The sequence below is a fragment of the Allocellulophaga tsushimaensis genome (assembly GCF_055383085.1).
The window spans coordinates 807,402-865,072 of record NZ_AP039451.1 but is presented as its reverse complement, the minus strand read 5'-3'; the positions used below and the strand labels follow the sequence as shown (position 1 = coordinate 865,072).

The window sequence follows — 57,671 nt, the reverse complement described above, 5'->3', positions numbered from 1 at the left end:
ATTTTTAAAATGATAATAGCTATGAAAAAATATATACTACTTGTTGCGGTTCTTTCTGTGTTTACTGTTAATGCGCAAAACAAAAAAGAAGCTTTTAAGGCAGGAGAATGGTTAAAATTTAGAATTCACTATGGCTGGTTAAATGCAAGCGTTGCTACATTACATTTAACAAATGATATGGTTAATGGTGTGCCAGTTTACCATGTAAAAGGAGAAGGGAGAACAACTGGTTTAGCGAAAACTTTTTTTAAAGTAGAAGATGTCTATGAAAGTTATTTTGATAAAAAAGATGGTAAGCCATATAAGTTTGTTAGAAATATAAATGAGGGTGGCTATATAAAGGATATGGAGATTAATTTTGACTACAAAAAGAAAGAAGCTATTATAAATGATAAAAAGAATAAGAAAAAAGTTAATTTTACCATCAAGGACGATATTCAAGATTTAGTCTCAGCATTTTACTTTATTAGAAATAATTTTCAATTAGAAGATTTAGTTGAAAATGAATTTATTAAATTGAATATGTTGTATGATGATGATGGTATATTTCAATTTAAATTAAAATATTTAGGTAAAGAAACTATAAAAAGTAAATACGGGAAAGTAGAGTGTTTAAAATTTAGACCTTATGTGCAGTCTGGTCGTGTTTTTAAGGAAAAAGAAAGCCTGTCGCTATGGGTGTCTAATGATTTAAATAAGATCCCTGTACGTATAAAAGCAGATTTGGCAATAGGATCTATAAAGGCAGATTTAGATGGGTATAACGGACTTAAAAACCAATTCAAAATAATAATGGATTAAATATACACATGGAAAGTAAGGAAGCTATTGAATCTCAAATTGCTAAACTAAAAGATAAATACAAAGATTCTGGTCAAGACTTAAGTTCTTATTTAGACGGACTTTTATATCAGCGATACTTAACCTATTGGGATTATATACATTTAGATACCTTACTAAGTTTACAAGTTCCCAAAACACACTTCCCAGATGAAGAAATCTTCATCATGTATCATCAAATTACAGAATTGTATTTTAAGCTTATTCTACATGAGCAAAAGCAATTGGTAGACGATAAAACTCATGATCTTTCTATTTTTATAGAAAAATTAACCCGAATTAATAATTACTATAAAGTATTAATTTCTTCTTTTAGTATTATGATTAATGGGATGCAAAGAAAACAGTTTTTGCAATATAGAATGGCATTATTACCAGCAAGCGGTTTCCAATCTGTACAATATAGAATGATTGAAATTTATGCTACCCCATTAGAAAATTTAGTACACCATACAGAAAGGGCAGAATTCTCAGCAGAATTGCATGCGATAGAAGAATTATATGAGAAAATTTATTGGAAAAAAGGAGCAACAGATAAAACTACAGGAGATAAAACCTTAACCTTAAAACAATTTGAATACCGATATACGCCCAGATTGGTTAGAATTGCAAATCAATTAAAAGGAAATACAATCTACCATAAGTATTTAAATTTACCTAAAAAAGAAAGAGCTAATGAAGCGTTGGTGCAAGCAATGAAAACATTAGATGTTAACGCTAACGTAAACTGGCCACTAATGCATATGGGTTCTGCGTATCGTTATTTGTCTAAAGATAAAAAAACCATTGATGCTACAGGAGGTAGTAATTGGAAGGAATATTTACCGCCAAGTTTTCAAAAAGTCATCTTTTTCCCTAAAATATATTCAAATGAGGAGCTAAATAATTGGGGAAAACAATGGGTAGATCATATCTTTAACCCAGAAAAAAGTATATAGTTCTAATGTATAAATATTGGCTTACACTTATTGTAGTTTTTTTACTAATTTCTTGTGGCGAAAAAAAAGTTAAAGATGAAATTATTGTAGAAAAAGAAGTTGTTATAGAACCTGAAATAAAAACTATTTATGGTTTTAATCAAGAAAATTTTCTGATCCAGAAAGATACCGTAAAAGGTGGAGATAGTTTTGGAGAAATACTTTTGAGCCATAAAGTTGACTACGAGAAAATCTATAAAGTATCAACAGATTATAAAGATACTTTTGATGTGAGGCGTATTGTAGTGGGTAAGCCATATGTTTTATTAAAGTCTAAAGACACTACAGAGACAGCTCAAGTATTTATTTATGAGAACGACCGTATTAACTACACCGTAATAGATCTTAGAGATTCTGTTACAGCATACAAAAAACAAAAAAGTGTAAAATATGTTACACGCCAAGCATCTGGCATCATAGAAAGTAATTTGTCTACCACCATAGACGAAATGGGCGTTGATTATGGTATTACTAATGATTTATCTGAAATATATGCTTGGACTATAGATTTCTTTAGACTTCAAAAAGGTGATAAATTTAAAGTGGTTTATAAAGAAAAATTTATAAATGATACTATTTATGCTGGTTATGAACCTATTGAATATGCCTATTTTGAGCATAACGGAGAGCCTTTTTATGCATTTCCTTTTATTGCAGATTCTACATTGAATATTGTAGATTATTTTGATCAGAATGCTAAAAACCTCAGAAAAGCATTTCTAAAAGCACCAGTTAAGTTTAGTAGAATTTCATCTCGTTATAATTTAAAGCGAAGAATAAAGTATTACGGATATAAAGTACGCCCTCATAAAGGAACAGATTATGCCGCAGCAATAGGAACACCTATCTTAGCAACCGCTAACGGTACCGTAACAGAGTCTACCAGAAGAGGAGGTAATGGTAAATATGTAAAAATAAAACACAACGGAACCTACAGCACACAATACCTGCACATGAAGGCACAAAATGTTAGAAAAGGAGATTTTGTAAAACAAGGAGATGTTATTGGATGGATAGGGATGACTGGTAATACAGGTGGACCGCATGTATGTTATCGTTTTTGGAAAAACGGAAGACAAGTTGATCCACTAAAACAAAAACTACCCGATTCAGAGCCTATTTCAGATTCTTTAAAAATTAAATTTTTTGAACATATAGTCCCTTTAAAAGCTAAATTAGATAGTATTCCTTTCCCTGAAATTAAAGAGGAAGCCGTTGAAATAACAAAACAAGAAACATCTATAATAGAAAATTAAATGCCCTTAAAAAATATAAACCCAACCACTACTAATGCTTGGAAAAAATTAACTGAGCACTACAATAAGGAAAAACACACAACTATTAAAACCCAATTTGCTTTAGATGCTAATAGAGCAGATGCACTAAGTATTCGTTGGAAAGATTTTTTTGTAGATTATTCTAAAAATAGAATTTCAGAAGAAACAATGCAGCTATTGTTAGCATTAGCCGAAGAAGTGGATCTAAAAGATGCAATTCAGAAATATTACGGTGGTGAAGCTATTAACCAAACCGAAAATAGGGCTGTTTTGCATACAGCACTCCGTGCAAAAAGTACCGATACTATTTTAGTAGATGGTATAAATGTAGTAGATGAGGTTTATGAAGTAAAATCTAAGATAAAAACCTTTACAGAAGCTATTATTTCTGGAACTAAAAAAGGATATACCGGAAAAGCATTTACAGATGTTGTAAATATAGGCATAGGCGGTTCGGATTTAGGACCAGCAATGGTGGTAGAATCTTTAAAGTTTTATGAGAACCATTTAAAAATGCATTTTGTAAGTAATGTAGATGGAGATCATGTTTATGAAACCTTAAAAGCCCTAAATCCAGAAACTACATTATTTGTAGTAGTATCTAAAACCTTTACAACTCAAGAAACCTTAAGCAATGCAACAACGATAAAAAAATGGTTCCTTTCTAAAGAAAACACCTCACAAGCAGATATTGCTAAACATTTTGCGGCAGTGTCTACCAATACAGAAAAAATAGCTGAATTTGGAATAGCAGCAGAAAATGTTTTCCCCATGTGGGACTGGGTTGGAGGTAGATTTTCTTTATGGAGTGCTGTTGGTTTATCTATAGCATTAGCAGTTGGGTATAAGCATTTTGATGCACTATTATCTGGAGCAAATGAAATGGATGAGCATTTTAAAACTGCTGATTTTAAAGAAAATATACCTGTTGTTTTAGCACTTATAAGTGTGTGGTATAATAATTTTTATGAGGCGGAAACTGAAGCAATTATTCCATATACACAGTATTTGAGTCGCTTTTCGGCCTATTTGCAACAAGGCATTATGGAGAGTAATGGTAAAAGTATAGATAGAAACGGAGACACAATAGATTACCAAACAGGAACTATTATTTGGGGAGAACCAGGAACCAATTCGCAACATGCTTTTTTTCAGCTAATACATCAAGGTACAAAGGTAATCCCAACCGATTTTATTGGCTATAAAAAATCGCTACATGGAGATACAGATCATCACAATAAATTGATGGCTAATTTTTTTGCACAAACAGAAGCTTTAATGAATGGTAAAACCTTAGGTGAAGTACGAGCAGAATTAGAAGCTAAAGGCATTTCTGAAGCTGAAATAAACACTTTAGAACCTTTTAAAGTTTTTAAAGGAAACAACCCTACCAATACCATACTAATAGATAAGCTTACCCCAAAAAGTTTAGGAGCTCTTATAGCGATGTACGAGCATAAAATATTTGTACAAGGTATTATCTGGAATATTTTCAGTTATGACCAATGGGGAGTAGAACTAGGAAAACAATTAGCAACAGCAATTTTGAATGATATTCAAAATTCAGAAATTGCTAAACATGATGCTTCTACATTAAACCTTTTGGATTTTTTTAAGAAATAATCCAGTGTATTGATATTTCTTGATAAAGTTTGATAACTTATTGTCTTTCAATTTTTAAGAAGTCATTTTTTTGTTAATTTTAACACGACTAATTTAACGTTTTGTTAATATTTAAGTGCTATAATTAAAGCACTTTTGCAACAAAATAAAACTAAAACAAACTTAAAAAATGAAAAACATTTATTTCGCTTTTGCTTTATTTCTATATTCAGCATTAGCCTTTTCACAAGGAGTTACAACTTCAGGCTTAGGTGGTCAAGTAACAGATAATTTAGGGGAACCCCTACCTGGAGCTAATGTAGTTGCTATACATACTCCGTCTGGTTCTAAGTATGGGGCTATTACAGATTTTGATGGTTTTTATCGTATTTCAGGTATGCGAATTGGAGGGCCTTATATTATTACAATTTCTTATGTAGGATTTGAAGATTTTGTAAAAGAAGGAGTAGTTTTAAATTTAGGAGCTACAGAAAGAATCAGTACAAAACTGGGCGAGTCAGCAACAGCATTAGATGAAGTTGTTGTTACGGCACAGGGTAGTCAGATATTTGATTCTAGTAAAACAGGTTCTGGTACTAATATCGATAGCAGAAAAGTAGCTTCATTACCAACGGTGTCTAGATCTATAGCTGATTTTGCGAGACTAACTCCCGAAGCTCAGATAAGAGATGATAATGAAATTTCTATCTCAGGGCAAAACAATCGTTACAATGCCATTTATATTGATGGAGCAATTAATAATGATGTTTTTGGATTATCTGGTGCAGGAACTAACGGAGGGCAAACAGGTGTAAATCCTATTTCAATTGATGCAATAGAATCATTTCAAGTTAATGTAGCACCTTATGATGTTAAGATTGGTGGTTTCTCTGGTGGTGCTATTAATGCTATTACAAGATCAGGAACTAATGAAATTGAAGGATCTGCCTATTTTTTATACAGAAATCAGGATTTAGCAGGGAAAACACCAGGTTTAGATGATGGTGCAGAAGGAACAAAATTACCTGAGTTTACTGCTCAAACCTATGGTGTTAGAGTAGGTGGTCCTTTAGTAAAAGATAAAGTATTCTTTTTTCTTAATTATGAAAGACAAGACGATGAAACACCACAACCTTTTGAAGGTACCTATGATGGTGATTCTGGTTTAGCAGGATTGGATACTTTTAGTAACTTTCTTCAATCAGAATACGGTTATAATGCAGGTACATTTGATAGTAATACAAGAACGCTTCAAAGTGATAAATTAATCTTTAAGATCGATTGGAATATTAATGACAATCACAAGTTATCCTTTAGAAATAACTATGTAAAGGCTAATTTCTTTGGCATAGGAAGATCAACTAGTACAAATATTACATTCGATAATTCTGGTCAAAATTTCGAATCTATAACTAATACAGCTTCATTAGAATTAAACTCAACTTTTGGAAATAATTTGGCTAACAATTTAATTTTAGGATATACAAGAGTAAGAGATGATAGAAACATTAATGGTGATCCTTTTCCAAGGATAGAAATTAATGATGGCGATGCAAGAATATTTGCTGGTTCAGAACCATTTTCAACAGCAAATTTATTGAACCAAGATATTCTAACACTTACCAATAATTTCCAAATTTATTCAGGAAAACACTCTATAACTATAGGAACACATAATGAGTATAGTGATATTACAAATATTTTCTTTGGAAGAAATTTTGGAGAATATACTTATAACACATTGCAAGATTTTTTTGATGATGATCCTAATGAATACAGAAGTAGTTATTCTGTACTAGGTGGTGTTGGAGATAATTCAGTTGGAACTGCAGAATTTGAATTATTCCAACTTGGCTTTTATGTACAGGATGAAGTTCAAGTAGCTGATAATTTTAGATTTTCTGTAGGAGCACGTTTTGATTTTCCTATTTGGGATGATGGTCGTACAAATACTGATTTTAATACCAGAACAGTTGGCTTGTTAGAAGCTGCAGGAAAAGATTTGGAAGGCGGACTTGTAGGACAAGGCCCTAGAACAAAAGCACATTTTTCTCCAAGAGTAGGTTTTAATTGGGATGTAAAAAACAATAAAAAAACACAGATTAGAGGTGGTTTAGGAATATTTACGTCTAGAATACCATTAGTATGGCCTGGAGGAGCATACAATAATACTGGTAATAACGTAGCAAATACAAGAATTTTTAGACCTAGAGATCCTGCAGACCCAAATAATGTTCCATCTTTTAATCCAGATGTAAACACACAATTTAGAGAAGATAGAATATTTCAAGGAAATATAGATTTATTATCAGACGATTTAAAACTTCCTCAAACATTTAAAGCTAGTATAGCATTAGATCAGAGGCTTCCTAAAGGCTTTGTGGTTTCAGCAGAAGTTATTAGTAATGCTACTGTAAACGGACTTAAATTAGAAGATTTAAATTTAGTAGGGCCACAGTTTGCTACAACTGGGGCAGGATCCAGAGCTAACTTTGGAGGAAGAAGAGTAGATAATACCTATGGAGGAATTTATTTAATTTCAAATACAGAACAAGGAAAATCTTGGAATGCTTCCTTATCGCTTTCTAAAAATTTCTATAGCTCTTTTGTTGATGTTCGTGCACAAGCAACATATTCTTATGGAGATTCTGATGTTTTATTTGAGGGAACCTCTTCTCAAAACATCTCTAATTTTGCATTTAATGAAAGTGTTAATGGTTCCAATAACTTAACGCTTTCTACATCAGATTTTTCACAAGGAGATCGTTACTTAGCTAATGTAGTTGCAGATTTTAAATGGTCTAAAAATGTTAAAACGACTTTAGGTTTATTTTATGAAGGAGCAGATGGTACTCCATTTAGTTATGTAGTTGGTGGTAGGGATAATTTAATAGATGATACTGGAGAGTCTTTTGTTGCATTACCATTTATTCCTAGTAATTTCGCAGAATCTAATTTAGTAGATGATGTGGCTAGAGATGGCACAATAACAGCTACAGCAGCTGAACAATGGGCCGCTTTAGATGCATTTATTGCCGGAGATGATTACTTAAGTACTAGAAGAGGTCAGTTTGCTGAGAGAAATGCTTCAAGAGCAAAAATGAGTCATGTGGTAGATTTAAAAGTTGCTCAAGATTTTTCATTTATGGTTGGCGAAAAGAAGCATACGATTCAGATTTCTGCAGATATTTTTAACTTCACCAACTTAATTAATAGAGATTGGGGTAGAAGATTTTTTACTAGTGCCTTTGACACAGCTTCTTTAGTAAATTTTGAAGGATTTGCAGCGGATGGAACTACACCAGAATTTACTTTTAATAATAGAATAGATGGTGCATTGAATAATATAGATGATCAAGGTTTCCAATCTTCTAGATGGCAAGCACAATTAGGAGTAAGATATAGTTTCTAAAAACTTAAATTTTTTTATGCAAAAACCCTGTCAGTAGGCAGGGTTTTTTTATGCCCAAAATTTTAATTACTTTTAAGGAACTAAAAATCTTTATGATGTACGATATACTTCTTAACCTACATTCCTATTTAGCATATATTGTTTTAGCTATTTTAATATTAGCCGTTATAAATGCTATTAGAGGTTTGTTTGGAAATAAAATGTTCACCTTAGAAAAGGACTTTAGACTAAGTCTATTTGCGCTGATATTATCTCATTTACAACTTTTAGCAGGTTTAGTATTGTACTTTGTTTCTCCCAAAGGTTTTAAAACCATACAAGAATTAGGAATGGGAGGGATGAGTTCCTTACAACGTTTATTAGCAGTAGAACATCCATTTGTAAATATTTTAGCTGTAATTTTTATCACTATTGGCTGGTCTAAGCATAAAAAAATAATGGAAGCCAAAAGAAAATTTAAAACCATCTCTATTTTCTATGGCTTAGGTTTACTATTGTTTTTAAGTAGAATTCCTTGGAGTCAGTGGTTTTAAAAATATTTCGTTTTTTCTAAATATAAGGATCCAATAGGTCTAAATAAGAAGATCAGCTAAATTTTGTGATATAGTGTAACAACCCATTAAAAGGCTTGTCTATATAGTATATATCACAGAGAAAAGTAATGAAAAAAGCAATCTTTTTTATAGTCATTAGTATTATTTTTATAAAACTTCAGGCGCAAAAAACTGGTGTATATCAAGATACTATTCCATTTAGAGACGATTTAGGACTAATTATTATCCCAATTACATTTAATGGAGTAGAAAAACAATTTGCTTTTGATACAGGAGCACAGTTAAGCTTGGGTTTTTCTTGGGTTAAAAGTGAACTGAAACCTACAACTACTACTACATACTTAACAACATCTAGTGGATCTAGAACAAAAAAACGCTATTATAAAAGTGGTACTATTCAGCTAGGAAGTCGAAAAATTACAAAACATCGTATTTTAGGAGGAACAGATAAAAGTACTATTTATGCCTGTTATAATATTGATGGTGTACTTGGAGTTGATATTACGCAGCATTTTAATTGGATAATTGATTATAAGAAAAAAATACTGATCATGTCTCCTACTAACTATTACCCTAAAGAAATACAAAAAATGCATGCTTTAGATTTTAATTTTAAGAATAAGCGTCCATCCGTCTTTTTTAAAATGAATGGAAAACGCATTAATTTTTTATTGGATACAGGTGCTGGAGAATCCGATGTTAGTAAAAAAAACTATAACCTTATAAATATTGCAAAGTACCCTAAGGCTAATTTTTATAGTGGTTTTTTTGATGCCAATGGTGTTTTAACACCAACCTATTCTAAAACAGTACAGCTTCCAGAAATTGTTTCAAGTAAGGTAACTGTAAAACCTATAGTGTCTTACTCTAATCAAACTACAAAAATTGGGAATAACCTTTGGAAAGATAAACGCTTGTTTCTAAGCCTAAGAAATAATAAGCTCTATAGCTCTGCTAATTATATTTCAGAAGATTTATGGAGTTATGATTGTAGTGCTGTAATTAAAAATAAAAAGATGCTTATTTTACATCTTAAAGAAGGTGGTGAAGCTTGGAATTTAGGCATCCGACAAGGTGATGAAATTAAAACTGTTAATGAAAAAGTATTTACTGATTTTTGCACACTTAAAAAATACCTTGGCCAATGCAATAAAGAAAATAAAGCACTAGAGTTTGTTTTTTTAAAGGGGCAAAAAGTACTAGTGCATAAAAAAGAACTCTTTGCTATTACAGACCCTTAGCCTAAGGTGTTTTATTAAGTATATGAGCTGCTTTAAAGAGATTTTATCAAAAATAAATACACAGGAAAATGATCACTATAGCCGCCGATATAACTACCACCGGCATAGGTGCGTAGTGGGTAGCCTTTGTATTTTCCTTTAGCATCAATAAGATAAGAAGGTGAAAACACATTTGTTTTCCAAAAATAATAGCGGCCTTCCTCTTTATCGAGTAAGTTTTTGGTAAAGTAAAGCTGATCAAACAAATTCCATTGATCTCTATACGCTAAAGAGCCAATACCTTTTTTGTACAATTTTTCCATAGGATTAAAAAGTAATGCATTTTCAAGAGTAGTAACTTTTCCTTTAGTTCGTAATATTTTTTTTAAACTATCATCTGTGGGATCATCGTTTAGGTCGCCCATACTAATAATCTTTGCATTATGATCTAGTTGTACAATAGAATCTATAATATTTTTATTGAGTTTGGCAGCAGCTAATCTATTCGGTTTACTTCTTGCTTCACCCCCACTTCTAGAAGGCCAATGATTTACAATAAAGTAAAATTCTTCATTGTCTAAAAAACCGTTGACCACTAACTGATCTCGAGTAAAATTTCTAAAACCATCATCATTATAAAGTAAAAGTCTATGGCTTTTAAAAGTACTTGGTATAAAAGCTGACTTTTTATATAATAAGGCAACATCAATACCACGTTCGTCAGGTGAATCCATATGAATAATTCCGTAATTTTTTTGGATAAGCTTGGGGTGATTAATAAGGTCTTGTACAACTTTTCTATTCTCTACTTCGCATAAACCGATAATATCCGGAGAAGTTTGGGTAACATCTTTTCCAATCTCCGAGAGTACTTTAGCAATGTTTTCTAATTTTTGATGATACCTTTTTAAGGTCCAGTTGTCTTTACCTTTTGGAGTTCTGTCATCATCAAACGTTAAAGAATCATTATAAACATCAAATAAATTTTCAACATTATAGAAAGCTATAGTCTGTATTTTATAAGGCTTTTTTTGTTGCGCAGTACTAAATAAAGAAATAACACTAAAAAGAATGCATAAATTAAAATAAAATTTTGACATAAAATAATCTATATTTTTAAGTAAAATAATATATTATATTCAGAAAAATCGTATAAATTAAGATTTTTTAATTTATATTGTAAGTAAAATATAGACTAAACTAACCAAACCAGTATGAAATATGCGCTATTTCTCGTTCTTTTTACACTCTATTTTTACAGTCATGCTCAAGAAAAAATTAAAATTTCAGGAAATATTGTTGCTAATCATTCTAAAAAAATATTAGATGATGTTCTAATTGGTATAGAAGGGAAAAGTATTGAAGTAATAACAAATGCTTCAGGATATTTTGAGATTTCTTTTTCAGCTCTGGATCATATCATTTTAAATATTTCAAAAGTTGACTATGTAACGATTCGAATTCCATTTAATACGATTAATGAAAATATCAATTTAGGAACTATTTATTTAGAAAAAGATATCACCGTAGAACAAACAGATAATCTCATTACTTTAACAGATGCAGAATTATTTGATGATGAGCTAAGTTCTAATTCATCTGGCTTATTACAGGCTACAAGAGATATCTTTTTAAGTAGAGCTGCGTTTGATTTTGGACAAGCATTTTTTAGAGTTAGAGGTTACGATGCTCAAAACGGAACAGTATTGATGAATGGTATTGAGATGAATAAGTTTTTTGATGGTAGACCGCAATGGAATAATTGGGGAGGTTTAAATGATGTAACTCGTAATCAGCAATTTACAAATGGGATAGGTGCTTCTAATTACACATTTGGAGGCATATTAGGAAATACTAATATTGATACAAGACCATCTAAAATGCGTTCAGGTACTCGTTTGTCCTCCTCTGCATCTAACCGTACTTATACGGGAAGACTTATGGTGACACATACTTCTAAAACAAAAAATGGTTTTGCTTATAGTTTTTCTGGCTCTAGAAGATCCGCTAAACAAGGCTATATTAATGGTACTTTGTATGATGCCTTTTCTCTTTTTGCAGCAATAGAATATCAACTTAATAAACAAAATAGTATAAACTTTACAGGTATCTATGCTAGTAATCGTAGAGGAAGATCATCTGCATTAACAGAAGAAGTTTTTGAAATTACAGGAAGAAAATACAATCCATATTGGGGAAAGCAAAATGGAGAAATAAGAAATGCTCGAGAAAGAAAAATAGCAGAGCCTCTTCTAATGTTTAACCATTATTATGAATCAGATACTTTTCAATTAAATACTGGAATAGCATACCAATCGGGTATAAATAGTAGAGGTAGATTAGGTTTTTATAATGCGCCAAATCCAGATCCAACCTACTACAGGTATTTGCCTAGTTTTTATATTAATAGCCCTATAGGGGCAAATTTTTTAAGTGCAAACCAAGCTAAAGAAGGTTTTTTAGAAAACCCACAGTTAGATTGGACTAAAGTATATACCGCTAATAATAGAGAACAAGCCGCTTATGTTTTGTATGACGATGTTGCAGAAGACCGTCAGTTAAGCCTTAATACAACAGGAAATTTATTTTTAAATAAAAAAATACAAATAGATTTTGGAATGGCGTATAAAAAATTAAAATCTAATAATTATGCTAAAATTCAAGATGTATTGGGTGCAAACTTTCATGAAGATATCGATGTTTTTTCAAATACGTTGAATGATGTTGATGGCGAAATACGAAAAAGTGAAAATGATATTTTTAGCTATAATTATAATATGAATGCTGAAGCAATAGCCACTTTTTTACAAATACGATTACAAACAAATCATTGGAATGGATTTATAGCGGGGAGTTATAAAAAGAATAATTACCAGAGAGAAGGCTTATTTTTAAATCAAAGATTCATTACTAATTCCTTAGGAGAAAGTAGGCAACAAGGATTTGATGATTATGGAGTTAAAAGTGCTTTTACCTATCAATTTACAGGAAGGCATATTGTGTCGGTACGGGGCGCATACCAAACAAAAGCTCCAGTTTTGCAAAATGTATTTATTAATCCTAGAGAAAACAATGAAATTGTTCCCAACAGTACAAGTGAAGTTATTTCTACGGTAGATTTCAATTACTTTATACGATTGCCTAAACTTACAGGAAGACTATCGTCTTTCTATACACAATTTAAAAATAGTACGGATGTTAATTTCTTTTTTGTTGATGCCGGTATAGGATCAGATTTTGTGCAAGAAGTTTTAACTGGTGTAGGGAAATTACACATAGGAACAGAATTAGGTTTAGAATATAAGTTATCTTCTGCAGTGACTTTAACCGCTGTCGCCGCTGTTGGGAAATACACGTATAATGCTAATCCAAATGTGGTTATTAATTTTGATACTGCTGGTGCTGTAGAAGACCTTATAAACCCAGAAGGGAATATAGATTTAGGCCTTGCTACTATAAAAGGATATAAATTAGCACAAGGACCACAACAAGCCTTTTCATTAGGAATTTCCTATCGAGATCCAAAATATTGGTGGATTTCTGGAACTGCAAACTATTTAGCCAATAATTATGCTAATATTTCTACGATAACCAGAACTCAGAGTTTTGTATTAGATCCAGATACGGGAATGCCTTTCCCAAATGCTACTCCAGAAAATGTAAATAAGCTTTTAGCGCAAAAACCATTAGAGAACAGTTACCTTTTAAATATAGTGGGAGGAAAATCTTGGCTTAAAAAAGGAAAATATATTAGTGTTTTTGCAAGTGTTAATAATGTGTTTGATCGTGTTTTTAGGACAGGCGGATTTGAGCAAAGTAGAAATGGGAATTTTGGACAATTGCAACAAGATAATTTAAGTGGTACACCATCATTTGCTCCAAAATATTGGTACGGTTTTGGGCGAACCTATTTTTTAAATTTTGCCTACAGCTTTTAGATACATATAGACCTGTCAGGTTTTTAAAACCTGACAGGTCTAAGAATTATAATAATATGAATACTATAAAACGGATATTAAGCCTTTTGGTTATTGTAATGTTATGTGCTTGCGTTAATGATAATACTTTTGACGCTCCAGAAAATTCTTGTACTACAGCTATAGTAGCCAATGCAACTTATAGCGAAGTTAAAAATTTATATGTAGAAGAAACCATTCAAATTCAAGAAGATTTAATCATTGAAGGGTATGTTATATCATCTGATGAAAAAAGTAATTTCTTTAGTGTATTACATTTTCAAAATAATTTAGAAAACCCTACAGAAGGTTTCCAAATAGAAATTGATGTGCGCGATTCGCATTTGTTTTACCCAGTAGGGAGTAAGATTCTAATTAGATTAAAAGGACTTTATTTAGGAAAAAGCAAAGGCGTATTTAAACTAGGAGGTGTTTTTACTTCTTTCGGAAATGCCACTGTAGGGAGGTTGCCAAATACAGTTGTAAATCAGCATCTGTTTTTATCATGTGATGAAAAAGGGCTTTTAAAACCTAAACAAGTATCAATTACTGAGCTTAATGAAATGTTAACCAATACATTAGTACAATTAAATGATATAGAGGTCATAGCAGAAGAACTAAACTTACCTTTTGCATTAGAAAGAGAAGCAACAAAACGAACCTTATCAGATTGTGATGATAATGAAATTGTATTATTAAATAGTGGATTTTCTGACTTTCAAGATGCGGTATTACCAAATAAAAATGGAAGTATTGTAGGTGTTTTAATCAGAGAAAACAATAGGAATAGTATTGTAATTAGAGCCTTAGAAGATATTAGTTTTACGGAAGAGCGGTGTGAGGATGTTATAGATGAGTTTAGTTCCAATCAGATTTTTATTTCCGAAATAGCAGATCCAAATAATAATGCTAAAGCAAGGTTTGTAGAGTTGTATAATGCAAGTACAACTCCTTTATCATTAAAAAATTGGTCACTAAACCGTTATACCAATGCTAATGTAGAAGTAAGTTCAAGCGTAAATTTATCAGGCTTTAGTATTGCTGGTGAAAGTACCTTAATTATAGCTGCAAATGCTGTAGAATTTGAAGCAGTCTTTGGTTTTGCTCCAGATGTAAGTGCTGGTGTTAATAGCCCTGCAGATTCTAATGGAGATGATAATCTAGAATTGGTAGACCCATTTGGTGCGGTTATAGATGTTTTTGGAATTATTGGAGAAGATGGAACAAATACAAATCATGAATTTGAAGATGGTAGAGCTGTTCGTATGAGTACTATTAGTAATGGAAATTCAAATTTTACCTTTAATGAGTGGACAATTTATAATGATACTGGAGGCGAAGAAACGGTAAACTTACCCCAAAATGCTCCAGAAGATTTTAATCCTGGTGTTAAAGATTAACTGCTTAAATTACAATAAGTGTGTAGTTAGCAGTTGTAAGTATATATTAAAAAGGAGCAGTTATATAACTGCTCCTTTTTAGCTTATTTATAACAGCTATTTTATATAGAAGGGTAATTAGCATCAGCCTTTATCTCATTAACTTGAGCAAGATGACGGTCTACATGTCCAGACATAAACAATAGTACTTGTAAAGCATCTATAGTGCCAAAAGGAGATTGGGTATAATGGTTTCTTAAATTAGTATCAGTGTTTTTAACAAAAGCCATATTGCTTTTTCTTTTAGCACAAAATGCAGCAAGTGTTTCTTTAAAAGAGCCATATTTACCAGATGGTTCAAAAGCTTTAGAGGTTTTTAATTTACCACTCCTGTCCCGTATGGTAGCTAACAATTTCTCATCTGTCATGGCAACATCACTGCGTTTAGAAGCGTCTGCAGCAGTTTTTAAGGCCCCTTCCGTCATTCCAAAAATATTAGTTTCTGAAATAGTAATATGCTCTATACATTCTGCAATAGACCAAGATTCTGGAGAACTTTTGTAATTTAATTGCGCCTCGCTAAGTCCTTTTATAGCTTTTTTTAGCGCTTTAGTACTGTTTTTTAATTCAGTAAGAACAGCTTTCTTATCCGTTTTAGTAAGTTGTGCATTTAGAGCACCAATACTAAAAAATAATACAAATAATGATAGAATAATTTTTTTCATTTTCCTTGTGTTTTAGGTCGCCAAAGATATGAAGTCTATTGAGATGGCGAAATTTTAGGTAAAAAAACACAATAATTTACAGAGAGTAATAGCAATAAGATAAATCTATTGTTGAATAACATAATGATATAATTTAATTATGATTGAGTTGTTATTTTTTTTAATTTTACCCGTCTTATAAATTTAAATAGCAACATAAAATCTATGGATAACAACAATCACAAAAACGGCGATATTAGCATGTGCCCTTTTATGGGTGGAAGTATAGAAGTTACTTCGGGCAGTGGAACTGCTAATAGAGACTGGTGGCCAAACGAATTAAAATTAAATATTTTACGTCAAAATACAGTTAAATCTGATCCAATGGATGAAGATTTTAACTATGCAGAAGCATTTAATAGCCTGGATTTTGCGGCACTTAAACAAGATGTTATTAATTTAATGACAGATTCGCAAGACTGGTGGCCAGCAGATTATGGCCATTACGGACCTTTCTTCATTAGAATGGCATGGCATAGTGCAGGTACTTATAGAGTTGGTGATGGTCGTGGAGGTGCTGGAGCAGGGCAACAACGTTTTGCACCATTAAACAGCTGGCCAGATAATGGTAATTTAGATAAGGCTCGTTTATTACTATGGCCTATTAAACAAAAATATGGTAGAAAAATTTCTTGGGCAGATTTAATGATCCTTGCAGGAAATTGTGCATTAGAGTCAATGGGCTTTAAAACATTTGGTTTTGCAGGGGGTCGTGAAGATGTTTGGGAACCAGAACAAGATGTATACTGGGGTTCAGAAACAGAATGGATGGGCGATGATAAACGCTATTCAGGTGAACGTGAATTAGAAGGACACTTAGGTGCATCTCATATGGGGCTTATTTATGTGAATCCAGAAGGACCAGGTGGAAATCCAGATCCCTTAGGTTCAGCATATGATATTAGAGAAACATTTGGCCGTATGGCAATGAATGATGAAGAAACCGTAGCATTAGGGGCAGGTGGTCACACTTTTGGGAAAGCACATGGAGCGGCAGATCCAGATAAATATGTTGGTGCAGAGCCAGCAGGAGCTGCTATTGAAGAAATGAGTACGGGTTGGAAAAATAACTTTGGTACTGGTGTTGGTGATGATACTATTACTAGTGGAATTGAAGGTGCTTGGACACCTAACCCAACAAAATGGGATCATGACTATTTTGATGTTTTATTGAATTATGATTGGGAATTAACAAAAAGTCCAGCAGGAGCACACCAGTGGAGACCTACAGATGCTTCTAAAGCCAGAATGGCTCCAAAAGCAGGTGATGCAACACAAACGCAAGAGTTAATGATGACTACTGCGGATATGGCTTTTAAAAAAGACCCTAAATATTTAGAGATATCTAAGCGTTTTCATACAGATCATGAAGCGTTCGAAGATGCTTTTGCACGTGCTTGGTTTAAATTAACGCATCGTGATATGGGACCAATTCAACGCTATTTAGGCCCAGAAGTACCTCAAGAAGAACTTATCTGGCAAGATCGTGTTCCTACAGGTAAAAATATAAGTGATGCAGATGTAAATACCTTAAAAACTGCCATTGCAAGAGCAGGACTTTCTGTTTCAGAATTAGTAGGTACAGCTTGGGCATCAGCATCCACTTTTAGAGGATCAGATAAAAGAGGTGGCGCTAATGGAGCACGTATCCGTTTAGAGCCACAAAGAAGTTGGTCTGTAAATAACCCAGATCAATTAGATAAAGTATTAAATGCTTTAGAGGATATTAAAACTTCTGCAGGTGTAGAAGTTTCTATGGCAGATCTTATTGTTTTAGCAGGTAATGTAGGTATAGAATTAGCTGCTAAAAATGCTGGGCATATTGTTGTAGTTCCTTTTACAGGAGGAAGAGGCGATGCTTCACAAGAGCAAACAGATATCCAATCTTTCCAACATTTAGAGCCTATTGCAGACGGATTTAGAAATTATGTAAATCCAAAAATAAAAGCAACAGCAGAAGAATTACTTATAGATAAAGCACAATTATTAACATTGTCTATACCAGAAATGACTGTTTTATTTGGAGGTTTACGAAGTATTAATATTAATTATGATGGATCAAATAATGGTGTATTTACAGCTAATGCAGGTTCACTTTCTAATGATTTCTTTGTAAATGTATTAGACTTAAGTACTACTTGGAAAGCTGCTTCTAGCGATGAAACTGTGTTTGAAGGTCGTAATCGTGCTACAGGAGAACTTAAATGGACAGGTACTAGAGCAGATCTTATTTTTGGTTCTAATACAGAATTAAGAGCAATAGCAGAAGTATATGGTTCTGCTGATGCAAAAGAAAAGTTTTTAAATGATTTTATTGTAGCTTGGAATAAAATTATGAATGCTGATCGTTTTGATTTAGCTTAATTTTAAGTAAGCTATAAGAAAAAGAAAATTTAATAATACCCTTAAAACTGCTACACCTATTACATAGATGTGGCAGTTTTTTTATACTTTTAAATGGATGGAAAATATAGAACGTTTTTTTAATGAAATCCGTAATGGAAATACCGAAGCAGTGAAAGAAATGTTGGATGCAAGTCCAACTTTAATGACTGCAAGAGATCAAAGAGGAAGTACGCCTTTAATCTTAGCAACGTATTATAGCAATGAAGCTATTGCCGATTTACTTTTAAAGTTAGGAACAGAAGTAGATGCAAAAGACAGCTCTGGAAATACAGCTCTAATGGGAGTTTGTTTTAAAGGGGACATAAAAATTGCCAAAAAGTTAATTGAAAAAGGTGCAAATATAAATACGACCAATGCAATGGGAGGCACCTGTTTAATTTATGCAGCAACATTTAATAAAGAAGAGATTTTAAAGCTTTTGTTAGAAAATGGAGCAGATAAAAATGCAAAAGATGGTAGAGGAAATACTGCCTTAGATCATGCAAAAATGCAAGGTTTTACTAATTTAATTACCATATTAGAAGACTAGATGCATACTTTATATTTTATTTAAATGCGGTATATCGTATTTCTTCTAGTAGTTATAGGATTATTTTTTAGTTGTAAAAATAAAAAAGGAGTAGCGTATCATAATGATGCTACAAAAACGCTAAAAATATCCGAAAAAGACAGTATGCTTTTTGTTGTTGAAGCAATAGATTTTAGTGAAGATATGAGTCGTTTATCATCTAAAAATGACGAGTTGTTTGTTTTAATATATCATTTAGATAAAAATAGTGAGACCATAAGTAACTTAATTTATAGTGATGAAACAACATTAGATGCCTCAAATAAGACTACTACATTTTCAATAAAAAATAGTAAAAACCTTAGTTACTTATTTTTATTGATAGAACAAGATTCTGATGCTTCAATAAAACAAATAGATCCTCTTATTAGATTACATTATAAAACACTATTAAGTGCTTTTGATACAAAAGATTATTTAAGTATTGAGAAGTACTTAGGAGATGAAGATATATTAGGTTATAAATATGTAGATTCTAGTAGTGCAGATTTTAGTTTTGAAGGAGTACATAAATTAGATCTATATCATTATAAAATAACAATAAAATAAGTTGCAATGATGAACGATATGATGATCAAAAAAAATATTGTCTTAGAAGGGAAGCATCAAAAACCTATCATAACAGATATATATGCTAAGATAGCAAAAGAACCATTACCAGTAGTAGTGTTTTGCCATGGTTACAAAGGCTTTAAAGATTGGGGTTGTTGGCATTTAGTTGCTGAAGCTTTTGCAAATGCAGGTTTTTGTTTTATTAAATTTAATTTTTCTCATAATGGCGGTACTATAGAACAGCCTATAGATTTTCCAGATTTAGAAGCTTTTGGGAATAATAATTTTACAAAAGAGTTAGATGATTTGGAATTGATACTAGATTGGGTAAGTGGTTCTAATTTTGACAAAAGTATTTCTGTAAATGCAAATGATATTACCTTAATTGGGCATTCTAGAGGCGGCGGAATTATAACAATTAAAGCAAATGAGGATAATAGAGTATCACGGATTATTTCATGGGCAGGAGTAAGTAATTTAAGCAGAATGTTGGGTAAAGAAGAAGATTTTCCAAAATGGAAGGCAGATGGAGTACGCTATATTATAAATGGTAGAACAAAACAAAAGATGCCTCATTATTATCAATTTTTAGAAGATTATATTGCAAATGAGGAACGCTTAACGGTAAAAAATGCGGTAAAAGAGCTACAGTTACCATATTGTATTATACATGGTAATGCAGATACAAGTGTAGAAATAATAGCGGCAGAAAATTTACATAAATGGTATCCAAAAAGTAATTTTTTTATAATTGATGGCGCTAATCATGTTTTTGGAGGAAAACATCCTTGGGAATTTGATAAAATGCCAGAGCATTTAGAAGAAGTAGTAGGTATAAGTATTAATTTTATAAAGCAACACGGTTAAAATACACTACTATGTCTCAACTTAATATAGCATTAGTACAATCTCCTATAGTTTGGGAAACCCCTAAAGCAAATAGAACTATTTTTTCTAAAAAAATAGATGCAATTTCTGAAGATATAGACCTTATCGTTTTACCAGAAATGTTTACTACTGGTTTTACAATGCATCCACAAAATATGGCCAAAGATGATGGAGTTGTAACATTAGAATGGATGAAAAAAATTGCAAAAGAAAAAAATACAGCTATCATGGGTAGTATTCCTTTCTTTGAAAAAAAGGACTATACAAATCGGTTGTTTTTTGTAAAACCTGATGGAGCCTTCTTTTTTTATGATAAGCGGCACACTTTTACACTCGCAGGTGAGAGTGATGTCTATAAAGCTGGTGAAGAAAGGTTAATAGTGACTTATAAAGACTTTACAATATGCCCCCTAATTTGTTACGATTTGCGTTTTCCTGTATGGTCTAGAAATACAGTAGATTATGATATTTTAATCTATGTTGCTAATTGGCCAAAACCAAGGGTAAATGCTTGGGATACCCTATTAAAAGCCAGAGCTATAGAGAATATGTCTTATGCTGTTGGTGTTAATAGAATTGGTTTAGACGAAATTGGATATGAATATACGGGTCATTCAGCGGTTTATGATGTATTAGGTAAAGAAATAGCATTTTCTAATAAAGAAGAAATAGTATATGCAACCTTAGATAAAAATCATATTACAAATACAAGAAATAAATTAAAATTTTTAGAAGATCGGGATGGCTTTACTCTATAATTCTAAACGTTTTTATTTCATCCCAATTGGCACGCATTTCTATAATTTCAGGGAAATAGCTTACTTTTTCTGGTTGTATTTTTTTTAGATAATTACCAGTGTCCCATTTCTTATTCTTATTCTCATCAAAAATTACGCGAGCGATATATTCCCCAGGAGTTAGATTTGTAAACGTAACAACTTCGGGCTCTGTAGTATATTTTTCTACTTTTACTTGTTCCCCTTTTTTATCTGTTAGTTGTACTAATATTGGATATTTAACATAGCCAGTTAAATTAAAAGATATATTGCCATAATCTTCATATTTTTTTGTGTTAAGGCTATACGTTAAGGTGTCATTTGTATTTCCAAAAAAATCTTCTAAAAACTTGGGTAAAATTTTTATTTTGTAGTTTTCTTCTGGGTTCTTTTCAAAAGACATTTTAAATGTATTGTTTAAAGTATCTAATATTGGTGTGTAAGCTACTGGTAGAGAATCTTTATTTATAATCTCTATTTTACTAGTATCCGTTTTCATAATGGGGATGTTGGCCAAAATAGCAAAATCTTCCTCAAAATTTAGTAACGAACTAGTATTTGTAGATAAGACCAAAGAGTCTAAATCTACCTTTCTGGGTTTAATAGAAAATGTATCGGTTACTTTTAATCTTTTATTTGTAATTGCAAAAACAAGAGAATCTGCCTCAAAAGGAGTAAACCAATAATTTAAGGTGTCTTTGTCTCGCATTTTTGTAATTAAAGTTCTTACGGTATCAGGTATTTTAGTTAAAGTATTTATTTGGAGGTCTTTATAATCGCCATTATATCCAAAAATAATTTTATTTTTTGCTGCATAATTAGGCACAGAAATGCTATAGTCTAATTCTTCTTTAAATAGGTTTAAGAGATAAATTTCTTCTGTAGGAATAGAAATGGTATCTGTAACAAAGGCTATTTTATCTACACTTTGATTAAACTTATTATCTTTTGCTTCATCTTTAAGGCCAAACAATGCATACTTTCCTTTTTTAAGGTAATTTAATTTAAAAAAGATAGTACTATCTAAGGTATTTGTAACATAATTTGGTGGTCTATTATAGATAGTAGAATCATTATAAGTACTATCAATTTCATAAAGCATTACGCTAATAAAGGGGTCTGCTTCTTTTTTAAAAGCATCGGCTACAACTCCAGAAATTGATAAAGAGTCAATATAACTTCCAGTAGAAAAAATATATGTTAAAAAGCTATTTGGGTTTCCTTCATTGTTATCAATAATACTCTGTCCAAAGTTTATAGTGTAGGTTGTATTTTCCAGTAGTGTGTCTTTTAATATAATTTCTACTTTTTTACTTGCAGAACCTAGAGGTGTAATTATAGGAGTATTTTTAAGTGGTGGTGAAATGATTAATTGTTCTTGTAAATCTTTTAATTTAACGTATTCATCAAATTCTAAAGTTATTTTATTTCCTGTAAAATTAACACTTAAATTTTCAGGTTTAGCCTTAATCAATTTAGGAGGTATTTCATCTTTTATTCCTCCTGTAGGATTACCTCTACGGGCACATTGATATACAGAGAATATAGCTACTATTAAAAATAAAAATCCTAAAAAGCGTCTAATCATATCTTGTGGAAAAATATATAGAACAAAGAAACGAATTAATTTGTAGAATTATGAAGTTTATGGGACCACTGCTATTGTAGTTATGTAAATTTTAACACCTTTAATTTTAGATAGTATTTCAGCACAGGAAGCTAATGTTGCTCCTGTAGTAATGATATCATCAACCAAAAGGATATTTTTATTTTCTAGTAGTTTGTAATTATCTACACGATATATGTTTTCATTACTTTTCCATCTCGAAAAACGATCTTTTTTGGTTTGCGTTTTTATATTTTTAGTTTTTAATAAGATACCTTCTAAATAAGGAGCATTTAAATAATAGGCTAATCGTTTTCCAAATAAAGTTATCTGATTATAACCACGTTTTTGAAACTTCTTTTTATGTAATGGAACAGGTATAATATAATCTATATGCTTTAAGTTTTTATTTTTTAGCAAAATCTCCCCATACCAATCTCCTAAAAAAGAACCAATTTCTTGTTGATTTTTATATTTTAGATGATGAATTAGGTTTTTAACGATACCATTTTTAGCGAAAAATAAGAAGGAACTTGCTTTTTTTATCATTACTTTTCCATAAAATATACGATCAATAGGGTTTTTTTCGTTAAAGTTGTACTCGGTAAGTGGTAATTGATTCCGACAAACGGTACACAATAATCGTTCACCTTTATGCAAGTGTGCATTACATCCAAAACACCCCATAGGTAATAGGATGCTGTGTATATCATTTAGTATCTTTGTTAAAATAAATATAAATTTAAAGCCAAAATAAGTAGTTGTAAACCACCTACCTTACCCTGATGGAATCTCAAGATACTAAATTTAATTATAAAATAATTCTTGCTGCATTAGTAGCAGTGGTTATAGGTATACTTGTTGCTTTCTACTACAGTCATGTACAATCACAGAATAAAATAGACTATCTAGAGGATGAAAAGGCAATGTTAATTAAAGACCTAACATTAAAAAGGGCCGAAATTGATCGTTTGTCGGCATTCAATGAAGTGAATGAAATAGAATTACAAGATTCTAAATTTAGAATAGAACAACTATTAGACTCTGTTGGTAAATTAAATTTTACGGTAGCAAAGCTAAGAGAATATAAAAAAGAATTACGCTTGATGGAATTAAAACATGATAGCTTAAAACTTAAAAATAACTCATTGCGCTACAATAATTCTATTTTATCTAAAAAGTATAATGAAACTAAAGAAAAAATAGAAAAACTAGAAAGTAGAAGTAGCACACTTGCTGAAGCGGAAGCTAAACTTAGGGAACAAAATAAGTTGTTAAGTGAAAAGTTAAAAACTAAAAGTTATCTAAGAGTAAAAAAACCCGAAGGCTTGAGTTTTAGAATGCGTAATGGTTCTCCTATACAAACAAATAAGGCCTCTACAGTCTCTAAAATTAGAGGTTGTATTACCATCACAGAAGACAATAGTGTAATTAATGAGGATAAAGTAATTTATTTGCAATTCCTTGATCCAGATAAAAAAGTTGTTGAAAACAATGCTACAACAATTTCATACAACGGAAACACTTATAGTAAAAAAGTACAGTTTGTTTTTGAAGGGAAACAAAAAGATATCTGTGACTTTATAACAATACCAGAAGGTTCTCTTAGAAGTGGTAACTATACTTTAAATATTTTTGAAAACGAAAAATTATTGATATCCACAGAATTTCAATTGAAGTAATTTTTTAAGATAATTTCTTAATACAATTTACTATTTCTGCATAAAAATTGAATTTTAATTTTATTTCATAGAAACTAATTTCTACTAAAATTCTATTTTTGCCAAATGGCAAATCAAGAAGATCAGTTTAAAAAAGTAATTTCTCATGCAAAAGAGTATGGGTATATATTTCAATCTAGTGAAATTTACGACGGACTAAGTGCTGTTTATGATTATGCACAGAATGGAGCAGAATTAAAAAAGAACATTAGAGAGTATTGGTGGAAGGCGATGGTTCAAATGAACGATAACATTGTTGGTATCGATTCAGCCATATTAATGCACCCTACCATATGGAAAGCATCGGGTCATGTAGATGCTTTTAACGATCCTTTAATAGATAATAAAGATTCTAAAAAAAGATATAGAGCTGATGTTTTAGTAGAAGATTATTGTGCTAAAATTGAAAATAAAATAAATAAAGAAGTTACTAAGGCTGCCAAACGCTTTGGAGATGCTTTTGATAAAGAACAATTTTTAGCAACCAATAAACGAGTAATAGATTACCAAACTAAAATAGATACCATCTTAAAAAGGTTAGGGCAGTCTTTAGAAAAAGAAGATTTAGCTGATGTTAAAGCACTAATTGAAGAATTAGATATTGTTTGCCCAATTTCTGGATCTAAAAATTGGACAGAAGTAAAACAGTTTAACTTAATGTTTGGTACTAAATTAGGAGCTTCTGCAGAAAGTGCAATGGATTTGTATCTACGTCCAGAAACAGCACAGGGAATATTTGTAAACTTTTTAAATGTTCAGAAAACAAGTAGGTTAAAAATTCCGTTCGGAATAGCGCAGACAGGTAAGGCATTTAGAAATGAAATTGTAGCCAGACAATTTATCTTTAGAATGCGAGAGTTTGAGCAAATGGAAATGCAATTCTTTATACCCCCTGGAACACAGAAAGATTGGTATAACAAATGGAAGGAAACACGTATGAAATGGCATGTTTCTTTAGGTATGGGAGAAGAAAATTATCGTTTTCATAATCATGAAAAATTAGCGCATTATGCAGATGCAGCTGCTGATATAGAATTTAATTTCCCTTTTGGATTTAAGGAGTTAGAAGGAATTCATTCCAGAACAGATTTCGATTTAAGTCAGCATGAAGAATACTCAGGTAAAAAATTACAGTATTATGATAATGAGCTTAAAGAAAGCTATGTACCTTATGTATTAGAAACCTCTATAGGCTTAGACAGAATGTTTTTAGCTGTTTTTTCTAATTCATTACAAGAAGAAGCTCTAGAAAATGGGACTACACGAACCGTATTAAAACTACCTGCGGTACTTGCTCCTACAAAAGCAGCTGTTTTACCATTAGTTAAAAAAGATGGTTTACCGGAATTAGCAAACGAAATTATAACAGATCTTAGATGGGATTTTAATGTTATTTATGATGAAAAAGACGCTGTAGGTCGCCGTTATAGAAGACAAGATGCTAATGGTACCCCTTTCTGTATTACTGTAGATCATCAATCTCTAGAAGATAAAACAGTAACCATACGCCATAGAGATACTATGGAGCAGCAACGTGTTGCAATTAAAGATGTTAAAGCTATAATTGCTCAAGAAGTAGAGATGAAACATTGGTTAAAGAAGATGGGGTAATAATCTTAAAAAATTAAATTATGATAAAAAAAATTCAAGAAAAAATTCAATATTTTTTTATTGAAAAGAGCTCTGATTTAATTTTTTATACCCTATTTGCAATACTTACCATATTACCATTTATAACACGTTTAAAATTATTTGATAGAGCCAAAACATCTATTGATTATCTAGCATTTCCATTGTCAAGAGGAGATTTTGATGTTTTTCATTATTATAAAGCAGTTTGGTTTATTTTATTGAGTTTTTTAATAACAGTTTTTCTTTTTCTTAAAAAGAAAAAATGGAATACTCCTTATTTGTTTTTTCCTGTCATACTGCTATTTTTTATCATATTATCTTCTATACTTTCTGAGTATAAAGCCTTTACTATTATGGGCGGAGCAGAATCTTTTCAAGGAGTATTTGTTTGGATTGGGTATATGATTGTATGTGTTGCTGCCATGCAAATAAGCAAATTAAAATACTACAAATTAATATTTTATGGGATACTATTTTCTGGGTTTGTAATGAGTTTTATAGGACTTTTAGAGTATAATAAAATTAATATTTGGAAAATAATAGAACCATTAGTAGTTCATTCTAATTTAAATTTTAACAAAACTCCTAATGGAGAGCTAGCCTCTTTATTTTATAATGCTAATTATTATTCCGGATTTTTAATACTAGTCTTATTTATCAATATCATTACTTATATCTCATTTAAAAAAATAATTTGGAAAATAATTTTATGGGCTAATTTTTGCTTGATTTTCTTAAACCTAGTTGGTAGCGAGGGAAGAGCTACTTTGTATTCATCTTTTGTACTAATAGCAATACTTGTACTTTTCGTTAGAAATAAGGATTTTAAAAAATTAAGAGACATTGGAGTCCTAACACTTTCAGCAATTCTAGTTTTTGTGGTTATGAATTTTTCTGAAGGAGGAGGTAAAGTTGCTAGCTATTCTAAAATAGCCACTGACCATTCTAATTTAGATGAAATAGAAGTATTAGATAGCCTTTTAATTATAAAACAACATACAGGAAAACCATTATATGTTACTGTAAAAGATAATAAACACTTAAGTTTTTTTGAAGATAGAAAACTACAAAAAAAACTAACTTTTCATAGAAAATCTGATACTTTATCATTTAAAAATGACGGGTACGAGCACTATCATTTTATATTGAATAAAAAATTAAAAACAGGAATTATACTTCATTATAATAAAAGGTTTAAATATCCTTTAATTTTTAAAGATAATACTATAAAAACAGTGGGTAGAAATAATGAAATTGCACCCATTATTACTTCAAAAAATATAAAATTTTTGAATAAAAAAAATAGAATATTAAATGGAAGAGGCATGCAATGGTCATTGTCTATACCTGTGCTCTTAGAATCTATATATATTGGTAAAGGTGCAGACGCCTTCCCTTTGGCTTTTCCAAATAATGATTATTTAAGTTTACTTAAAACCTTTGGGACAAATAAATTTTACATTGCCTCGGCACATTCTTTTTACATTCAAATAGGAGTACAGTTCGGCTTAATAGCTTTACTTGTTTTTCTGCTTTTCATGATCATTTATATCTATAGTTCTATAAAATTACTATGGGCTTTGCCATTTAATAATACGATACAATTACTAGCCTTAGGTTGTTTTTTAGCTGTTGTTGGATTTTTAATTAATGGCATTGTAGCACAAGTTATGATTAGTAATGCGCCACCATTTTTTATACTACTTGGAATAGGAATTGCACTAAACTGTAAAATAAAAAATGAAATTTCTTCTATTTAAAAAATATACCTGAAAATAGGGAGTTTATCTAAAGAGATATCCAATAAATTTGTTGCAAATTAAAAATAGATTAAAGATGTTAAGAAAATTAATTTTGATAATAACGGTATTATTATATTTTTCAGGTTTTGCTCAGAAAGACACCCTTTATTTTGATAAAAATTGGAAAGCGGCCACCAAACAAAATGCAGAATTTTATAGGCCTACACCTGAAAAAGTTAAAAATTTATGGTTTTTTAAAGATTACTATATAAATGGCGATTTGCAATTTGTAGGGCACTCTACAGATCCTATTAAAGAGATATGGGAAGGTGATGTAACTTGGTATCATCATAATGGCAGAGTCTCACAAAAATATAGGTATTCTAATGGGGTTTATCTAGGTTATTTTGTGGCTAATACAGATGCCGATAAAACTGAACAAGGTTATTTAGAAAATGAAATGCACTATTATAACTATCAAGAAAGCGTAAGAGAAGCTATTGATATTGTAGAAGAAACAAAGGTAGAAGAAGATAATTTTGTGCCAGATGATCCAGATGCTAAATACATAAAAAAATCAATAAAATATTATACGTATACTAGAAACATAGCTATGCAATATTTAAGATATTATGGCTATGAAAATAAAGTAAATACCAAAACGTATTTTGATGAAGAAGGTACTATTATTGGCGAAATGATATTAGATGATAAAAACAAAAATTACGATGGAACTGAAATCATTTTTAAAGAAAATTATTATGGGAAGTACGAATATCCTATAAAAATTTTAACGTATGTTAAAGGTGAAAAAGTATCCGAAAAAGACTGGGTTAAAAAATAAAAACTACAATATATACTTGAGTGATACACTGCTGTAAAAGTTTCTATTGTTACTAGGATAAAAATAACGCGGTTCATTACCTCCAAAAGATTGTGCATTAATTAGTACTAATTGGGAGTAAGTACTATCAAAAATATTATTGATACCAGCAGTGATTTTTAAAAAGAAATTTGGTGTAATTTTTTTTTGATACCCGAAATTGGCATTAAAAACCGAAAATGGATCACTTGAAAGCGTATTAGCATCTGTAAGTGGAATGCCACTCACATATTGGCTTGTAATATTTGTAAAAAAATCATTATAAAACTGTCCTTTAATACCAGATACTAAGTTGTGTTTTGGAACTCCCGTCAATGGATTTCCAGAAAAATCATCATCATCATCAATAAAGGAAACAAATTTGTGAAGGTTTAAAGTATAATTAGTAAAACGAGATATTTTTATATTTGGTCCTAAAGTAAAAGCATAATTAATGGATAATTCTAAACCGTTATGTTTTGTTTTTCCAGCATTTCTACCAATAAACTGATCGTTTCCAATACGCTGTGCAACCAAAAGATTTCTAACATCCATATGATATACAGATGCATTAATTTCTAAGCGTTTATCTTTAAAAAATAGATTGGTTCCTATTTCATAACTAGTACCTGTTTCTTGGTTGATATCTGGATTTATAATACCGTCTGGTGTTAAGGTTTCTTCTAAAGTAGGGTTAGAAAAACCACGACTTACGTTGGCAAATATATTCTGATGTTTTAAAAAACGATAATTTACATTTAAGCTTGGAAGTAGAATGGCTTTAAAATTACGTTGCGCACTTTGATTTGCCACACCTTCATTAAATAAATCTCTATAATTATATTGCGTTTTATTGATACTTAAACCCAATTGTGTAGACCAGGAATTGTTTAAATGCAGAAGTAAAGATCCAAAAGTGTTTAACTGGTTTCTAAACTCTTTATTTTTTGCAAACAAATTACCTTGTAAACTTCCATTACCATTATTTTCTCTAAATAAATTTTCAAACTCATTCCAACTATACTCATCTTTAGAAAGCTCCATACCTATATTGTATGAGCTAGATTTGTTGAATAAGGTAAACTTTCCAAAAAATCTACTTCTAAGACCATAACCATTTGTAAATTCATCTAAAATACCAAAGGGCCGTGCTTCAAAATGATCTAAATAGCTATAAAAAATACTAGTAGTATTATTAATTTTATTGTTAAGATTTAAGGTGTAAGATAGTCCTAATAAGCTATAATTATTAGCTTCAAAACCTTGCGATGCTCTCCAAATAAAAGTGGCTTGCCTTGGGTTTTCATTAAATGCCGTAATCCCTAAAGAGCTGGGGATTTGTGCCGTATAATCTACATGATTTAGAAGAAAAGTAATTTTATTTTTAGGGTTTATTTTATAAGAAGCGTTTAAGAGGATACCATCACGTTCAAAATTATTATTCTCTCTGTAGCCATCATTTTCTAAATGTCCATAACTTAAGTCTAAAGCAAATTTATTTTCGGTATGAGAAAAAGAAAAATTATTTTTAATCAAGTTGTATGAACCTACAGTAAAATTAGTATTAAAAACAGTAGATTTTCCTGAAGTCTTTTTTGAGTTTAATAGTATGGCACCACCCAAATTTGTGCCATAAGAACTGCCTTTGGGTCCTTTTATAACTTCAATTTGACTTAAATTTTCTAGGTCATAGGTTTCAATAGTAGAAAAACCACTACCATCTGTAACAGGAATATCATTATAATATAATCTTAATTTATCTGTGCCAAATAAAGTTCTTGCACCAATACCTCTAATAGTAATTCTATTGGTATTTAAGGCTCCAGAAAGTGCATACACTCCAGGGATTTGATTAATAGAAGAAATAGCGTCAATTGGGCTATAATTATTAAAAACGTTTGCTCCTATAATTTTAGAAGCTATAATACCTGTTGCATTTTTAGTTTTAGCATGCTCCGTAAGAATTACTTCATTTAAAACTGTTACACTATCTTTTTTACTAACTTTTTGAGCAAAAGAATAGTAAACCTGGAAGAATAAAATAAAAATGAGCCAAATATGTTTCATTAAAAAAATATAAGGCTCAAAATTATGTATTATATATGATTATATCATTATTTACTTGAGTAAAGAGTAGATTTAAAATCGATATCCTAGGGTTACGCCTCCACGAGATACCACATCAACCCCAGAATTATTGTCATTAAAAAAATTACGCCCCAAACCAGTATAAATATCTACAGTAAAACCTTTTTTAGAAACAAACTTCCCGCCAACAGAAATCCCTAAAGCAAAATCTGTGAAATTTTCATCGGACATAGTTCCATTATTAAAAAAGAAAGGATCACGCTCATGTGTATTTAACATTCCAAAGCCTTCTACAAAAAATCCTTTTGCATATCCTTTAGAAAAATACCTGCGGTAATAGGGTGTTATTGAAAATTGCCGAATAAAGTCAAGAATTTCATCATCTCCTGGACTAACAAAAACGCTTATGCCCACAGAAGACTCTTCATCTATAACTCTTTCATAGGCAATATCTATTGCTTTAAAAGCAATAAGGTTTAATGCATTAATTTTAAGTTCATTCAAATTTTTGGGCTTATCTGAATTGACTTCTTGAGCATTTATTTGTGTTAAATACAGAATGGCTACTAGAGTTAAAAAAATACTTTTCTTCATCTTTAATTTTATTTAGATTAAATAGCAATAGTAAGATACAAAAAATGTAAAACGTTGCGTGAAGTGCTTATAATTTAAAATCGATATCCAACAGAAAGACCCGCTTTCACAATAAAATTATTAATAAGGGGATCATCTTTTACATTTCTTCCAAAACCACCATTAATCTCTACAGTAATTTTTTGGCTATTCGTAACCCATTTATAACCAGCTCCTAAACCGATAGCAAAATTATTATAATCATTACTAAATGTTGTTCGTGTATTTACATCAGTACTGATTACTTCTCCACTATAATACAACCCAAAAGCTTCACCAAAGCCTCCACTTTTAGGATCATAACCAAAATAAGCTCTAAAATTAGCACCTATTCCAAAATTACCATTATAATCTGTAGCATCATTATCAAAATATAAAGTACCTCCAAAACTAGTATCATCACTTAAATAGTATTCATAAGAACCTTCTATTGTAGAATTTGCTAAGAAAAGTCCAAAATTTAATTTAATTTCTTGTTGCCCATCGTTAAAATATGCTTGAGCATTTGATAAATAACCAGTTAAAAGCATTAATATGAACACTACTTTTTGCATGATTTTTTTGTTTTGTAAGAGTTGTATAATTATTTAAGACCGTAAAACTAAACATATAACTAGATTTTTAGTATTTTTTTTGAATTAAATGTTCTAAATAAAGAATTAAGGTGCTCACTTTTTCTTGTAAGAAACATTCCTTATTTTCGGGAAAAATATGGCAAATGAAGATAGTTTCTTACAATGTAAATGGAATTAGAGCGGCACTTAAAAAAGGGTTTCTAGAATGGCTGCAAAGTGTAAATCCAGATGTTATTTGTTTACAGGAAATAAAAGCAAACGAAGAACAATTAGATGTTACTTTATTTGAAAATGCTGGGTATAAATATCATTATTGGTACAGTGCTCAAAAAAAAGGCTATAGTGGTGTTGCAATCTTATCTAAAGTAAAACCAGATCATGTGGTATTTGGTACTGGTATAGATTATATGGATTTTGAAGGGAGAAATATAAGAGCAGATTTTAATGATATTTCTGTAATGAGTATGTATTTACCATCTGCATCTAATACAGATCGCTTGGATTTTAAATTAAAATATATGGCAGACTTGCAAGACTATATAAATAATTTAAAAACAGAACACCCTAATTTAATTGTTTTAGGCGATTATAATATATGTCATGAAGCGATTGATATTCATAATCCCGTTGGTTTAAAGAATGTTTCTGGGTTTTTACCAGTAGAAAGAGAATGGATCGGAAATTTTATAGCTAGTGGTTTTATAGACAGTTTCCGACATTTTAATACGGAACCAGACAATTATACCTGGTGGAGTTATAGAGCAAATGCAAGAAATAATAATAAAGGTTGGCGTTTAGACTATGCTATGGTAAGTAATACATTAGAAAGCCGACTTAAGCGATCAGTTATTTTATCTGAGGCAAAACATAGCGATCATTGTCCTATTCTTGTAGAGATAGAAAAATAATATTGAAAACACACAAGAATTATAGTTTTTGAAATTGAATTAAAGCATTATTTTTATGAAGTATACCAAACTTCCACATACAGATATTAAAGTGAGTAAAATTTGTTTAGGCACCATGACCTGGGGTAAACAAAATACAGAGACTGAAGGGCATGAACAAATGGATTATGCTTTAGATCAAGGTGTTAATTTCTTTGATACAGCCGAATTATATCCAATACCAGCACATGCCGATAGATATGCAGATACAGAAAAAATTATAGGAACTTGGTTTAAAAAAAATAGAAACAGAGATAAGGTTGTTTTGGCAAGTAAAATTGCTGGTAGAGCAGATTTTACAAAATTCATACGGACTACAGGCTTTGCTAAAGAATCTATTATTAATGCTGTAAATGGTAGTTTAAAACGTTTACAAACAGATTATATAGATTTATATCAATTACATTGGCCAGAACGAAAAACTAACTTTTTTGGGCAACGTGGTTTTACGTATGACCCAACCGATTTATGGGAAGATAATTTTCATGAAGTATTGCATACGCTAGGAAATTTAGTAAAAGAAGGCAAAATTAGACAGATAGGTATTTCTAACGAGAATCCTTGGGGAACAATGCGCTATTTAGAAGAAAGCAAAGTTCATAATTTGCCTAGAGCTATTACCATACAAAACCCTTATAGCTTATTAAATAGATTATTCGAAGCTGGTTCTGCTGAAGTTTCTATGAGGGAAAATATAGGGCTTTTAGCCTATTCCCCTTTAGGTTTTGGAGTCCTTAGTGGTAAATATTTGGGTGATAGAATGCCAGATGGTTCACGAATAGCATTATTTCCTAATTACAATAGATATCTAAACGAAAATGCAGTAAAAGCAACTCAAAAATATTATGAGTTGGCACAAGCTAATGATCTTAGTTTGGCGCAAATGTCGCTAGCATATGTAAATACAAGACCTTTTTTAACAAGCAATATTATTGGCGCTACTAAAATGAGCCAATTAAAAGAAAATATTGCTAGTATAGATGTAAACTTAACAAAAGAGATTTTAGAAAGGATAGAGGAAATTCATAATGAAATTCCCAATCCGGCACCTTAAAAGTATTATTTAAAGAGATTTGATTTTAACCTGTCAAATAAATGTTTCTTAGATAGAATTGCCTGTGTAATTTAATTATAACTTGCTTTAAAACCGTAATGCTACCCAAAAAGATCTTCTGCAACATCTTCTATTTTAGCAACTAAAGCAATACGTATAGCCGCTTTTATAGTAGGTATTTTATTGTTTTTAGAAACGTAGATGGTATGGAACCCTAATTTATCAGCTTCTAAAATACGCTGCTCAACGCGTTGTACTGGCCTCACTTCACCCGCTAAACCTACTTCTGCTGCAAAGCAAACTCCTTTTTCTATAGGAATGTCTGCATTACTAGAAAGTATAGCTGCTATAACGGCTAAATCTATTGCAGGATCATCAACAGAAATACCACCTGTAATATTTAAAAACACATCTTTTGCAGCGAGCTTAAAACCAGCTCTCTTTTCCAAAACGGCCAGTAGCATATTTAAACGCTTGGCATTATAACCAGTTGTGGAACGTTGCGGGGTGCCATATACTGCCGTACTTACCAATGCCTGAATCTCAATCATTAAAGGACGCATGCCTTCTACTGTAGAGGCAATTGCGGTACCACTTAGGCCTTCATCATTCTTTGAAATTAAAATTTCTGAAGGATTGTTTACTTCTCGTAATCCACTTCCCTGCATTTCATAGATCCCTAATTCTGATGTAGAACCAAACCTGTTTTTTAAAGAGCGTAGAATTCTATATACATAATTTCGGTCTCCCTCAAACTGTAAAACGCTATCTACCATATGCTCTAAAATTTTGGGACCCGCAATAGAACCATCTTTGGTAATATGACCAATTAAAATAACAGGGGTATTGGTTTCTTTCGCAAATTTTATAAGTTCAGCGGTACACTCTCTTATTTGAGAAATACTTCCAGAAGCGGATTCTATATGATCGGAGTGTAAAGTCTGTATAGAATCTATGACCACAATATCTGGTTCAGTAGCTTCTATTTGTCTAAAAATATTTTGTGTTTTAGTTTCGGTAAGAATAAGGCATGTTTCGCTATTTGGAAAAATACGATCGGCACGCATTTTTATTTGTTTTTGACTTTCTTCCCCAGAAACATATAAGGTTTTGTAGGGGAGTTTTAAGGCTATTTGAAGCAATAAAGTACTTTTTCCAATACCGGGTTCGCCCCCTAAAAGTGTTAGCGAACCAGGAACTAATCCACCACCTAAAACCCTATTGAATTCTAAATCATAGGTATTAAGCCTAATTTCTTTTTCGGTACTTATTTCATTAACACGGAGTGGTTTGGCTATTTTTTTTGCAGAAGCAGAAGGAGCTTTCCAGCTTGTTTTTTCTTCTTTTTGGATCACTTCTTCTACAACAGTGTTCCATTCTCTACATCCAGAACATTGCCCTACCCATTTTGCAAATTGCGTTCCGCAATTTTGGCAAAAAAATGCTGTTTTTGTTTTAGCCATTCTCGTTTGTTGCCGTTTTGCGCTAAAGGTAGAAAAAAGTGTTTAGTAGTTTAAGAGTTTATAAGTTTAAAATGTTTTTACATGATAGAATTACAAAACATTAATACCCAAAATCAGCTTTTAAGCCATCAATTTTTTCTAAAGCCATTTCTTTAGTTAAGAAATCTATTTCTTCCATGCCAAATGCTTTTTCAAATGCTTTAAATGCTTTTTTAGGTTTGCCAATTTGTTCAAGATATTCGGCCTCAAAATAAAAACCAAGCATGGTTTCTGGGTATTGTTTTTTACAGATATCAGAAAGGGGCTTTAACGATTCAATATCTTCTTTCTTATTAATGGCGGAATAAATAGCCATAATATCATTTAAGCCTACTTCTTTCTTAAAACCAAATAAGGTTTCAATAACATCATATTTATTGGTTAAATAATCAATTACAGGTTCTTCGGATTTTAAAATTTTGGTTTTGTATTCTGTTGGGCTTATTGGTTTAAACATCTTAAACACATTATTAAAAGCCTTGCTAATTCCGTAAGTAGCTACAGCCACTTCGTCTGCATCTTCATAAATATCAAAAAAATAATTTAAATTTTCTTTTTGTATTGCTTTAATACCAGTATTTAGGTCAATTGCTTGCTTGTCTTTTTTAGCACTTTTCCCATCAAGTATTAAATGATAAAATAAAGTTTGTTCCAACGCATTTAAACGTTCTGGGAGCCTGGTTTCCATTTCGGGTGCTAGTACAGGAGCAATACTGACATATGAGTTAAAAAGCGATTTTTCTTTAAAAAGATAAAAATTTTCAAAATTTGCAGTAATGCCATATCCAAAAAGCATTTTAAAGGATGCTGTATTATAACTGGCTTCAACATATGGTATCAATTCTGTGCCAATAAATTCAAAAAACTGCGCTCCTTTTTCACTTGGTAAACCTTGCTCATCGTATGCACAATCATCTAATCTAAGATTGCCTTCGCTTTGGTTTACTCCTATAATAATAGCCTGTGGCATCCCCTGAAATTTATGATAAAATTTAGCAGTAGCTACAACATTTTCAAATAGATATTCAGCATCTAAAACCAATATAATAGGATATTTTTTTTCATCTGTATAATCCTCAGGAATATAGTAATTTACATCTCGTCTTTCTTGGAGTTTATAAGATTCAAATGTTTCTTGTTTTATTTGCGCGTTACAAACTAAGCAAACAAAAAGAGTGCATACAAAAAGTATCCGTTTCATAAAAAATTGGCTTATGGGGTTATTTCCTATTCAATAACGGTAATAGTAGAAAAGATATTGCACCAAAAACAACAAGCATTAAGGTTTGCGAAATCCACATGATCCAGCCATACGCATCGCCAGAAACAGCGCTTATTCCGTAGGCTACAAGAACTTTACTGACCACTATAGGAAAAAGCCCTAAGCCCCCATTTGTGGCTGACATGGCAAAAGCACCAGCTATAAAAGCTACTAAAAGTTGACTAATGGAAAGAGCTATGGTTTCAGCTACTGTAAATTTTATAATCCAAAACATAGCTACATAAGCGCACCATATAAAGAGGGTGTGAAAAACAAAAGCCCATTTGTGTTTCATTTTAAAAATACTCAATACGCCATCTTGCATTCCTTTTAGGAATTTTTTTATTTTTAAAGCAAAAGAATGGGTAGATTTTTTAATGATCTGAATTGCAATAAAAAGGCCCGTAATTCCTATAAAGAGTATGGTTGCTAAACCGATTAACCCAACACCATTTTCTTCAAGTATTTTTATAATAATATCTGTTTGTAATACTAATGCTATTACTATAATTAACAGTAACATTAGTAAATCTAGAACTCTTTCTGTAACTATAGTTCCAAATCCTTTTTCAAAAGGCACATTCTCATAGCTTGCTAGAGCGGTTGACCTTAATACTTCACCAGATCTAAAAATCAGTGCATTAGCAAAATAAGACAGAAATATAATAAGGATATTATTTCTTAGTTTTGGTTTATAACCCAGTGGTTCTAATAAATAATTCCAACGTATGGCTCTGGAAACATGACTTAAGACCCCAAGTAAAATGGAAAGGCTTACCCAGAATAAATCCGCTTCTTTAATATATTTTATAATTTGTATTCTATCCTCAGGAGAAGTAACGCTATAAGAATAATATACCAAAAAAAGACCTATAGCTATTGGTAGTACTATTTTTAAAGCTTTTTTAATAGTAGTTTTCAAAAAAACTTTAGTTTAATAAATTATTCTCTTCGTTGGGGAAGACTAAAGAAGGATTAAATTTTTTGGCTTCATCAATATCCATTCTAGCATAGGTAATTAAAATAAGAACATCACCAACCGCTACTTTTCTTGAGGCAGCGCCATTTAAGGTAATTTCACCACTTTTCCGTGGCCCAGGAATTGCATAGGTTTCTAAACGTTCTCCGTTAGAATTATTTACAATTTGTACTTTTTCACCACGAATTATATTAGCGGCATCCATTAAATCTTCATCAATAGTAATACTACCAATATAATTTAAATCAGCTCCAGTAACTTTTACGCGATGAATTTTAGATTTTACAACTTCTATTTGCATACTACAAAGTTAATAAATTTAGAGTGCAATGTTATCTATTAATCGTACATCATCTGCAAAAACAGCAACAAAGGCTCTATACTTTTTATGTTTAGATTTTCTTTTTATTGGTTGTAATGTTTTTTCATCAACAATCTGAATGTATTCTAACGTTAAATTCTCTTGTTTTAAAAACTGTTTTTTTACCCAACTTATAATTTCTAAAGCACTTTTTGTGCCAAACTTTTTCTTTGCTTCTGCCAGCGTTTTATATATAAAACTTGCTTCTTGGCGTACTTTGTTAGAAAGTCTTTCGTTTCTAGAGCTCATCGCTAAGCCACTAGATTCTCTAACGATAGGGCAACCTATAATTTGCACAGGTATTTTCTGAATTTCAACCAGCTTTTTTATAATTTGTAATTGTTGAAAATCTTTTTCTCCAAAATAAGCTTTATGGGGTTGTATAGAAATTAATAATTCTTCTACTATAGTCCCTACACCATCAAAATGACCCTCTCTAAATTCCCCTTCCATAACCCTGTCTAGTCCATCAAAATTATATGATTTAGCAGCAATATTTTCTGAATAAATCTCATTTACAGAAGGCGCATAGATAATAATGTCATTAGAAATGGATTCTATTTTAATAATATCGTCTTTTAAAGTTTTAGGATATTTTTCTAAATCTTCTGAATTGTTAAACTGTGTGGGGTTAACAAAAATACTAACGACTACAATTTTATTTTCTCTGTAAGCCTTTTCAATAAGCGAAATATGGCCTTGGTGGAGTGCTCCCATTGTAGGTACTAAGCCTATGGTTTCAGATTTAGAAGTATATGAATTTAATACATTTTTTAAAGCAGTTTTAGACTGGAACAATGGCATATTTAAGTAATTAGAGCTAGCAAACATATATAATTACTCCTAATCTACATAATTTTTGTAATTTTGCACCCACGCCAATACGGCAAATAAAATATAGCTTTTATGAAAGGTAAAAAGATATTGTTTGTATCTTCAGAATTAGTCCCTTATTTACCTCAGAACGAGGTTTCCTTAATGTCTTATGAAACACCAAAGATGGTCAACAGCAATGGAGGCCAGATACGGATATTTATGCCAAGATTTGGAAATATAAATGAACGCCGTCATCAATTACATGAAGTGATCAGATTATCTGGTATGAACTTGGTCATCAATGATATGGATATGCCATTAATTATAAAAGTTGCCTCTATTCCCAAAGAACGGATACAGGTTTATTTTATAGATAATGAAGAATATTTTAAAAGGAAAGCAACATTTACCGATGAAAATGGGGCACTTTTTTCTGATAATGATGAGCGCGCAATATTTTTTGCAAAGGGTATTGTTGAAACAGTTAAGAAATTAAATTGGTCTCCAGATATTATACACATTCACGGCTGGATGGCTTCATTAGTGCCATTATACTTAAAGAAATATTATGCAGATGAACCTTTATTTGCGGAGAGTAAAGTCGTTACTTCTGTATATTCAAAAGGATTTGACGGTCAGTTAGATAATGAGATCGCTTCTAAAATTGCTTTTGATGAGATTAAAGAGGAGAGTATTGCTTCATTAACAACGCCAGACTATAATAATTTGTTAAAAGTTGCTGTAGATCATTCAGATGCTGTTATTTTAGCATCGGAAGAGATTCCAGAAGACTTAGAAAACCATATTGCCAACCTTCAAAAACCAGTGCTACCCTATGTGCCATTTCATGAATTTGAAGAGGCATATGTAAATTTCTATGACACTGAAGTCTTAAAATAATAAAAAATGACGTTATTTAGAAGATATGCTTTTCCTGCTTTCGCAGGTTTGGCACTAGTGTTAGGTTTTGTTTCTTGTGAGGAAGACTTAACTACAATTGGAGGCGAATTAGTAAGTGAAGAACCCTTTGAGTTCAATACAGCAACGTATCCTGTTTTTGTTAAAAATAGAAAAATAAATGCAGTAAGCACAAACAGACTGCCTGCATACCAATTGGGTACCTACATAGACCCAATATATGGTAAAACTGAAGCCAGAATTACATCACAAATACAACTAAGTACAATTGCCCCAACTTTTGGAGATATTTCGCAGGAACAGGAAGGTACTGATGATAATATTAATGAAATGGAAATGGTCAAAGAGGTATTTTTGTTTATTCCTTTTTTAACGGATACTAGAGATGATGATGGTGATGGCGTAGATAATGAATTTGATAATGATTCTAATGACCCTAATAGTGATGAAGATGGAGATGGCTTAACTGATAACGAAGAAAGAATTGCTGGAACTGATCCATTTAATGATGATACAGATGGAGATACTATTTTAGATGGTGCTGATGATAATACAATGGTAAGTAGATTTCCTCGGAGTTTTAAATTAGATAGTATTTTTGTGAAATCAAGAATAGTACCACAAGATACCCTCCTTATAACTTCCTTTAATTTAAAGGTAGAAAGCTCTAATTTCTTTTTAAGAGACTTAGATCCAGATTCTAATTTTACAACAGCACAGGAATATTTTTCAAATAATACCGATATCACAACATTTGTTGGAGAAACTTTATATGATGATACAGTTACTATAACGGATAAAGAAGTAGTTACATTTAATGATGTTGAAGATGACCCAGATACGGATGATGATGAGTCTATGGTACTTGACCAAAGCAGAAGCTATGTGCCTGGAATAAGAGTTCCTTTAGATGTTGCATTTTTTCAGGCAAATATTATAGAAAAAGAAGGAGATGAAGTATTAGCTGATAATACTAATTTTAGAAATTTTTTACGTGGAATTCATTTATCGATTGATGAAAATCCAGGAAATGAAATTTTCATGATGCTTAATATGAGCGCTGCTAATATTACTATAATTTATGAACACCAGAGTGTAAATAATCAAGGTACAATAGATGATGCTAGCGATGACACAATAGAAACCTTAGAAAAGAACTATGTTCTTAATTTTATTACACAACAATCGGCAGACGGTAGTACTCTAGCTTCAGGTAATGCGGTAAACACTTTTGTAAATGACGCTTATCCACCTGAAATTACTGCCGCTATAAATGCAGATATAGCTGCAACTGATAAAATTTATTTAAAAGGCGGAGCCGGTTCATATGCAGAAATTAATTTATTTGATATCGCAGATAATGGGTTGGGGGCAATTAATGAAATAAGAACAAACAATTGGATTGTTAATGAGGCTAGTTTAGTTTTTTATGTTGACCAATCACAAATAGGTAGTAGTGCTATTGAACCAGAAAGGCTATATTTATTTACCTTAACAGATAATTTGCCATTAGTTGATGTTGCAAGAGAATTACCGATTCAATTTGAAACACCGTATAACGTTTTTCCTTCATATGATGGCGTTTTAGAAACAGATGAAGAAGGTAACTCATTTTATAGAATAAGAATTACCGATTATGTTAACGATTTAGTAATTAGGGGTGAACAAAATGTAACTCTTGGGCTTACGGTAACATCAGATATTAGAAATTTTTCAGCATCAAATGTAATCTTACCTATTGAAGGCGAACAAAGATTACCAGTAATGTCAAATGTAAATCCATTAGGAACTGTTCTTTTTGGTGCTAATGAAACAGATTTAACCAAAAGGCTTCAATTAGAAATTTCTTACACCAAAGCAAACTAATTATAAGTAAAAATATACCATTTATAAGTATTTTTGCGTTATACAGCCAAAATATCATTTGTTTTCTGTTTGCTAATGTATCTTTGAACAGAAGATATCAATTATATACCAATAAAATATGTGTGGAATTGTAGGTTATATAGGTCATAGAGATGCCTATCCAATTATTATAAAAGGATTACAACGTTTAGAATATAGGGGTTATGACAGTGCTGGAGTGGCCCTGTATGATGGAAATAACATTAATTTAGGAAAAACTAAAGGTAAAGTTGAAGACCTAAAGAAGAAATTTAATAATGGAGTTTCTAATGAAGGTAAAGTAGGTATTGGTCATACAAGATGGGCAACCCATGGTATTCCTAATGATGTAAATTCTCACCCACATTATTCCAATTCTGGAAATCTTGTAATTATCCATAACGGAATTATAGAAAATTATGACTCTATAAAGAAAGAGCTTATAAAAAGGGGGTACACTTTTGATTCGGATACCGATACAGAAGTTTTGGTAAACCTTATAGAAGAAGTTAAGAAGCAAGAAGATGTTAAGTTAGGTAAAGCTGTTCAAATAGCTTTAAATGAAGTAGTAGGAGCGTATGCAATTGCTGTTTTTGACAAAAATAAACCAGATGAAATTGTTGTTGCAAAATTAGGAAGCCCTCTAGCAATAGGAATTGGTGAAGGCGAATTTTTTATTGCTTCTGATGCATCACCATTTATAGAGTTTACAAATAATGCCATGTATTTAGAGGATGAGGAGATGGCTATTATTCGTTTGGGAAAAGAAATTAAACTCCGTAAGATTAAAGATGATTCTGTAATTTATCCAAACATTCAAGAGCTTAAATTAAATATTGAAGAAATTGAAAAGGGTGGGTATGATCATTTTATGTTAAAAGAAATCTATGAACAACCCAGAGCAATTTTAGATACCTATCGTGGGCGTATGCTGGCAGATCAAGGTCTCATAAAAATGGCTGGTATAGATGATAATTTAGAAAAATTCCTAAATGCAGACCGGATTATAATTGTTGCCTGCGGAACATCTTGGCATGCAGGTTTAGTAGCAGAATATATTTTTGAAGATTTAGCAAGAATCCCAGTAGAAGTAGAGTATGCTTCAGAATTTAGATATAGAAACCCAATCATAACAGATAAAGATGTTCTAATTGCAATATCTCAATCTGGAGAAACAGCAGACACCTTAGCGGCAATTAAATTAGCAAAAGAAAAAGGTGCTTTTGTATTTGGTGTATGTAATGTTGTAGGATCTTCTATTTCAAGAGAAACACATGCAGGGGCATATACTCATGCAGGACCAGAAATAGGAGTAGCTTCTACAAAAGCGTTTACAACTCAAATTACGGTTTTAACGTTAATAGCATTAAAACTAGCAAAAGAAAAAGGAGTTTTTTCTGAATCTAAATTCCACGAATTTTTAACAGAATTAGAAACCATACCAACAAAGGTAGAAATAGCATTACAATCTAATGATTTAATAGAGCGCGTAGCCGAAGCCTATAAGGATTCTACGAATTGTTTGTATTTAGGTAGAGGTTATAATTTTCCAGTTGCTTTAGAAGGAGCATTAAAACTAAAAGAGATCAGTTATATTCATGCAGAAGGGTATCCTGCAGCAGAAATGAAACATGGACCTATTGCACTAATTGATGAGCAAATGCCAGTATTTGTAATCGCTACAAAAAGAGGGCATTACGAAAAAGTAGTAAGTAATATACAAGAAATTAAATCTAGAAAAGGTAAGATCATCGCTGTTGTTACAGAAGGTGATGTTGCTATTAAGGAAATTGCAGATCATGTAATTGAGATTCCAGAAACATTAGAAAGCTTAACCCCTTTATTAACTACGATACCCTTGCAATTATTATCGTATCATATTGCTTTAATGAGAGGATGTAATGTAGATCAACCACGTAATTTAGCAAAATCAGTAACAGTAGAATAATCTTACAGGATAATTAAAATATTTAATAAAGGGCTCATATGAGCCCTTTATTTATGATATCTGTATTTAGAAAGCCCTTTTTTTGCCAAAAAATACTATGCACGCATAATTTTTTTCCATTTTTTTATTATTGATATAAAAAAATCTGTATCTTGCTTTCACTAATTAAACTTAAGCTAGATGAAAAAACTCATGGTTTTATTGTTTTTGTTGACAGGTCTTATAAGTCAATCACAAACAACTATTAAAGGAAAAGTCGTAGATGAAGCTAATCAACCTATTCCTGGAGCAAATATTGTTATTGCTAATAAAGCAATAGGTACTGTTTCAGATTTTGATGGCAATTTTGTTTTAACTACTTCCGAGGTGCCTCCCTTTCAATTAAAAATTACAAGTATTGGTTATGCAGAAACAACAGCAGATGTTTCTTCTAACAATCAAACCTTAACAATAACATTACAAGAATCCAATACATTGTTAGATGAGATTGTTGTATCAGCATCTAGAACTCCTGAACGAATTTTTGAATCTCCTGTTACGGTAGAACGTATAGGTATTGAAGGTATTAAGAATACTGCTTCTGCAGATTTTTATGGCAGTATAGAAGATTTAAAAGGTGTTGATGTAAATACAAACAGTTTAACTTTTAAATCTGTAAATACTAGAGGTTTTGCGAGTTTTGCAAATACGCGTTTTCTACAGTTGGTAGATGGTATGGATAATTCAACACCAGCTTTAAATTTCCCAATAGGGAATTTAGTAGGTTTAGTAGAACCTGATGTTTTAAGTGTAGAACTTTTGCCTGGTGCCTCGTCTGCATTATATGGAGCAAACGCCTTTAATGGAATACTTTTTTTACGTAGTAAGAGTCCTTTTGATTATCAAGGGATAAGTACATCTATAAAAACTGGATATACTTCTCAGGAAGCATCTGGAGATAATTCGTATACTGATGTTAGTATTAGAGCAGCACATAAATTTAGTGATAAATTTGCTGCAAAGGTAAATTTTGGTTATTTAAAAGGAACAGATTGGGCCGCTACCAACATAGAAGGAAAAGATGAAAATAATTTTGTTACTAGTGGTAGAACAAGAGCTAATGATCTAAACTATGATGGTATAAATGTTTATGGAGATGAGGTTTCTACCAATATTAAAGACGTAGCGCTTGCCTTAGAAGGTCTTGGTGTTATCCCCTCAGGAGCAAATGCTTTAATTCCATCAGTAGAGGTGAGTAGAACTGGTTATGATGAAAGTGACCTTACAAATTATAATGCCGAAAGTATTAAAGCAGATTGGGGCTTGTATTACAGACCTATTGAAAATAATAGTTTAGAATTATCTTATGTAGGTAAAGTAGGAACAGGTTCTACAATTTATCAAGGTACTAACAGATATAATATCAATGGTTTTTTTCAAGAACAACACAAATTAGAGGTAAGAAATGATAATTTCTTTGTTAGAGGGTATTTAGTTGGAGATAGAGCAGGTGATTCTTATGATATGGTTTTTACAGGAATCAATATCAACAGAGCATGGAAAGATGACCAAACTTGGTTTGGAGAATATACAGGTGCTTATCTACAAGCTACTTTAGCAGGTGCAACTGATGATGCTGCACATCAAGCGGCTCGTGCAGCTGCAGAAACAGGTCGTTTTCTTCCAGGTACTCCTGAATTTCAAGCAGCTTTTGACAGAAGTATACAAGATCCTGATTTAACTACAGGTTCTAGATTTCAGGATGCTTCTAAGTATTATCACTCAGATGCAAATTATAATTTTAGTCATTTAATTGATTTTGCAGATATCCAAGTTGGAGGATCTTTTAGACAGTATAGTTTAAATTCTGGAGGAACCATCTATACAGATCTTGATGGACCAATAAATTATTCTGAATTTGGAATTTACACACAATTACAGAAAAAGTTTGAATTAGAAGGAGAAAAAAATATAAAACTTACGGGATCCGTACGTTATGATAAATCTGAATTTTTTAATGGTTTCTTTTCTCCTAGATTATCTGCAGGCTTAACTTTAAATAGGAATCATAATATTAGAGCTTCGGCTCAAACAGGTTTTAGAAACCCTACAACTCAAGATCTTTTCATAGGCTTGGATGTAGGAAGAGCCATTTTAATAGGTTCAGCTCCAGGTAACCTAGATCGTTTTTCTAGAGATTTTAATGTAAGTAATGCAGGGCAACTTGGACTTGGGCAACCTGCAACAATTACACAAACAGCTGGTGTAGCATATACAAATTCATATTCTTTAAGTTCCGTAAATAGACTTGGTGAAACTGGTAATCCGGCTGATTTAGAAATAGCCAATCCAGATATCGTAAAACCTGAGCAAGTAAGATCATTTGAAATAGGGTATAGAGGAAAAATAGATAAATTAATAGTAGATTTTAGTACTTATTATAATAGTTACAAAGACTTTATATCTCAAGAGGTAGTAATTTCTCCATATTATGGTACAGTTGGTGATGGTTCACTTTCTGTAGCGGCCATTGCAAATGGAGATTTTCAACCCTACAGTACCTTTACGAATTCCGATGCTGATGTAAACTCATTTGGAGCATCTTTAGGTTTAACCTTGAAAGTATTAGGTAATTATGATCTAGGTGGAAGTTATACGTATACTAAGCTAGATTTTGATAGAGCATTAAATCCAGATTTAATGTTAAACTTTAATACCCCAGAGCATAAATTTAAAGCTTCATTCGGAAATGAAGAATTATTTAAAAATTTCGGCTTTAATGTCTCGTACAGATTTAGTGATGATTATTTCTGGGAAGCAACATTTGCGCAAGGTACAGTTCCTGAATTCCATAATGTTGATGCACAAATAAATTATGAAGTGCCAAGCATAAAATCTACATTTAAAATTGGAGGTACAAACATTTTAGGTGATGAGTATTTTACAGCTGTTGGTACAGGTCTTATAGGTTCTCAATACTACCTGTCTTGGACTATTAATAACTAAAAAAAATTATAAATGAAAACTTTAAAATATATAATAGTTGCTTCTGCTTTTACAGGTTTTATAAGCTGTAATACTATTGAAGAAGTAGATATAACTCCAGTAATAGAAGTTGCAGAATTGGAAGAAATTAATGCTGGTGATACAGATTTTTCTAATTATGTAGCATTAGGTGCATCTTTTACTGCAGGATTTAGTGATGGTGCTCTTTTTAGAATCACCCAAGAAAATTCTTTTCCAAAGTTATTATCCAATCAGTTTGGTTTAGCAGGAGGAACAGAATTCACGCAGCCTCTTATGGATGATAATACAGGTGGGTTTCAAGATATACCTACTTCTCAAATAGCATATAGGCTTATATTTAACGGAAGTGGACCACAACGTCTAGATGCATTTCTTGCAAGCATGGGGGCTCCAGTTCCAGCAGCAGCTACAAGTCCGGCAAATCTTGGAAGTACTTTTAATAATGTAGGAGTACCAGGCGCAAAAAGTTACCAGATGACATTCCCGGGTTATGGGAATTTTAATCCTTACTACGGGCGCTTTGCTACTTCAGCAGGAGCAACTATGTTAGGAGATGCAGCAGCACAAAATCCAACTTTTTTCACACTATCGGAAATTGGAGGTAACGATGTTTTAAGTTATGCTACTTCTGGTGGTGTTGGTGAAGATCAAACAGGGAACCCAGATGCAAGTACCTATAGTCAACTAGATATTACAGACCCAGGATTGTTTGCACAAGTATTTCAAGGTATGGTACAACAGTTAACAGCTAATGGAGCTAGAGGGGCTGTTGCTAATTTGCCAAATATTACTGATTTACCATTTTTTACAACAGTGCCCAATAATGCATTAGTACTAGATGCAGGAACAGCTGCTAACTTAACAGGTTTCTTCCAGGCGCTTACAGGAATCTTTACAGGAGGATTAATCCAACAAGGTGTTATGCCTGCAGATGCACAGGCTTTAGCAGCACAATATGCAATAACATTTCAAGAAGGTGAAAATCGTTTTTTAATAGATGTTCCTGTAACACCAACAAATCCTTTAGGGTTTAGACAAATGACAGAAAATGAACTGTTACTTTTACCTATTGATAGAGCTGCTTTAGCACAAGGTTATGGCTCAGTAGTTTTAACTCCAGAAGTGCTACAGGTTCTAGGACTTTTACAACAAGGTGGTATGCCAACACCAGAACAAGCAGGTTTAGTTTTAGCTGCAGTTAGTGGTATAGATGATCAAGATGCCTTAGATACTGATGAACTTTTAAATATCCAAACGGCTACAGATGCCTATAATGAGACCATAGAATCAGTGACTACTGCTGCAGGTTTGGCTTTTGTAGACTTAAAATCTGTTTTAGAAGATGCTAAAACCTCAGGTATTCGGACAGGTGATCTTACGCTTACAGCTAATTTAGTTACTGGTGGTTTAGCAAGTTTAGATGGTATTCATTTAACCTCAAGAGGTTATGCAGTAATGGCAAATGAATTTTTAAAAGCAATTGATACTACTTATGGTACTAATTTTGAGGCTTCAGGAAGTCTTATAGATGTTATTGATTTACCAACAAATTACTCGCCATCACTCCAATAAACAATAGAATTTAGACAGATATAAAAAAATAAAAAGGTGCTTTTTTGAAGCACCTTTTTTTATACAAAGAAATTAGAAAAAACAATTTCTATTTAAAATGTAAAAACATATCTTTGCAGCCGGAAAAACATAGCTAATTAAATAATAGCGTTTTAGGTTTATTCCACACTTAAATTCTAAACATAAATACTTAGGTAATGTCTAAAGTTACAGGTAAAGTTTCACAAATTATTGGACCCGTTGTTGATGTTGAATTTCAATCAGGTTCTGATTTACCAAAAATTTACGATTCTCTTGAAATAAAGAAGAACGATGGTTCCTTATTGGTTTTGGAAGTACAATCTCATATTGGAGAAAACGCTGTGCGTACAATCTCTATGGATTCTACAGATGGATTAAGTAGAGGAACTGAAGTAAATGCTACAGGAAGTGCAATACAAATGCCAGTTGGTGATGACGTTTACGGACGTTTATTTAATGTAATTGGTGATGCTATTGATGGTCTAGGAGATTTGCCTAAAGCAGGTAAAGACGGTCTGCCAATACACAGAGAAGCACCAAAATTTGAAGATTTATCTACCTCTACCGAAGTTTTGTTTACAGGTATTAAAGTAATCGATTTAATTGAACCTTATGCAAAAGGAGGTAAAATTGGATTGTTTGGAGGTGCTGGAGTAGGTAAAACAGTACTTATTCAAGAACTAATTAATAATATTGCAAAAGGCCATGGCGGTTTATCTGTATTTGCAGGTGTAGGTGAACGTACTCGTGAGGGTAACGATTTACTTCGCGAAATGTTAGAATCAGGAATTATAAAATACGGAGACGACTTCTTACATTCTATGGAAGAAGGAGGTTGGGACTTATCTAAAGTTGATAAGAATATAATGAAAGAATCAAAAGCAACTTTTGTTTTTGGTCAGATGAACGAACCTCCTGGAGCACGTGCACGTGTGGCATTATCAGGATTAACGATTGCAGAATATTTCCGTGATGGAGCTGGTGAAGGACAAGGAAAAGATGTTTTATTTTTCGTTGATAACATCTTCCGTTTTACACAAGCAGGTTCAGAGGTATCAGCCTTATTAGGTCGTATGCCGTCTGCGGTAGGATACCAACCTACATTAGCAACAGAAATGGGGGCAATGCAAGAGCGTATTACCTCAACTAAAAGAGGTTCTATTACATCAGTACAAGCGGTTTATGTACCAGCGGATGATTTAACAGATCCAGCACCAGCAACAACATTTGCTCACTTAGATGCTACTACAGTATTGTCTCGTAAAATTGCTGAGTTAGGTATTTACCCAGCGGTAGATCCATTAGATTCTACTTCTAGAATTTTAACACCAGAAATTTTAGGAAAAGACCATTATGCCTGTGCACAACGCGTAAAAGAGTTGTTACAACGTTATAAGGAGCTTCAAGATATTATTGCCATCTTAGGGATGGAAGAATTATCTGAAGAAGATAAATTAGCTGTGGGTAGAGCAAGACGTGTACAACGTTTCCTATCACAACCTTTTCACGTTGCAGAACAATTTACAGGTCTTAAGGGTGTATTAGTAGATATTAAAGATACTATTAAAGGATTTAACAGAATTATGGATGGTGAGTTAGATCATTTACCAGAATCTGCCTTTAACCTAAAAGGAACCATAGAAGAAGCCATTGAAGCTGGAGAAAAAATGTTAGCGGAAGCTTAATTAGTTATAAGTAATGAGTACAAAGTACTTATTGCTCAATACTAACTACTTAATACTAAAAAAATGTATTTAGAAATTGTATCACCAGAAGCTACCTTATTTGCAGGAGATGTTACTTCAGTGACTGTTCCTGGAATAAACGGAGAGTTTCAAATGTTAGCCAACCACGCCCCTATTGTTTCTTTATTACAACAGGGAACTGTAAAAGTGCAAGGTAATATAACTATTGATGAAGCATATAGCGCTAAGTTTTCTACAGGAGTTAATGGAGCAACTACTTTAGAAATAACTAGTGGTACCGTAGAGATGAAAGATAATAAAGTTATTGTTCTAGCAGATTAGTGCAATTAACTTAATTAATTTTATATTTTAGTCTCCAATAGTAATATTGGAGACTTTTATGTTTTTAGACAAACCTTTCCCTTATAGAATATCTTTTGGAATACATACTATAGTTGGTCTCTCAATAGGTGTTATTTTAAGTTTTATACTTATAGTTTTAGAACCTTTTGGTGGCAATAGTTTTAAACATGAATACAAGTTTGCTTTATTAGCAGGATATGGTTTTATTAAGTTTATTCTGTATTTATTAGCGCATCTAATAGAGAATACAATTTTTCTTAAAGATAATATATGGAACTGGGCTAGAGAGATAGCATTTCAAGTGCTGTTTGGAATATCGGCAATAACCATAGCTTACTTTTATCATGGTTATGTATTTAACCAAAGTTCTTTTTCGCTCATCACGTTTTTAGGTTTCTTTTTTTATTTTGCACTACCTATATTTCCCATAGTAGTTTTACCTACTATTCTATTGCGTTATGTTTTAATGAAAGAAGTAGTGCAAACGGAACACATTTTAAATTCCAAAGAAGTAAAAAATAGTTATATTGAGATTAGAGGAGATAATAAAGATCACATAATTGTTGAGCGGAAAAATTTAGTATTTATAAAATCTATAGATAATTATGTGCAAGTTTATTTTAGAGAAGGAGATACTCTAAAGAATCAAATACTAAGAAGTACATTATCAAACATACTTGAGCAAGCTGATTTTTTATGGCAACCTCATAGATCATATCTAATTAATTTGGATCAAAATTTTCTATTGCAAGGTAATTCCCAAAAAGCACAATTAACAATATCAGGTTTTAATGAGGTGATACCAATTGCAAGATCTTCCTATTCTAAATTAAAACTTAAGCTGCAATCTATCCCAAAAGGCTAATCATTTCGTCCCTAAAAAGAACAGGTTAGCCCTAAATATTTAAGTTTACCACATAATCTTTGCCATATCCGATATGCTATATTTCTTTGTTTCATAATCTTTTAAAAATAAAAAAATGAAAAAGTTATTGCGTGTTTTGGGTTTTATAATAGTAACCTCTTTACTTATCTATTGGTTGGTATTATCTGGTTTTCATATTAAAGAATACTTTATAGGTAATGATTATGTAGACTATTTAAACGAAAATAAAAAAGTATTTGATACTGATTTTAAATTAGATAAAGAGTTCTATGAAAAGCAATTGTATATGGTAGGAGAGATGCATGGTTTTGCAAAATCTCCTGAAATAGATTTTAAATTATTTAAGCATATAAATGAAAGAAATGGTGTTAAATATTATATGAGTGAAGTTGACTATAGCCAAGCTTATTTTTTAAATAAATACTTAGTAACAGGGCAAGATTCTATTATTAACTATGCTTTAAAAAATTGGTTAGTGGTTCAAGCAAAAAACAATAAAGACTACTACCAAAAATGGAAAAACCTGTATGCTTATAATAAAACCTTGCCACAGGCTGAAAAAATTATTGTTTTTGGTTGTGATGTACTATCCGATAGCAAACTATTTATACATCACATAAAAGAATTACTATCTAAAAACGATTTTGAAAGGTTATTTGGAGATTCAAAAGGACTTAAGGAATGTATTGAAAAAGTGAAAATATTTAATTCTGATGAAAATTTAAAGCAAAGTTTTGCTAAAAAATATGGAGACAAAATGGATGAGTTAGTACATTTATTTACAACGCTATTGCAGACCGAAGAACAAGGAAGAGAGCAAAAAATTTTCGAAAACTTTCAACAACTGTATAAACTGTATCATCTTGAGAATGAAAAAATCTATGCTTTTTATGGTTTTTTTCATACCCTGCAAGAAAAAACAGCAGAAGGTTATCAGCCTTTGGGGAATAAAATTAAAAATTCTAACCTGGCACATGCTAAAAACATGGTATCTTTAAATATGTGTTTCCAAGATAGTAAAATGATAATGCCTAGTGCTAGCTTGCCCAGCTTTTTACAGACAGGGCCAGAATGGAGCGAAGTAGGTTTTAAATATGATTCGTTATTACTATTTTATCTGGAAGGTATTAAAGATTTAAAACGTACTTCTGAAGAGAATTCTACTACATTCTATAAAATGAACAGTGCTAATAGTCCATATTTTAAAACAAATAGACTAATGAATATAAAAATGATTTTACCATTTTTAGAAAATCAAAAAATTGAAATAGATAAAAATTTAGGTTCCGCTCATTACTCACAATATCTAATTTTCATTAGAAATTCAGGAGCAGCTCAGCCCTTATAAAAGCAAAAAAGATTGCCTGAAAATTATTTTTCAGGCAATCTCTTTTATATCCAATCCCAACTTATTAACTCCCAAGAAGCACCATTTTTAACTTCAGTATTTATGCTCTTAAACCCTACACTTAAATGTGCTCCAAAAGAGCGTTTATTATTAGTGGCAACTTCAGTAATAAGGCAATCATATTTATGGTTTAATTCACTCTTATAAAAGTGATACATCCCTTTAAAAATTCCTTTTTTCCGATAATCTTTATGAATACATATTTGCCCCATTGCTATATAATTTTTTTCAGGAAGCAGTAAATCTGCTGTAGTAAACATAGGAGTTAACATAGGTATTTCATTTCTAAAAGTGCTTAACATAGTTAATGCATACCCCACAACTAAATCTCCTTCTTTAGCTATAATATGCGGACAAGCAGCATTCATTTTCTCTAATAGCGAAATATGATGTTGTAAAGAAAGAAATCCATCTTTTAAAGCTGTAGGAGTAAGCTCCCCTTTTAAAATATTTTCCTGCTGAAGTGTTATTATTTGTTGCAATTCTTCTGTAGATGAAGCTCTTAGATATTTAACCATAACCAATTTAATAGCTTTATAATAATAAAATTACTATTTATATGTGTAACCCCTATTTTCAGGGAGTTCTTTTTCACGGATTCGGTGGATATCTTTTTTTAGTTTAAAAATACCTTTGTAAAATAATAATAAAATCACTTTAAAAATGAAAACATCACTAATAACAATTATTGCAGTAAGTTTATTATTTACAAGCTGTGGAGATACAAAAAATAAAGCTGTAGATAATTCTGAAAATAACTCATCTACTTTTAATAATTCTAAAGAAGACAATAGCTTTGGCTCATCTATATTCATAAATAAATTTAATTCATATATAGATTTTGGAAATACGTTTCATAAGAGCGCTCATAAATCATACCAACGTTATTTTAGTTGGGTAGATTATGAAAAAGGACCAAACTCCAATATAAAAGGAGTTAAAGGAATATCTAAATTATCTGATAATGCATTAGAAAATTTAGAAAAAGGACTAAAAATAGATGCAGAAATAGAAGGAGTAGATGATTTAATGCAAAAAGTATATCATAGAGCAGCCGAGTTGCAAAAAGTATCTGTAGAAGCAGCATCTTATTATAACAGACAAGACTATAAGGATGATGATTTTGCTAAAGGAAAAGAACTACATAAAGATATCGTAAGAACTTTTGAAAATTATTTTAAATCCTATTCCGATATGAGTACAGCATTTAGAAAAGTGCAAGAAAAATTATTTAAACAAGAAGTAAGTAAACTTAAAGACGATAAAGAGTTTATACGTTATAATTTAGCTATGAGTTTACATTATGCAGAAGGCATTTTAAATACAATTGGAAATTTAGATGGTGTGGCTCTTAAAAATTTAGATTTAGATGCTCTAAATGCGAATGTTACCGAATTTAAAGTTGCTTTTGATGAACTTGAAAACCTATCTGTAGCTAAAGAGAAAGTAAAAAATGAACTTGGATTAAAGGCGTTTGCATTAAAAATGTACTTAAAAGAAGGCATGCAACTTATTAAAGAAACTAGAAATCTAAAAGAGCGTATTGAAAAGAATAATTTTAAATACAGTGTAGTACATCCAAATATACCTGATTCTGGTTCACCTTCTAAAATCTATAAAATTTATTCAGGATTAGTAACTAATTATAATAGAATGAATTAATCTTTTGTTTAAAAAATAATACCTCTGTTTTCTGTTATTTTTTAATGAAAAACCTACTAAGTAAGCTAAAACTTAGTATTTTCATTTAAAATAATCTTTATGCAAATTAACGATAAATCTAATTATAAAAATTATACGGCTTCAGAAGATCGTTATAAGGAAATGCAATACAACAGATCTGGGAAAAGTGGCGTGTTACTACCTGCTATTTCTTTAGGTTTATGGCATAACTTTGGAAATTATGATCAATTAGCAAATGGGGAAGAAATTCTTAGAACCGCTTTTGATGCAGGAATTACTCATTTTGATTTAGCCAATAATTATGGTCCTCCATATGGGAGTGCAGAAAGTAATTTTGGAACACTTTATAAGAAAAATTTTCAAAGTTATAGAGACGAATTATTTATAGCCTCAAAAGCAGGCTATGATATGTGGCCAGGACCCTATGGTAATTTAGGGTCTCGGAAATACCTAATCTCTAGTTTAGATCAAAGTTTAAAACGAATGGGTTTAGAGTATGTAGATGTTTTTTACCACCATCGGCCAGACCCAGATACTCCTTTAGAAGAAACAGCTATTGCACTTCATGATATTGTAAGACAAGGAAAAGCACTTTATGCTGGGATTTCTAATTATGGAGCAGAACGTACTAGTAAAATGGCAGTACTGCTGAAAGAATTAAAAGTTCCTTTTATTATACATCAAGCAAAATATTCTTTATTTGAGCGTGGTATTGAAAAAGAATTATTGCCTGCTTTGGATAAGCATAATTTAGGTTGTATCGCCTTTTCTCCTTTAGCCCAAGGATTATTAACCAATAAATATATAAACGGAATACCTGAAGGTTCTAGAGCTGCTAAAAGTAAAACCTATTTAGAAGTTAATGATGTTTCTCAGAAATTAGAGCAAATAAAACAACTTAATGAAATAGCAGAGAAAAGAGGACAACAGTTATCACAAATGGCAATAGCTTGGTTATTACATCAAAAAGGAATTACATCTGTACTTATAGGAGCTAGCTCATCAAAGCAACTTAAAGAAAACTTAGGCGCTTTACATCAGACTTCTTTTAGTGATGAAGAAATTAAATTAATAGATGCTATTACAAAATAAACTGTAGAATAATAATAGCAATAAAGCCATTTTAAACGTATTAGAATATGTAGGTCGTTTTGGAATTGCTATCTTTATTATATGAGTAATTTTCCTAAAAAACTACAACAAAAACTAGCTAGAAGAATAGCTGACAATACATTGCGTAGTTTGCCAGAGGATAAAAATCTAATAGATTTTTCTTCTAATGACTATTTAGGTTTTGCGCGTAATAAAACTATTTTTTTAAACACTACGGCATATTTAAAAGAACATCAAGTAGTATTAAACGGATCTACTGGTTCTCGTTTGCTTTCAGGCAATCATAAAACACATACAGAACTCGAAGCTTTTTTAGCCAATTTTTATTTAGCTGAGAAAGCTTTAGTTTTTAATTCTGGTTATGATGCCAATATTGGGTTTTTTAGTGCTGTTCCGCAACGAGGAGATCTTATTTTTTATGATGAATATATCCATGCAAGTATTCGTGATGGCATAAAAATGAGCAATGCAAAACAATATAAATTTGCACACAATAGTATAGAAGATTTAAAATCGAAAATTAAAACAATATCAAAAAGTGTAGAAAGCGAAGTATATATAGTAACAGAATCTGTATTTTCTATGGATGGTGATACTCCGGACCTAAACGCTTTTGCCAGTTTTTGTGCTGAAAATAAGTTTCATCTAGTAGTAGATGAAGCGCATGCCATTGGAGTTTTTGGTGATACTGGGAAAGGTTTAGTACATACCTTACAACTACAAAATAAAGTATTTGCAAGAATAATAACTTTTGGAAAAGCAATAGGTTGCCATGGGGCAGCGATATTAGGTAGCGAAAGATTAAAAACGTATTTAGTAAATTTTGCGCGTAGCTTTATATATACAACAGGCTTATCACCACATGCAATAGCAACAATACTAGTGGCATACCGTTTTTCTATAGATTTAGAAGGAGTAGAACAGCAAATTTTATTAAAAGAGAATATTAACTTTTTTAATCAAGAGGTTGTAAGATTACAGCTCAGTGATCTTTTTATTCTAAGTACTTCAGCAATTCACTGTTGTATTCTTCCGGGTAACAAAGAAGTAAAGAAGCTAGCAAATAAAATGCAAGAAAATGAATTTGATATAAAAGCAATACTGTCTCCTACCGTTCCTGAAGGAAAAGAAAGGCTTCGTTTTTGCTTGCATAGTTACAATAGCAAAAAAGAAATAACAAGAGTATTGAGTTGTCTAAAGAAAAGTATTGAAAATGAGTGATCAATTAATGACCATAGCCGCTTTTGAATATGCAGCGGACGTTCAGATTATAAAAAGTAGGCTAGAGTTAGATGGTATTAGAGTTTTTTTAAAAGATGAAAATACAATAAACTCAGATCCATTAATTAGTAATGCTATAGGAGGAGTTAAGTTACAAGTATATAAAGAAGATTACAACAGTGCTTTAGCTATTTATAATGAAATAAGAAGCTATGCTACAGATAGTCAAGGAAACCCAATAACTTGCCCAAATTGTAAAGCCCAAAAGTCCGAAACGTACTATGAACGAAAAAGTATTTTTCATAAACTTTTTCCTTTTTTTGAAAAGAAAAAATACAAATGCCTAAATTGTAACATGATTACAAAACCTGAAGTAACAGCTTAAAATAATATTGTACATATGAAAAAAGTATTTGTTACAGGCATTTCTACTGAGGTTGGGAAAACTGTTGCAGCAGCCATTATAACTGAAGCTCTTGAAGCAGATTACTGGAAACCCATACAAGCTGGAGAATTAGAGCATTCTGATAGTCATAAAATAGCAAGTTTAATATCAAATGGTAAAACCGTAATTCATGATAATTCTTATGCATTAAAAACACCGATGAGCCCGCATGCAGCAGCTGAAATTGATGGGGTTTATATTGATGTACATAAAATTAAAGAGCCAAAAACAGAAAATGCACTGGTAATTGAAGGTGCAGGAGGTCTATTGGTTCCGCTAAATGATGAAGATACCATATTAGATGTTATAATGCCTAACTACAAAGTAGTGGTAGTTTCTAGGCACTATTTAGGAAGTATTAATCATTCGCTTTTAACTATAAATTGGTTAAAAAATAAAGGTTATGAGGTTTCTGTTCTTTTTAGTGGAGACGAACACCCAACCACAGAAAGTATTATTTTAAAAAAAACAGGAGTAACATGTATTGGAAGAATTAATGAAGAGCCATTTTTTGATAAGGCAACTATTAAAAAGTATGCCGATTTATTTCAATCCAATATTAAAAATT

General features: G+C 31.5%; 47 protein-coding genes (1 of these 47 only partly in view). 34 read left to right on the top strand and 13 right to left on the bottom strand.

Annotated elements, in window-relative coordinates:
* Positions 1–21 precede the first annotated feature (21 nt).
* The 7 genes from ACZ451_RS03845 to ACZ451_RS03815 all read left to right on the top strand — a co-directional run bounded on the left by ACZ451_RS03845 (position 22) and on the right by ACZ451_RS03815 (position 9,903).
* Positions 22–801, top strand: a complete 780-nt coding sequence (locus tag ACZ451_RS03845; protein ID WP_464215777.1) for a DUF3108 domain-containing protein — start codon at positions 22–24, stop codon at positions 799–801.
* Positions 802–809: 8 nt separating this feature from the next.
* A complete protein-coding gene (locus ACZ451_RS03840; protein WP_464215776.1) occupies positions 810–1,778 on the top strand; it encodes a tryptophan 2,3-dioxygenase family protein in 969 nt (322 codons plus the stop codon).
* Between the two features lie 5 nt (positions 1,779–1,783).
* Positions 1,784–3,073, top strand: a complete 1,290-nt coding sequence (locus tag ACZ451_RS03835; protein ID WP_464215775.1) for a peptidoglycan DD-metalloendopeptidase family protein — start codon at positions 1,784–1,786, stop codon at positions 3,071–3,073.
* Positions 3,074–4,717 carry a glucose-6-phosphate isomerase gene (pgi, locus tag ACZ451_RS03830; protein ID WP_464215774.1) on the top strand — a complete coding sequence of 548 codons (1,644 nt, stop codon included), beginning with the start codon at positions 3,074–3,076 and terminating at the stop codon, positions 4,715–4,717.
* Between the two features lie 169 nt (positions 4,718–4,886).
* Positions 4,887–8,108: a TonB-dependent receptor gene (locus ACZ451_RS03825; RefSeq protein ID WP_464215773.1), complete on the top strand. Its 3,222-nt coding sequence runs from the start codon at positions 4,887–4,889 to the stop codon at positions 8,106–8,108.
* A gap of 95 nt (positions 8,109–8,203) precedes the next feature.
* Complete coding sequence (locus ACZ451_RS03820) at positions 8,204–8,641, top strand: hypothetical protein (protein ID WP_464215772.1); 438 nt, start codon at positions 8,204–8,206, stop codon at positions 8,639–8,641.
* A 128-nt stretch (positions 8,642–8,769) separates the two neighbouring features.
* The gene (locus tag ACZ451_RS03815; protein WP_464215771.1) at positions 8,770–9,903 is read left to right on the top strand and encodes a retropepsin-like aspartic protease; all 1,134 of its coding nucleotides are present in this window, start codon (positions 8,770–8,772) and stop codon (positions 9,901–9,903) included.
* A 32-nt stretch (positions 9,904–9,935) separates the two neighbouring features.
* Here the strand turns inward: ACZ451_RS03815 and ACZ451_RS03810 are convergent, their stop codons facing one another.
* Positions 9,936–10,982 carry an endonuclease/exonuclease/phosphatase family protein gene (locus ACZ451_RS03810; protein WP_464215770.1) on the bottom strand — a complete coding sequence of 349 codons (1,047 nt, stop codon included), beginning with the start codon at positions 10,980–10,982 and terminating at the stop codon, positions 9,936–9,938.
* 114 nt (positions 10,983–11,096) lie between these two features.
* Here ACZ451_RS03810 and ACZ451_RS03805 point away from each other — a divergent pair, with 114 nt between their 5' ends.
* Both ACZ451_RS03805 and ACZ451_RS03800 read left to right on the top strand, forming a co-directional pair.
* Positions 11,097–13,820, top strand: a complete 2,724-nt coding sequence (locus ACZ451_RS03805; RefSeq protein ID WP_464215769.1) for a TonB-dependent receptor — start codon at positions 11,097–11,099, stop codon at positions 13,818–13,820.
* A gap of 56 nt (positions 13,821–13,876) precedes the next feature.
* Positions 13,877–15,238 carry a DUF5689 domain-containing protein gene (locus ACZ451_RS03800; protein ID WP_464215768.1) on the top strand — a complete coding sequence of 454 codons (1,362 nt, stop codon included), beginning with the start codon at positions 13,877–13,879 and terminating at the stop codon, positions 15,236–15,238.
* Positions 15,239–15,339: 101 nt separating this feature from the next.
* Here the strand turns inward: ACZ451_RS03800 and ACZ451_RS03795 are convergent, their stop codons facing one another.
* Positions 15,340–15,942 (bottom strand): DinB family protein, encoded by a 603-nt coding sequence (locus ACZ451_RS03795; RefSeq protein WP_464215767.1) that lies wholly within the window; start codon positions 15,940–15,942, stop codon positions 15,340–15,342.
* A 204-nt stretch (positions 15,943–16,146) separates the two neighbouring features.
* On the opposite strand from ACZ451_RS03795, the gene katG reads away from it, so the two are divergent.
* The 5 genes from katG to ACZ451_RS03770 all read left to right on the top strand — a co-directional run bounded on the left by katG (position 16,147) and on the right by ACZ451_RS03770 (position 21,153).
* Positions 16,147–18,345: a catalase/peroxidase HPI gene (gene katG / locus ACZ451_RS03790; protein WP_464215766.1), complete on the top strand. Its 2,199-nt coding sequence runs from the start codon at positions 16,147–16,149 to the stop codon at positions 18,343–18,345.
* Between the two features lie 97 nt (positions 18,346–18,442).
* Entirely contained in the window at positions 18,443–18,916 is a 474-nt protein-coding gene (locus tag ACZ451_RS03785; RefSeq protein ID WP_464215765.1) for an ankyrin repeat domain-containing protein, read from the top strand.
* A gap of 24 nt (positions 18,917–18,940) precedes the next feature.
* Positions 18,941–19,504 carry a hypothetical protein gene (locus ACZ451_RS03780; RefSeq protein WP_464215764.1) on the top strand — a complete coding sequence of 188 codons (564 nt, stop codon included), beginning with the start codon at positions 18,941–18,943 and terminating at the stop codon, positions 19,502–19,504.
* Positions 19,505–19,510: 6 nt separating this feature from the next.
* Positions 19,511–20,374, top strand: coding sequence for an alpha/beta hydrolase family protein (locus tag ACZ451_RS03775; RefSeq protein ID WP_464215763.1), 864 nt, complete (start codon positions 19,511–19,513; stop codon positions 20,372–20,374).
* Positions 20,375–20,385: 11 nt separating this feature from the next.
* Positions 20,386–21,153, top strand: a complete 768-nt coding sequence (locus ACZ451_RS03770; RefSeq protein ID WP_464215762.1) for an amidohydrolase — start codon at positions 20,386–20,388, stop codon at positions 21,151–21,153.
* Here ACZ451_RS03770 and ACZ451_RS03765 read toward each other — a convergent pair.
* The gene (locus ACZ451_RS03765) at positions 21,143–22,759 is read right to left on the bottom strand and encodes an Ig-like domain-containing protein (protein ID WP_464215761.1); all 1,617 of its coding nucleotides are present in this window, start codon (positions 22,757–22,759) and stop codon (positions 21,143–21,145) included. The two genes, ACZ451_RS03770 and ACZ451_RS03765, sit on opposite strands and share 11 nt — an antisense overlap.
* Positions 22,760–22,816: 57 nt before the next feature.
* Positions 22,817–23,464, bottom strand: a complete 648-nt coding sequence (locus tag ACZ451_RS03760; protein ID WP_464215759.1) for a ComF family protein — start codon at positions 23,462–23,464, stop codon at positions 22,817–22,819.
* Positions 23,465–23,562: 98 nt separating this feature from the next.
* On the opposite strand from ACZ451_RS03760, the gene ACZ451_RS03755 reads away from it, so the two are divergent.
* The 4 genes from ACZ451_RS03755 (at position 23,563) to ACZ451_RS03740 (ending at position 28,716) form a co-directional block, all read left to right on the top strand.
* Positions 23,563–24,459, top strand: a complete 897-nt coding sequence (locus ACZ451_RS03755; protein WP_464215758.1) for a hypothetical protein — start codon at positions 23,563–23,565, stop codon at positions 24,457–24,459.
* 105 nt (positions 24,460–24,564) lie between these two features.
* Positions 24,565–26,109, top strand: coding sequence for a glycine--tRNA ligase (locus ACZ451_RS03750; protein ID WP_464215757.1), 1,545 nt, complete (start codon positions 24,565–24,567; stop codon positions 26,107–26,109).
* A gap of 20 nt (positions 26,110–26,129) precedes the next feature.
* Positions 26,130–27,890: an O-antigen ligase family protein gene (locus tag ACZ451_RS03745; protein WP_464215756.1), complete on the top strand. Its 1,761-nt coding sequence runs from the start codon at positions 26,130–26,132 to the stop codon at positions 27,888–27,890.
* A 76-nt stretch (positions 27,891–27,966) separates the two neighbouring features.
* Positions 27,967–28,716, top strand: a complete 750-nt coding sequence (locus tag ACZ451_RS03740; protein WP_464215755.1) for a hypothetical protein — start codon at positions 27,967–27,969, stop codon at positions 28,714–28,716.
* 3 nt (positions 28,717–28,719) lie between these two features.
* On the opposite strand, the gene ACZ451_RS03735 is transcribed toward ACZ451_RS03740, so the two are convergent.
* From ACZ451_RS03735 to ACZ451_RS03725, 3 genes are all read right to left on the bottom strand, one after another.
* Positions 28,720–30,801: a TonB-dependent receptor family protein gene (locus tag ACZ451_RS03735; protein ID WP_464215754.1), complete on the bottom strand. Its 2,082-nt coding sequence runs from the start codon at positions 30,799–30,801 to the stop codon at positions 28,720–28,722.
* A gap of 72 nt (positions 30,802–30,873) precedes the next feature.
* On the bottom strand, positions 30,874–31,416 hold the full coding sequence (locus ACZ451_RS03730) for a DUF3575 domain-containing protein (protein ID WP_464215753.1): 543 nt from the start codon (positions 31,414–31,416) through the stop codon (positions 30,874–30,876).
* Positions 31,417–31,490: 74 nt separating this feature from the next.
* Positions 31,491–32,009, bottom strand: coding sequence for a hypothetical protein (locus ACZ451_RS03725; protein ID WP_464215752.1), 519 nt, complete (start codon positions 32,007–32,009; stop codon positions 31,491–31,493).
* A 164-nt stretch (positions 32,010–32,173) separates the two neighbouring features.
* Here ACZ451_RS03725 and ACZ451_RS03720 point away from each other — a divergent pair, with 164 nt between their 5' ends.
* Together ACZ451_RS03720 and ACZ451_RS03715 are read left to right on the top strand one after the other, a co-directional pair.
* On the top strand, positions 32,174–32,938 hold the full coding sequence (locus ACZ451_RS03720; RefSeq protein ID WP_464215751.1) for an exodeoxyribonuclease III: 765 nt from the start codon (positions 32,174–32,176) through the stop codon (positions 32,936–32,938).
* A gap of 55 nt (positions 32,939–32,993) precedes the next feature.
* Positions 32,994–34,031, top strand: coding sequence for an aldo/keto reductase (locus tag ACZ451_RS03715; RefSeq protein ID WP_464215750.1), 1,038 nt, complete (start codon positions 32,994–32,996; stop codon positions 34,029–34,031).
* 101 nt (positions 34,032–34,132) lie between these two features.
* On the opposite strand, the gene radA is transcribed toward ACZ451_RS03715, so the two are convergent.
* The 5 genes from radA to panC all read right to left on the bottom strand — a co-directional run bounded on the left by radA (position 34,133) and on the right by panC (position 38,938).
* Positions 34,133–35,494 (bottom strand): DNA repair protein RadA, encoded by a 1,362-nt coding sequence (gene radA / locus ACZ451_RS03710; RefSeq protein WP_464215749.1) that lies wholly within the window; start codon positions 35,492–35,494, stop codon positions 34,133–34,135.
* A gap of 100 nt (positions 35,495–35,594) precedes the next feature.
* On the bottom strand, positions 35,595–36,734 hold the full coding sequence (locus ACZ451_RS03705) for an alpha/beta hydrolase (protein WP_464215748.1): 1,140 nt from the start codon (positions 36,732–36,734) through the stop codon (positions 35,595–35,597).
* A gap of 19 nt (positions 36,735–36,753) precedes the next feature.
* On the bottom strand, positions 36,754–37,716 hold the full coding sequence (locus ACZ451_RS03700; protein WP_464215747.1) for a lysylphosphatidylglycerol synthase transmembrane domain-containing protein: 963 nt from the start codon (positions 37,714–37,716) through the stop codon (positions 36,754–36,756).
* A gap of 7 nt (positions 37,717–37,723) precedes the next feature.
* On the bottom strand, positions 37,724–38,074 hold the full coding sequence (gene panD, locus ACZ451_RS03695) for an aspartate 1-decarboxylase (RefSeq protein ID WP_464215746.1): 351 nt from the start codon (positions 38,072–38,074) through the stop codon (positions 37,724–37,726).
* Positions 38,075–38,092: 18 nt separating this feature from the next.
* Positions 38,093–38,938: a pantoate--beta-alanine ligase gene (panC, locus tag ACZ451_RS03690; RefSeq protein WP_464215745.1), complete on the bottom strand. Its 846-nt coding sequence runs from the start codon at positions 38,936–38,938 to the stop codon at positions 38,093–38,095.
* Positions 38,939–39,040: 102 nt separating this feature from the next.
* On the opposite strand from panC, the gene ACZ451_RS03685 reads away from it, so the two are divergent.
* The 9 genes from ACZ451_RS03685 (at position 39,041) to ACZ451_RS03645 (ending at position 52,581) form a co-directional block, all read left to right on the top strand.
* Positions 39,041–39,850 (top strand): glycogen/starch synthase, encoded by an 810-nt coding sequence (locus ACZ451_RS03685; RefSeq protein ID WP_464215744.1) that lies wholly within the window; start codon positions 39,041–39,043, stop codon positions 39,848–39,850.
* Positions 39,851–39,856: 6 nt separating this feature from the next.
* Complete coding sequence (locus tag ACZ451_RS03680; RefSeq protein ID WP_464215743.1) at positions 39,857–41,734, top strand: DUF4270 domain-containing protein; 1,878 nt, start codon at positions 39,857–39,859, stop codon at positions 41,732–41,734.
* A 118-nt stretch (positions 41,735–41,852) separates the two neighbouring features.
* Positions 41,853–43,700, top strand: a complete 1,848-nt coding sequence (gene glmS, locus ACZ451_RS03675; RefSeq protein ID WP_464215742.1) for a glutamine--fructose-6-phosphate transaminase (isomerizing) — start codon at positions 41,853–41,855, stop codon at positions 43,698–43,700.
* Positions 43,701–43,880: 180 nt separating this feature from the next.
* The gene (locus ACZ451_RS03670; RefSeq protein WP_464215741.1) at positions 43,881–46,685 is read left to right on the top strand and encodes a TonB-dependent receptor; all 2,805 of its coding nucleotides are present in this window, start codon (positions 43,881–43,883) and stop codon (positions 46,683–46,685) included.
* A gap of 12 nt (positions 46,686–46,697) precedes the next feature.
* Positions 46,698–48,278: a G-D-S-L family lipolytic protein gene (locus ACZ451_RS03665; protein WP_464215740.1), complete on the top strand. Its 1,581-nt coding sequence runs from the start codon at positions 46,698–46,700 to the stop codon at positions 48,276–48,278.
* A gap of 197 nt (positions 48,279–48,475) precedes the next feature.
* Positions 48,476–49,984, top strand: coding sequence for a F0F1 ATP synthase subunit beta (atpD, locus tag ACZ451_RS03660; RefSeq protein WP_464215739.1), 1,509 nt, complete (start codon positions 48,476–48,478; stop codon positions 49,982–49,984).
* Positions 49,985–50,047: 63 nt separating this feature from the next.
* Positions 50,048–50,326 carry a F0F1 ATP synthase subunit delta/epsilon gene (locus tag ACZ451_RS03655; RefSeq protein ID WP_464215738.1) on the top strand — a complete coding sequence of 93 codons (279 nt, stop codon included), beginning with the start codon at positions 50,048–50,050 and terminating at the stop codon, positions 50,324–50,326.
* 58 nt (positions 50,327–50,384) lie between these two features.
* Positions 50,385–51,212: a LytTR family transcriptional regulator DNA-binding domain-containing protein gene (locus ACZ451_RS03650; protein WP_464215737.1), complete on the top strand. Its 828-nt coding sequence runs from the start codon at positions 50,385–50,387 to the stop codon at positions 51,210–51,212.
* Positions 51,213–51,327: 115 nt separating this feature from the next.
* Entirely contained in the window at positions 51,328–52,581 is a 1,254-nt protein-coding gene (locus tag ACZ451_RS03645) for a TraB/GumN family protein (RefSeq protein ID WP_464215736.1), read from the top strand.
* A 44-nt stretch (positions 52,582–52,625) separates the two neighbouring features.
* Here the strand turns inward: ACZ451_RS03645 and ACZ451_RS03640 are convergent, their stop codons facing one another.
* Positions 52,626–53,159: a GNAT family N-acetyltransferase gene (locus ACZ451_RS03640; protein WP_464215735.1), complete on the bottom strand. Its 534-nt coding sequence runs from the start codon at positions 53,157–53,159 to the stop codon at positions 52,626–52,628.
* Between the two features lie 145 nt (positions 53,160–53,304).
* Here ACZ451_RS03640 and ACZ451_RS03635 point away from each other — a divergent pair, with 145 nt between their 5' ends.
* The 5 genes from ACZ451_RS03635 to bioD all read left to right on the top strand — a co-directional run.
* Positions 53,305–54,303: a DUF3829 domain-containing protein gene (locus tag ACZ451_RS03635; RefSeq protein ID WP_464215733.1), complete on the top strand. Its 999-nt coding sequence runs from the start codon at positions 53,305–53,307 to the stop codon at positions 54,301–54,303.
* A 99-nt stretch (positions 54,304–54,402) separates the two neighbouring features.
* Complete coding sequence (locus ACZ451_RS03630) at positions 54,403–55,416, top strand: aldo/keto reductase (RefSeq protein ID WP_464215732.1); 1,014 nt, start codon at positions 54,403–54,405, stop codon at positions 55,414–55,416.
* Between the two features lie 81 nt (positions 55,417–55,497).
* Positions 55,498–56,658: an aminotransferase class I/II-fold pyridoxal phosphate-dependent enzyme gene (locus tag ACZ451_RS03625; RefSeq protein ID WP_464215731.1), complete on the top strand. Its 1,161-nt coding sequence runs from the start codon at positions 55,498–55,500 to the stop codon at positions 56,656–56,658.
* Positions 56,651–57,043 (top strand): putative signal transducing protein, encoded by a 393-nt coding sequence (locus tag ACZ451_RS03620; RefSeq protein ID WP_464215730.1) that lies wholly within the window; start codon positions 56,651–56,653, stop codon positions 57,041–57,043. Before ACZ451_RS03625 ends, ACZ451_RS03620 begins: the two co-directional genes overlap by 8 nt.
* Positions 57,044–57,058: 15 nt before the next feature.
* Positions 57,059–57,671 carry the 5' portion of a dethiobiotin synthase gene (gene bioD / locus ACZ451_RS03615; protein ID WP_464215729.1) on the top strand. 5 nt of this gene lie beyond the right edge of the window, so the window shows 613 of its 618 coding nt (coding positions 1–613); its start codon is at positions 57,059–57,061; its stop codon lies beyond the right edge, outside the window.

Excerpts from the sequence above, each read along its gene's own strand:
- ACZ451_RS03845 (WP_464215777.1), top strand. The coding sequence starts at position 22 with ATGAAAAAATATATACTACTTGTTGCGGTTCTTTCTGTGTTTACTGTT.
- ACZ451_RS03840 (WP_464215776.1), top strand. The coding sequence starts at position 810 with ATGGAAAGTAAGGAAGCTATTGAATCTCAAATTGCTAAACTAAAAGAT.
- ACZ451_RS03835 (WP_464215775.1), top strand. The coding sequence starts at position 1,784 with ATGTATAAATATTGGCTTACACTTATTGTAGTTTTTTTACTAATTTCT.
- pgi (WP_464215774.1), top strand. The coding sequence starts at position 3,074 with ATGCCCTTAAAAAATATAAACCCAACCACTACTAATGCTTGGAAAAAA.
- ACZ451_RS03825 (WP_464215773.1), top strand. The coding sequence starts at position 4,887 with ATGAAAAACATTTATTTCGCTTTTGCTTTATTTCTATATTCAGCATTA.
- ACZ451_RS03820 (WP_464215772.1), top strand. The coding sequence starts at position 8,204 with ATGTACGATATACTTCTTAACCTACATTCCTATTTAGCATATATTGTT.
- ACZ451_RS03815 (WP_464215771.1), top strand. The coding sequence starts at position 8,770 with ATGAAAAAAGCAATCTTTTTTATAGTCATTAGTATTATTTTTATAAAA.
- ACZ451_RS03810 (WP_464215770.1), bottom strand. The coding sequence starts at position 10,982 with ATGTCAAAATTTTATTTTAATTTATGCATTCTTTTTAGTGTTATTTCT.
- ACZ451_RS03805 (WP_464215769.1), top strand. The coding sequence starts at position 11,097 with ATGAAATATGCGCTATTTCTCGTTCTTTTTACACTCTATTTTTACAGT.
- ACZ451_RS03800 (WP_464215768.1), top strand. The coding sequence starts at position 13,877 with ATGAATACTATAAAACGGATATTAAGCCTTTTGGTTATTGTAATGTTA.
- ACZ451_RS03795 (WP_464215767.1), bottom strand. The coding sequence starts at position 15,942 with ATGAAAAAAATTATTCTATCATTATTTGTATTATTTTTTAGTATTGGT.
- katG (WP_464215766.1), top strand. The coding sequence starts at position 16,147 with ATGGATAACAACAATCACAAAAACGGCGATATTAGCATGTGCCCTTTT.
- ACZ451_RS03785 (WP_464215765.1), top strand. The coding sequence starts at position 18,443 with ATGGAAAATATAGAACGTTTTTTTAATGAAATCCGTAATGGAAATACC.
- ACZ451_RS03780 (WP_464215764.1), top strand. The coding sequence starts at position 18,941 with ATGCGGTATATCGTATTTCTTCTAGTAGTTATAGGATTATTTTTTAGT.
- ACZ451_RS03775 (WP_464215763.1), top strand. The coding sequence starts at position 19,511 with ATGATGAACGATATGATGATCAAAAAAAATATTGTCTTAGAAGGGAAG.
- ACZ451_RS03770 (WP_464215762.1), top strand. The coding sequence starts at position 20,386 with ATGTCTCAACTTAATATAGCATTAGTACAATCTCCTATAGTTTGGGAA.
- ACZ451_RS03765 (WP_464215761.1), bottom strand. The coding sequence starts at position 22,759 with ATGATTAGACGCTTTTTAGGATTTTTATTTTTAATAGTAGCTATATTC.
- ACZ451_RS03760 (WP_464215759.1), bottom strand. The coding sequence starts at position 23,464 with ATGGGGTGTTTTGGATGTAATGCACACTTGCATAAAGGTGAACGATTA.
- ACZ451_RS03755 (WP_464215758.1), top strand. The coding sequence starts at position 23,563 with ATGGAATCTCAAGATACTAAATTTAATTATAAAATAATTCTTGCTGCA.
- ACZ451_RS03750 (WP_464215757.1), top strand. The coding sequence starts at position 24,565 with ATGGCAAATCAAGAAGATCAGTTTAAAAAAGTAATTTCTCATGCAAAA.
- ACZ451_RS03745 (WP_464215756.1), top strand. The coding sequence starts at position 26,130 with ATGATAAAAAAAATTCAAGAAAAAATTCAATATTTTTTTATTGAAAAG.
- ACZ451_RS03740 (WP_464215755.1), top strand. The coding sequence starts at position 27,967 with ATGTTAAGAAAATTAATTTTGATAATAACGGTATTATTATATTTTTCA.
- ACZ451_RS03735 (WP_464215754.1), bottom strand. The coding sequence starts at position 30,801 with ATGAAACATATTTGGCTCATTTTTATTTTATTCTTCCAGGTTTACTAT.
- ACZ451_RS03730 (WP_464215753.1), bottom strand. The coding sequence starts at position 31,416 with ATGAAGAAAAGTATTTTTTTAACTCTAGTAGCCATTCTGTATTTAACA.
- ACZ451_RS03725 (WP_464215752.1), bottom strand. The coding sequence starts at position 32,009 with ATGCAAAAAGTAGTGTTCATATTAATGCTTTTAACTGGTTATTTATCA.
- ACZ451_RS03720 (WP_464215751.1), top strand. The coding sequence starts at position 32,174 with ATGAAGATAGTTTCTTACAATGTAAATGGAATTAGAGCGGCACTTAAA.
- ACZ451_RS03715 (WP_464215750.1), top strand. The coding sequence starts at position 32,994 with ATGAAGTATACCAAACTTCCACATACAGATATTAAAGTGAGTAAAATT.
- radA (WP_464215749.1), bottom strand. The coding sequence starts at position 35,494 with ATGGCTAAAACAAAAACAGCATTTTTTTGCCAAAATTGCGGAACGCAA.
- ACZ451_RS03705 (WP_464215748.1), bottom strand. The coding sequence starts at position 36,734 with ATGAAACGGATACTTTTTGTATGCACTCTTTTTGTTTGCTTAGTTTGT.
- panD (WP_464215746.1), bottom strand. The coding sequence starts at position 38,074 with ATGCAAATAGAAGTTGTAAAATCTAAAATTCATCGCGTAAAAGTTACT.
- panC (WP_464215745.1), bottom strand. The coding sequence starts at position 38,938 with ATGCCATTGTTCCAGTCTAAAACTGCTTTAAAAAATGTATTAAATTCA.
- ACZ451_RS03685 (WP_464215744.1), top strand. The coding sequence starts at position 39,041 with ATGAAAGGTAAAAAGATATTGTTTGTATCTTCAGAATTAGTCCCTTAT.
- ACZ451_RS03680 (WP_464215743.1), top strand. The coding sequence starts at position 39,857 with ATGACGTTATTTAGAAGATATGCTTTTCCTGCTTTCGCAGGTTTGGCA.
- glmS (WP_464215742.1), top strand. The coding sequence starts at position 41,853 with ATGTGTGGAATTGTAGGTTATATAGGTCATAGAGATGCCTATCCAATT.
- ACZ451_RS03670 (WP_464215741.1), top strand. The coding sequence starts at position 43,881 with ATGAAAAAACTCATGGTTTTATTGTTTTTGTTGACAGGTCTTATAAGT.
- ACZ451_RS03665 (WP_464215740.1), top strand. The coding sequence starts at position 46,698 with ATGAAAACTTTAAAATATATAATAGTTGCTTCTGCTTTTACAGGTTTT.
- atpD (WP_464215739.1), top strand. The coding sequence starts at position 48,476 with ATGTCTAAAGTTACAGGTAAAGTTTCACAAATTATTGGACCCGTTGTT.
- ACZ451_RS03655 (WP_464215738.1), top strand. The coding sequence starts at position 50,048 with ATGTATTTAGAAATTGTATCACCAGAAGCTACCTTATTTGCAGGAGAT.
- ACZ451_RS03650 (WP_464215737.1), top strand. The coding sequence starts at position 50,385 with ATGTTTTTAGACAAACCTTTCCCTTATAGAATATCTTTTGGAATACAT.
- ACZ451_RS03645 (WP_464215736.1), top strand. The coding sequence starts at position 51,328 with ATGAAAAAGTTATTGCGTGTTTTGGGTTTTATAATAGTAACCTCTTTA.
- ACZ451_RS03640 (WP_464215735.1), bottom strand. The coding sequence starts at position 53,159 with ATGGTTAAATATCTAAGAGCTTCATCTACAGAAGAATTGCAACAAATA.
- ACZ451_RS03635 (WP_464215733.1), top strand. The coding sequence starts at position 53,305 with ATGAAAACATCACTAATAACAATTATTGCAGTAAGTTTATTATTTACA.
- ACZ451_RS03630 (WP_464215732.1), top strand. The coding sequence starts at position 54,403 with ATGCAAATTAACGATAAATCTAATTATAAAAATTATACGGCTTCAGAA.
- ACZ451_RS03625 (WP_464215731.1), top strand. The coding sequence starts at position 55,498 with ATGAGTAATTTTCCTAAAAAACTACAACAAAAACTAGCTAGAAGAATA.
- ACZ451_RS03620 (WP_464215730.1), top strand. The coding sequence starts at position 56,651 with ATGAGTGATCAATTAATGACCATAGCCGCTTTTGAATATGCAGCGGAC.